The organism is Nocardiopsis flavescens, from assembly GCF_900141985.1.
GTDB classification, from domain to species: domain Bacteria; phylum Actinomycetota; class Actinomycetes; order Streptosporangiales; family Streptosporangiaceae; genus Nocardiopsis; species Nocardiopsis flavescens.
In genome coordinates this window covers 115,343-173,013 of the sequence record NZ_FQZK01000011.1, presented here as the reverse complement: position 1 = coordinate 173,013, position 57,671 = coordinate 115,343, and the positions used below count along the sequence as shown (strand labels likewise).

The following is a 57,671-nucleotide window of genomic DNA, read 5'->3' as shown; positions in this document are numbered from 1 at the left end:
GCACGGTGTCGAGGGTGAGCAGCTCGGGCAGCGGGGGCAGCCACACCGGGCGCACCGGTGCCGCCCCGGAGGCGACCAGCCGGTCCACGATGACCTGGAGGATGGTCCGCTTCTCCTCGCGGGGAGCCTCCTGGCGGCCCTTGAGCGAGCCGATCAGCGAGTCCACGAGGGACCCGGCGCCGGTGACCTTGTCCAGGCCGTTGTAGGACAGCAGCGGGAGCACCGGCTCGTGCTCCTGCTTCTCCTCCCGCGTCGGCGGCTCGTAGGGCCCCGACACCATGGCGGCCTTGAACCGCTCGAACACGGAGGTGTCCACCTTCAGGTACCCGGAGCCGGGCTCGGGCGGCAGGTGGTAGGCGTCGCCCACGCCGATCGCCTCGCGGCTCTCCGCCTCGGAGAAGGTCCGCAGGCCGATCCGGTAGGACAGGTGCGACTCCAGGCCCTTGATCTTGCCGGACTCCAGGCGCTGGGTGGCCAGCAGCAGGTGCACGCCGATGGACCGGCCGATGCGCCCGATCGCCACGAACAGCTCGGCGAAGTCGGGGTGGGCGGTGAGCAGCTCGGAGAACTCGTCGATGATGATGAGCAGGTGCGGCAGGGGCTCCAGGCCCGGGTCGTTCTCCCGCGCCGCCTCGTAGGCGTGCAGGTTGGGCAGGTTCCCCGCGTCCTTGAGGATCTGCTGGCGGCGCACCAGCTCGCCGAAGGTGGCCTCGCGGAACCGGGCCACCAGGGAGTCGTCGTCGGCGAGGTTGGTGATGAGCCCGGAGCTGTGCGGCAGCCGGTCGGTGTCGGCGAAGGTCGCGCCGCCCTTGAAGTCCACCAGGACGAAGTTCAGGGTCTCCGGGGAGTGGGTCAGGGCCAGGGAGAGGACCAGGGTGCGCAGCAGCTCGCTCTTGCCCGAGCCGGTCGCGCCGATCAGCATGCCGTGCGGGCCCATGCCGCCCAGCGCCGACTCCTTGAGGTCCAGCAGCACCGTGTTGCCGCCCGGGCCGATCCCGATGGGGACCCGCAGGTAGTCGCCGGTGCTGCGGCGCACCCAGGTGCGGCGGGTGTCGAGGTGGGCGACGTCGGGCACGCCGAGGATCTCGGGCAGGCCGACGGTGGAGTGCATGGCGTCGTCGCCGTCGGAGGCCGCGATGCCGTAGGGCGCCAGGATACGGGCCAGGGTGGTGAGCCGGGCGACGTCGGCCCGGTCCGCCCGGCCGTCCAGCGGCGGGTGGACGGGCTCCCCGTCCTCCCCGGCGCGCGGGTCGCCGTCCTGGGTCAGGACCCCGTCGGCGTCGACGCGCAGCCGCAGGTCGACGGCCTCGGGCTCCTCGCGCTTGTCGGAGACCAGGGCGATGACGTGGATGCCCAGGTCGGCGAGGGACGCCACGGGCGGCTCGGCGGCCAGTCCGGACAGGGTGGACTGGTGCTCGCCGTCGAGGACCACCACGAGCCGCTGCGTGCCCGGGCCCGGCGGACGGCCGCGCCGCCGCTGCAGGTCCACGGTGCGGCGCTCGATCTCGTCGGCGAGGAGCTCGGCGGCCTGCACGGTGTTCCCGGCCACCAGCCGGGCGGGCATCGGCCCGTCCAGGGCGTCGTCGAACGTGTTGTGCGGCAGCCACTTGAGCCACTCCCACCGGTCGCGCAGCCGCTGGTCGCGGACCACGCCCACCCGCAGGTCGTGCGGTGAGTGGAACACGGCCAGCTGGGCGACGAGCGACCGGACCAGGGAGCGTCCCGCGGCCCGGTCGCCGACCACCGAGACCACGCCGTACTCGCGCAGCGGAAGCACCAGCGGCATCTCGGGCACGTCCGCGTACAGCTCGATGAGCTGGTCGGCGGCGCCCTGGCAGACGGGGTCGTAGACGATGAGCGGGGAGGAGGTGTCGACCTTCAGCCGGAGCCGCCGGGCCAGCGGCCGGGTGCCCGAGCCCAGGCGCGCGTCGAGGAAGTCCGGGTCGGTGGCGCGCCGCTCCCAGCGCCGGGCGCGCGACCGCGCCGGCTCGGTGAGCAGGTCGGGCGGGGGATGGCGGAACGCGTTGTCGGCGCGCTGGGTCGAGGCGACCTCGCGGACGATCTCGCGCAGCTGGTCCAGGTAGTCGAGGTAGCGCTCGCGCTGTTCGCGGATGCGCTTGCGGGGGCCGTTGTGCTGGGCGACGAACATGATGATGCCCACGACCACGCTGGCGAGCATGATCATCACCCCGGCGACGGCCATCAGCGGCCGGTGTCCCATGGTGATGGACATGAGCAGCGACCCCGAGCCGGTGATGATCGGCATGATGATCATGGCGCCCGAGCTCGACGCGGGCGCGTTCTCGGGCATCTGCGGCGGGGCCGCGATGACCAGGGGCGATGTCCCGGGGGCGGTGGGAACGCTGCGAGCAGGGCGGGGTACGGTCCTCGTCGTCACGGGCACCTCTCTTCCGTCCGCCTACGGATGGCTGGCGTCTGGGTGACTACGCTGGAACGTGTTCCGCGGAACACGCCGCCTCGCGGCCGCCGGGCCGCCCGCGCCGTCGGCACGGGCGCCGAACCGCACGAGGGCGTCCGCGGGCACGTCCTAGGCATGATCTCGCGAACGCCGCGAATCGCCTAATTTCGCTTCAGTCCCACCCCCGACCGGCCACGACGCCGCGATGGCGGCAGGCCGAGACGACGAAGGAACGATAGGTGTGAGTGGATACTGCCGCGTGACCGTCACCGGCCCGGAGCGCTGGGCGGACCTCGCCCTGCCGGGGACGGTGCCCGTGGCCGCGCTGATGCCGCGCATCGTTGAGGTCTGCGCCCCCGACACCGAGGCGCTGGAGCCCGCGGCCTGGACGCTCACCACGGTCGACGGCTCGCCCGTCCACCCGGACGAGCCGCTGGAGGGCGCCGGGGTGCACGACGGCGACGTCCTGCTGCTGGAGCGGCGCACCGCCCCCGGGCGCCCGGCGCACGTGGACGACGTGCGCGGCGCGGTCGAGGATCGCGTCGACGGGACCGCGAGGATCTGGAACCCCACCACGACCTTCGCCTTCGGCCTGCTGGCCGCAGTGATCGGGCCGCTGGCGGTGCTGGGGGTCGCGCTGCGCCTGCACCCGTCGTCCTGGCACCTGGCGGTGGCGGTGCTGGGCACGCTGTTCGCGGTCGCCGCGATGCTGGCCGCCGCCCGGCGGCCGCTGCCCGCGGTCGCGAACGTGCTGTTCGCCGCCGCGTGCGTGTGGGGGGCGGTGGCCGCGGCGGTCGCCGCGGGGCTGGTCACCCGCTCCGAACCGCTGGTGACGCTGGCGTTCGCCCTGGTCGGAGCGCTACTGGTGGCGGCGGTGGGCTGGGCGCTGCACGAGACCGGCCTGCCCTACATCGCCGGGCTGGGCGTGGTGGCGCTGGCGGCCGCCGTGCTGGTCGTGGTGGGCATCTTCGTGTCCCCCGTGTACGGGGCGCGGTCGATGGGCATCGCCCTGGCGCTGTGCGTGGGCGTACTGCCGCGGGTGGCGATGGTGATGGGCGGTCTGTCGGGCCTGGACTACGAGGTGGGCCGCTCCGGGCAGGTGGCCACCGAGCGGTTCGAGGACACCTTCACCAACAGCGACCGGCTGCTGCTGGGCATCGTGTCGGGTGCGGCGGTGACCGGGGGCGCGGTCGTGGTCCTGCTGGGGGCGATGGCCGCAGGGCTGCCCGACCTGCTGCTGTGCGGGCTGCTGTCGGCGCTGCTGGTGATGCGCTCGCGCCTGTTCGACCGGATCAGGCACGTGCTCCCGCTGCGCCTGGCGGGGCTGGTGGGCTTCGGCGCGACCGGGTTCGCGGTGGTCGGCGAGTACGGGTTCCTCGCCGCCTGGCTGCCCGTGGCGGCACTGCTCGCGGGCATCGTGCTGGCCTCGCTGAGCTGGGTGCGCCTGACCGACGTGCCGCGCGCGTCGCTGCGCCGCCTGCTGAACTGGACGGAGGTCCTGGTCGTCATCGCGATGTGCGGGGTTTTCGCCTGGGGGATGGGGCTGTTCGCCCTCGTCGCCCGCATGACCGGCTGACGTCCGGGCCCTCCGCGCGGGGCCGCCGACGGGTCCGCGGAGTGCGGGGGCGCCCGCACGGCCCGGCGTCCGCGCGGTCGCCGCGGGTGCGCGCCGGGGGCCGGAGGGCGGCCGTGCCCGCCGGAGGACGGAAGATGCGGGTGCGGTCCTCATGGGTGTGCGCCGTGGGCGGGCGCCGGGTGGTGGCCGCGCCGGGTGGGGCGCGGCAGGCAAGTGTGGTCGCCGTTCTTGCTGCGGGTACGTGCCGGAGGCGGTGCAGACCGGAGCGCGGTGGGCGAGCGCCGGGTGGCAGCCGTGTCCGCCGGAGGGCGGGAGACCGGGTGCGGTCGCCGTGGGCGGGCGCCGGGTGGTGGCCGGGCGGGGCGCGGGAGGCAGGTGTGGTCAGCTTTGTCGCCGCGGTCACGTTCCGGGGGCACCTCCGCGCCGTCCCGGGGTGCTCCGGAGCCACCTCCGCGCCGCCCGCGCTCCCGGACGGCGGGTCACTCCCGCGGGCGGGGCTCCGCGCACGGCTCCTGCGCCGCGGTCCCCATCGCGCTCGCGGCGACGGCGGCCCGGGCCGCGATGCGGCGCCGCCGCCGCACCTCGCGCAGGGACACCCCCACGATCCGGGTGGCCACCACCGCGCCGATCACCGCCAGCGGCAGCACCAGCGCCGTGGCCGGCTGCCGGATCGACTCGAAGCGGGCGCCGGAGCCGTCCAGCACCAGGAACCCGGCCGGGCGCGCCCGCAGCGCGCCCACCCCGCCCGCGCCGTCGCCGTCCGTGGCCAGGAAACGGCCCGAACCGCCCCCCATCAGGGTCAGCGCGGCCACCCGGGCCACCGGTACGACCGTCGTCGCCCCGTCGGAGACCGGCGTGCCGAACACCGTCCCGGCCCGCGCCGACCCGCCGGTGCGCTCGACCAGCTCGGACAGTGCGGCCACGGCCGGGTGGCGTGCGGCGCGGCGCGCCGCGGCGGATTCCGACATGTTCGTCCCCCTGACAGGTGAAGCGGACTTTCACGCTATAACGCCCGCCAGCGTGCGCAGGGGCGGTCGCCGTCCGCGGCGCGTTCCGGCCGCGCCCGGCGGGGCCGGTTCAGAAGAGCGGCTCCCCGGGTTCGAGGGTCCTCGGGTCCACCGGGACCACCCGATCGCCGGGGGTGAGGACCATCAGCACCTCCCCGCCCGGGTGCTCGGCCACACCCCGGAACCTGAGGGGGTCCTCCGCGCCGGCCAGCAGGTCCTCCCCGCTCCCGACGTCCCACACGTACGAGGTGTGCCGGGCGACCGCCTCCCCGCCGCCCTCCGGTTCCTCGAACACGTACCAGTCCGCGTACAGCCGCTCCCCGTCGCGGGACGGCTCCAGTTCCGCCAGGTGGGCCATCGGGTCGCTCCCGAACCCCTCCATGGGGAACGCCCGCACCTCCCGGCGCCGGACGTAGTCCCACCACACCACCCGGTCCCCGGAGACGTGGAGCACCTCGTCCGTGCCGGGCACCACCGCGAACCTCGGCGAGCCCAGGTCCCGCACGGTGTGCAGCTCCCCGCCGCCGCGAGCGTCCCACACCCGCAGGGTCGAGCCGTCCGCCGTGACGGCCCGGTCCCGGTCGGGCATGAGCACCGCCCCGGCCGAGCGGTCGACCAGTTCGGACACCTGCTCACCGGTGGCGGTGTCCACCAGGCCCACGTGGGGCGTGTCGACGTGGGAGTCGATGGCGAGCACCAGCAGCGAACCGTCGGGGCTGAACCCCACGTGCCGGGCCTGGTCCGGGTCGTCCACCCACAGCCGGTCGGGCCCGACCGGCCCCCGCTGGGGGCCCAGGTGCTCCACCGTCGTCCCCGAGGGCAGGTCGAACGTGGTCGCCATGGTCACCGGCGCCTCCATGCCCTCGAACTCCCGCTCCACCCCGGCCGCCAGAAGGCAGCCCGTCGGCGAGAACGCGGGTTCCAGCAGCGCGCCCGCCTCCGGCAGCCGGGCCACCTCCTCCCGGGCCCGCCAGTCCCAGACGCTCAGCCCCGCGGTGGTGGCCACCGCCAGCAGCTCCCCGCTCGGGTCGAACGCCAGGTGCAGGGCCCGGTCCTCCTCCCCGTCCAGCGCGTCCTCCGGGGCCGGGTAGGCGACCCCCTCCGAGCAGGGGGCGCCCCCGGTCACCGCCGGGCCCCCGGCGGTCTCCTCCCCCCGGCCGCCGTCCCGCCAGGCCCACACGCCCGCGGACGCGAGGGCGGCCAGCGCCACGGCGCCCGCCGTGAGCGCCGCGGCCCGCCGACGGCGGCCCCGAGGTTCCGCGACCGCGGCCGGTGCGTCCCCGGCGCCCCCGACCAGCTCCCGCTGCTCCCCGGCCCGGGCCCGTACGGCGGCCAGCACCTCCGGCGGCCAGGGGTCGGCCGCGCGCGGGCCGCCGAGCATCCGCACCAGGTCGGCGGCGCTGGGCCGCAGCACCGGGCTGTTGCGCAGGCAGGCGTCCACCAGGCCGCGCAGTTGCAGCGGCACCCGGGGCAGCCCCGCGGGCCCCTCCCGGCCGCTCGCGGCGTACGACACCGTGGCCGCCCACGCGAACACGTCGGCACCCGGCCCGCTGCCCCCCTCCGGGGCGGCGAACGACGGGTGCGGGGCCCGCAGCTCCGCCTCGGCGACCGCCCACTCCAGGCCGGGGTCGCACAGCAGCGCCCGCTCCGTGGTGACCAGGACGCCGTCCGGCCACAGGGACCCGTGCGCCCGGCCCGCGGCGTGCACGTCGTCGAGCGCCAGCGCCAGGTGCAGCGCCAGCGCGTGCAGGGCGTCCGTGGACAGCGGCCCCGTCCCGGCGACCAGGTCGGTGAGCCCCATGCCGTAGGGGCGCTCCACCGCCACCCACGGCACCGCGCCGCGCAGGTCGGCGGCGAGCACCGCGCACACCCGGTCGCTCTCCAGCCGGTACCCGGCCTCCACCAGCTCCGCGAACACCGACCGGAACCGGGCGTCGGTGGCGTGCTCGGAGCGCACCACGCGCACGGCGGCGGGCGGACCGCCCGCCGCGGAGGCGAGGTAGACGCGGGCGTAGGCGTCCTCGCCCAGGCGGCCGTGGAGCCGGTAGGGGCCGACGGAGGGCGGGTCGTGCGGGTGCAGGGGCTGCATGGTCCCTCAGGGTGTTCCGGGGGCGGTACGGGTGCGGGTCAGCCGATGCGGTCGATCAGCCGCATGCGGACGGGGTCGATGACCCAGACGGGCGCGTTGTCGATCGGGACGGCGGCGAGCACCTCGCCCCCGGGGTGGACGGCGAACCACTGGACGAACCCCTCGTCCCCCTCCTCGGTGACCTCCCGCCCGGTGGACAGCTCCCACACCTTGGTCCCGTACAGCGGCAGGTCCTCCTCGGTGATGACGAAGCCCGACCCCTTGTAGTTGGCGTACACGCGGTCCGCCGCCGTGTTCACGGCGATCTCCGACAGGGTGCCGCCCTCGGGGACCTCGGCGGTGAACTCCCCGACCGGCTCCCCGCCGGGCAGCGAGGTGCGCACGATCCGGCCGTCCTCCGCGACGTGGAACATCTCCGGTCCGGTGAGCGCCACGTTGGCGCCCATCGTGGAGTGCACGCCGTCCAGGGTCAGGACCTCCTCGCGGGTCCCCGCGTCCCAGACGGTCAGCACCCCCTCGAAGTCCAGGCCGACCACGTGGGCGCCGTCGGGGGTGGTCCGGAGCTCGTGGGCGGTCCCGTCCGCCCTGTAGACGCCCAGGACCTCGTCGGTCCGGGCGTCCACCTCGATCACCGAGGAGTCCGACCGCGGGTCCGAGTACAGAAGCGTCCGCCCGTCGGCGCCGAAGGCCACCGCCTGGACCTCGTTGCCCTCCTGGAGCACGCGGTGCTCCCCGGTCTCGACCGTGATCAGGTGGACGCCGTCGTCGTCGGCGTAGGCGATCCGGCACCCGTCGGCCGCCACCACGGGGTCCACGCCGAACCCCTCCGTCCCGATCTCGATGAGCCCCAGCTCGGTGCCCTCGCGCCAGTCCCACAGCGCGATGCCGCCGTCTCCGCCCGCCACCAGGACGTCCCCTTCCGGGGAGAACACCGGGGTGAGCACCTGGGAGGTGGGGGCCAGGGGCCGCTCCCGGGCGGCGGCGGCGTACTCGGGGGCGATGTGCTCGGACAGGTCGCACCGCGTGCGGGAGCCGGGCGCCTCCTGAGACTCCCCGCCCCCGGCCGAGGACACCGCGGCCCAGGTCCCGATCCCGCCCGCCAGCGCCAGCGCGGTGGCGGCGGCACCCGCGGCCAGCAGCCGACCGCGCCGCCTCCCGGCCCGCTCCCGCGCCGCCCGGTCCAGGGGGTGGGCGTACGCCGACGCCTCCACGGCCTCCCGGTACTCCCGCTCCGTCGCCGCCAGCAGCGCGGCGGCGGCGGGCGGCGGCCAGGCCGGGTCGGCCGCCCCGGCCCCGGTCGGGCCGCCCAGCGCCTCCAGCACCTCGCCGGTGGCGGGCCGCCGTGCCGGGTCCTTCTCCAGGCAGGCCGTCACCAGCGGGCGCAGGGAGTCGGGCACCCCGGTCAGGACCGGGTCGTGGTGGGTGATGCGGTACAGGACCGCCGACGGGTGGCCCTCGCCGAAGGGGCCGCTGCCGGTGAGCGCGTAGACCAGCACCCCGCCCAGCGCGAACACGTCGGACACGGCCCCGCCCGGCTCGCTGCGCACGTTCTCGGGGGCCATGTAGCCGGGGGTGCCGATGACCCGGCCGTCCTCGCCGTGGGCGTCCCCCAGGGCGCCCGCGATGCCGAAGTCGATCACCTGCGGGCCGGAGGCGTCGACCATCACGTTGCCGGGCTTGAGGTCGCGGTGCACCCGCCCGCCCGCGTGCACCCGGCCCAGCGCCTCGGCGATGCCCCGGCCCAGGAACCGGACGGCCTCCTCGTCCAGCGGGCCGGCGACCTGCACCAGGTCGTGCAGGGAGGGCCCCACCACGTACTCGGTGGCCATCCACGGGGTCTGGCCGGAGGGGTCGGCGTCCAGGACCCTGGGGGTGTGCGGGCCGTGCACCCGGCGGGCCAGGTCGAGTTCGCGGGCGAACCGGCCGCGGAAGTCGGGATCGTAGGCGTACTCGGCGCGCACCACCTTGACGGCGGCCACGGCGCCGTCCGGGCCGGTGCCCAGGTACACCCGGCCCATGCCGCCCGCGCCGAGCAGCGCCCGGATCCGGTACGGGCCGACGGTGCGCGGATCGGCGGAGGTGAGCGGTCGCACGGCGGTCGCCTCCTAGACCAGCTCGCCGACGACGGCGTAGTCGCCGTCGAGGATGAGGATCCGGCCCCCGCCGTCGGCGACGACCGCCAGGTGCTCGCCGTCCGGGTGGGCCGCCAGCGGCCCGTACACGGGCACGTCGGCGTCGCGCACCAGGGCGCCGGTGGCCGGGTCCCAGACGCTGCCCCGGTCCTCGGACCACCCGTAGGCGGCGCCGTAGAGCAGGTCACCGCCGGGGGAGTAGCCGAGTCCGGTGATCCGCTCGTGCGCGGCGTCGGGGGCGTCCATGGTGCGCAGCACCTCGCCGGTGGCGACGTCGACGACCCGCACCAGCCGGTCCCGGTTGTGGACGGCCATGGTCCGGCCGTCGGGGGAGAGCGCGGTGTAGCCCATCACCCCGGCCTCGCCCTCCAGCGTGTACACGGTCGCGCCGGTCCGCGCGTCCCAGACGGTCACGTCGGCGGGGTCCTCGCCCCAGTCCGACACGACGCCGACCAGGTAGGCGTCGCCGACCGCGAACTCCAGGTCGGCCAGGCCGCCGTCCACCGGGATCTCCACGCCGGCCGGCTCACCCGTCCCCGTGTCCCAGATCTGGAGGAGCCGGTCGCCCTCCGGGGTGCCGCCCTCGGCGGCGAGCACGGCCAGCCGGGACCCGTCGGAGGTGAAGGCGGGCATGTCGTAGAAGCCGAGGTCCCCGTTGTCGTAGCCGAGCCGGGTGACCTCCTCGCCGGTCACGGCGTCCCACAGCGCGACGTACCCGCTCTCCAGCCCGTAGCCGACGGCGGTCAGCCCGTCGGGGCGCAGGTCCGCCGCCTGGGGGGCGGGGGAGGCCAGGGACCGCACCAGCTCCCCGCCGCGCCAGTCCCAGGCCGACACCCCCGACATCCCGAAGACGTAGAGGGTCTCGCCGTCCTCGGAGAACACCACGTCGTAGATCCAGCCGGACAGGGGCGACCCCCCGTCCGCGGGCGGCGCGCCGGACGGGTCCCCCGACGGGCCGGCGGAGGCGGACTCCGGCGGCCCCGCCCCCGGGCCCGTGGCCCCGCGGTCGGGCAGGGCGAGCGCCAGGGCCGTGCCGCCCAGCAGGACCGCGGCCGCCGCCGCGGACACCGCGGTGACGCGGCGCCTCCGGCGCCGGCCGCCGCCCGGTGCCGGTCCGCCGTCCCCGGGCGCGGGGGCGTCCCCGGGCCCGGGGAGGGGCGCCGGGGGGCGCTCCATCGCCTCGGTGGTGCGCTCGGCCTCCTCCACCGACCGGGTGCGGCCCCGGTGGAGGTCGATCTGCTCGGTCACCGGGGAGGGCAGCCAGCCGTGCTCGGCCGAGGGCAGCGGCAGCGCCGACAGGGCGGCGAGGATGTCGGCGGTCTCCGGGCGGGCGGAGGGGTCCTTGGCCATGCAGCGCGCGAGGATGTCGCGCAGCGGACCGTCGGGGGCCGCCGTCAGGTAGGGCGCCTCGGACATCACCCGCCGCAGCACGTCGAAGGCCGGGCCGGGGCCGAAGGGCGGTTCGCCGGACGCCGCGAACAGCACCGTCCCGCCCAGGGAGAACACGTCGCTGCGGGGGGACACCCCCTCGCCCACCACCTGCTCGGGCGAGGTGTAGGCGGGGGTGCCCAGGGTCTGCCCGGTGCGGGTCAGCACGGTGCCCTCCACCGCGCGGGCGATGCCGAAGTCGATCACCTGCGGGCCGCGCGGGGACAGCAGCACGTTGCTCGGCTTGAGGTCGCGGTGTATCAGCCCGGCCCCGTGGATGGTCTCCAGCGCCCGTGTCAGGCCCAGGGTGAGGACCAGCAGCGAGTCCGGGGGGAACGGCGAGCCGGCCAGCACCGCCTGCTTGAGGGTGGGCCCCGGCACGTACTCGGTGGCCATCCACGGGACGTCCGCCCCGGTGTCGGCGTCCACCACCGCCGGGGTGAAGGGACCGCGCACCCGGCCTGCCACGCGGACCTCGCGGTCGAACCGGGCCCGGAACAGCCGGTCGTGGGCCAGGTCCTCGCGCACCGCCTTGAGCGCCGCCAGGTGCCCGCCCGGCGTCCGGGCGAGGTAGACCCGGCCCATGCCGCCCTCGCCCAGGCGGGCGAGGAGCCGGTGCGGTCCGACGCGCTGGGGGTCGGCGGGGGACAGAGGTCGCACGGCGGACACGTTCCTCACGGGTGCGGGGTACGAGGACGGGGAGGGTCCACCGCCAATGTAGCGGCCCCGTGATGAACCGTGTGCTACGTGGCCGGACCCGGACCCGGGGTGATCACCCGGTCAGCAGGCCCATGAGGGTCAGTTCCATGTCGTACACGGCGATCTCGCCCGTCTCCTGGCGCACGCCCGCCAGCCTCGACCCGTCGGGGGAGATCGCGATGGGGTACAGCGCGGGAGGGGTCCACCGGGTCTCCTCGGGGGCGCCGCTGCCGAAGTCCCACACCGCCAGCCCGGCCTCGGTGGTGCCCGGAGCCAGCAGCGCGGCCAGGACCAGGTCGCCGGAGGCGCTGTACACCACGTCGACGGGGACGGCGTTGCCCTCGGGGGGCACGAACTCCCGCACCTCCCGGTCCGTGGACGGGTCCACCAGCAGCACCCGGTCGCCCCGGGGGATCAGCACGCCCCCGGCGCCGGGGACCACGTCGTAGGCGCCCGCGCCCGCGCCGCTGCGGTCCCGGACCACCCCGATCCGGTGCAGGCCGTCGGCGCGCCAGGTGACGACCCCGCCGCCGGTCTCCCCGGCCGCGACCGTCTCCCCGTCGCCGGTGTAGCGCACGTCGCCCAGGCCGCCCGACCCGGGCAGCGTGCCGGCCGGCTCCCAGGTGGAGGTGTCGTACAGGTGCAGGTACCTGCCCTCGGGATCGCTGTCCGTGGCCAGCGCCAGCTCCCCGCCGCCGGGATCGAACGCGGCGCCCTGCACCACGGCGTCCGCGGCCACCGTCCGGCTCCTCCCGGTGGCCAGGTCGGTGACCACGGCCCCCTGCCGGGAGGGCTGGGCGACCAGGCAGCCGTCGGGGCCGAACGCCGTCGGCGCGGGCGGCAGGAGCGGGTGCTCGTTGGGCAGGTGGGCCACGGCGAGCGAGGACCGCCAGTCCCACAGGGTGACCCCGTCGCCGGTCGCCACGGCCAGGGTCGCCCCGTCCGGCGAGAACGACAGCTCCACCAGGGTGTCCGAGAAGACCGTCTGCGGGTCGGCCGGCGGCGGCAGCGCCTCGACGACGCCGCCGCGCGGCGGACAGGACGGGGCGGCGGGGCCGGACGCCTCCCGCGGGCCGGACAGCGCGTACACGCCGACCGCCGCGATCAGCAGCAGGACCGACACCAGGGCGCACAGCCGCAGCAGGGTGCGCCCGCGCGGGCGCGGCCCGGCGGCGGGGTTCGCGGGGGAGGGGTCCGGGCCGTGCTGCGGCAGCGGGCCCAGGGCGGGGGCCGCCACGGAGCGGTAGGACTCCTCGTTGCGGGCCACGGACGCGCGCGCACGGGGCGGCAGCCACTCCGGCGCCGGGGGCACCTCGGGCAGCGGCCCGCCCAGCTCGTCCAGCAGCCGCGCCGCCGTGGGCCGGTTCTCCGGGAGCTTGTCCAGGCAGGCGCCGACCAGGCCCCGCAGGTCCTCGGGGAGGCCGGCCAGGTCCGCGGGGTCGCGCAGCACGCGGCGGACCACCGCCGCCGGGGTGTCCGCCGCGGAGGGCGCCGCCGCGCCGAAGGGGTCCCGCCCCGTGGCCGCGAACAGCAGCACCGCGCCGAGCGAGAACAGGTCCCCGGCGGGGAGGACGGTGCGCCCCGCCAGATACTCGGGTGCGGTGTAGGCCGGGGGCCGGGCCGCCCGCCGCGCCGCCGAGTCCGCCAGCGCGCGGCCGATGCCCAGGCCGATGAGCCGCGGTCCCGCGGCGTCCACGAGCACCGTGGCCGGGGACAGGTCGCGGTGGACGCAGCCCCGGTCGTGCAGTCGCTCCAGGGCCTCGGCCAGCCCGCGGGCCAGCAGGAGCAGGGAGGACCCGGGCAGCGGTCCGGCGCCGCGGACCAGGTCGCGCAGGCAGGGGCCGGCGACGAACCCGGTGGCCACCCAGGGGCGCTCGGCGGACAGGTCGTGGCCCAGCAGGGGAGGGGTGAAGCGGCCGCGCGCCCTGGAGGCCCGGGCGGCGTCGCGGGCGAACCCGGTGCGAAAGCCGGGATCGGCGGCGAACTCCCCGCGCACGGCGCGCACCGCGGCGGGGCGGCCGGCGGAGTCGACACCCAGGTACACGGCGCCCAGATCGCCGGAGCCGAGGTGGGCGATCAGGCGGAAACCACCGAGACTGTCGGGCTCATCGGGGGTGAGGGGGCGCATGGGTCCTCTGGGGGGTCCAGGGGCGGATGAGGACGCGGTCGGGACGAGAGGGGTAGGGGACACCTTAGTCCGTCGACGGCGTCGTTAGGGAACGATTCGGGACCAAGGTCTTTCTCGGACCCGTTTATCTCGCCTGGATCGGGTATGCCGGTGATCGCCGATGATCTTCTGGGTTGGATGTGACGTAAGAGAAGAAAGTCCCCTCTTGGGGGGACTGTCCCGGTCATGGCCCGGGGCGGGCCTCCGGGGGCGGCCGGGCGTGGCGGCGCGCGGCGGTGCGCGGGGGCGGTGGGCCGGGACGCCGAACGGCCGACCCACCTGTCGGTGGATCGGCCGTGGAGGTTCTGTGGGCCCCGGGGGGCCGTGTCACCGCGCCCGCGGGCGCCGGGGCGCGGTGCGGGTCAGGCGGCGACCGGCTGGGAGCGGTAGGACGGCTCCGGCGGGAGGGCGACGGGGTTGAGCTTCTCCGCCGCGCCGACCGGATCGCTGGCCGGGTGCGACATGGTGCCGCCCTGGAAGAGGTCGTTCCAGAAGAAGCGGCCGTCGCGGCACCACACGTTGACGTCGTGCTTCACCGACATGACGGCCATGTCCGAGGACCCCGACCAGTAGAACTGGCGGGAGGTGGAGGCGGTGAGCTCGCCCAGCAGGGCGGTGATCGCGCGCTGGGCGCAGAACGCGTGCCGGGGCTTGTGCTTGACCCGTCTGGCAAGTGCCGACTTCACCCGGGAGACCCGGGGGTTGTTCAGTCGCCAGTGACTCAAGGTCGTCTCCAGTGTGTCTCGGTTGCCGCGGTCATGGCCGGTGTGGCGGTTGCGGCCACATTGCCGCGGTTCGAGGGCTTCCGTCGTCTCCCGGGGGTGTTGACGGCTTCCCTCCCCAAAGTTGGTGAGGTCCGGAGGTTGTCGTTACCTCGTAGTTATTCTTCGCGCTCCGGATGCTAGCAGCACCTGACCCGGGGTAGTCGAGACTTCTGAGAGTGGCCAATGTCACATTTAACAAAAGGGTCTCGACCGCGTGTTGTACTATATGTCCAGTTCAGGGCATGTTTTTCGAATACGGTTCCGGTTTTCGAATCGACGCGTACCGGCGAGTAATCCCCCTCTCCCTGTCGGAAGGCTCACCCGGTTTCGCAACTCCCGGCTCACTAAGTGTCGCGCTGCGTGACTTTGCGCAGCTTGTGAGTCCTTGACCCCGCCACCGCCCTTCCTTGCCCCCCGCGCGGTTCGCGGCCGCGCGCCCGGCGGCGTGGTGCTTTGCGCCCGTCCGCACCCCCGGTGTAAGGGCCGTGCTCGGAGCTGGAGGAAACTGGAGAGGTCGGACCTCTACGAGAGAAGTGCCCGTGACCCAGACTCAGACATCCGGTGACAGGACAACAGGGGGCGCCGACCCCCTGGACCCCGTGGGCGGCGCCCGGGCCTGGGTGGTCTGGGGCGTCGCCGTCATCGGCTACTTCATGGCGATGGTCCAGCGCAACGGCATGGGCGTCGCCGCACTGGAGGCCCAGGCGCGCTTCGACGTCGGTCCGGCGCTGCTCTCGCTGCTGCCGATGCTCCAGCTGCTGATCTACGTGCTCCTCCAGGTCCCCGCGGGCCTGCTCGCCGACCGCCTCGGCCCCCGCTACACCCTCGTCATCGGCATGGTCGCCATGGCGGGCGGCTCCGCGCTGTTCGCGCTCGCCCCCGGCATCGGGGCCGCCGTCGCCGGGCGCTTCCTGATCGGCCTGGGCGACGCCCTCGTCTTCCTCAACGTCATCCGCCTGGCCGCGCTGTGGTTCCCGCGCTCCCGCTACGCCCTCATCAGCGGGCTGACGGGCGTGGTCGGCGGCGTCGGCCAGGTGGCCAGCGCCGCGCCGCTGGCCTGGGCGCTGGACGGGGTGGGCTGGGTCGCGGCGTTCCTCGCCACCACGGGCCTCTCCCTGCTGGTCTCCGTGCTCGTCCTGCTGGTCGTGCGCGACCGCCCGGCGGGGGCCGCCGGGCACTCCACGGCCGTCGACCCCCTCTCCCTCTGGGCGGCGCTCAAGGAGGCGCTGGCGTCCCGTGGGACGCGCATCGGCATGGCGCACCACTCGGCCGTCATGGCGCCCTTCACGATGATGATGGTGCTGTGGGGCTACCCCTTCCTCGTCACCGGCCTCGGGCTGGCCGGGGACACCGCCGCCCTCACCCTCACCGTGCTGGCCGCCGGCGCGCTGTGGGTCGCCCCCGTCGTGGGCGCGCTCATCGGCCGCAACCCGGGGCTGCGCGGGGTGTTCGCCCTCTCCCTGGCCACCGTCATCGGCCTGGGGCTGGTGCTCCTGGTCGCCTGGCCCGGCGGCGTGCCGACCGCGGTGGGGCTGGTCGTCCTCGGCGTGTGCGCGGCCGGCCAGACGATGGCCCCCACCCTCTCCTTCGACTACGCGCGCGACGACATCCCCGCGTCGCGCACCGGGGTCTCCTCCGGGCTCGTCAACATGAGCGGGTTCACGACGGCCGTGGTGTGCACGGTCGCGGCCGGGGCGATCCTCCAGGCCGTGCCGGAGGGGCCGGACGCCTTCCGGCTGGCCTTCCTGCCGATCTGCGCCATGACGCTGCTGTCGGGCGCGGTGCTCGCCCTCCTCGTCCTGCGCCGACGCTGACCGGGTGCCGCGCGGTGCCCGCGACCGGGGATGATGGGCGGATGCTCGCCTTCTACGACGCGCACGTGCGCGGCCTGCCCGACCCCCTGCCCGAGGGCGTCACCGCCGAGCGCGACGGGCCGCTGGTACGGCTGGTCGGCGGCCACCGGGGGTTCGTGGCCGCGCTCGCCGACACCGGGGCCCGCGGCGCCGTCCTGGACCGGCTCATCGCCCGCCAGCGGGACCGCTTCGCCGCGCTCGGGCAGGCGGTGGAGTGGAAGACCTGCGGCCACGACCTGCCCGCCGACCTGCCGGCGCGGCTGCGCGCCGCCGGGTTCGAGGCCGAGGACGAGGAGGCGGTCCTGCTCGCCCCGGCGGCGGAGGTCGCCGCCGTGCCCGCCCCTCCGGAGGGGGTGGTGCTGCGCCGGGTGTCCGGCCGCGCCGACCTGGCCCGTATCGCCGCCTTCCAGTCCGCGGTGTGGGGACAGGACTGGGGGTGGCTGGCGGACGACCTGGCCGCGCGTATCTCCGCCGACCCCGAGGGGACGGCCGTACTGGTCGCCGAGGCCGCGGGAGAGGTCGTGTCCGCCGCCTGGCTGGTCGCCCGCCGCTCCCAGGGCTACGCGGGCCTGTGGGGCGGCTCCACGCTCCCCGCGTGGCGCGGCCGGGGCGTGTACCGGGCGATGGTCGCCGAGCGCGCCCGCCTGGCGGTCGGCCTGGGCGTCCGCCACCTCCAGGTGGACGCCTCCCCCGACAGCGCCCCCCTCCTGCGCCGCCTGGGCTTCACCGCCGTCACCACCACGACCCCCTACGTCTGGAGCCCCTGACCACGGCCGGGGCCCCGGACCGTCACCCACGGATGGGACGCTCGCTCTCCCCGGGACCGGGGCGCGCCCGGTGTTCCGGGCCGACGGCGCGGCGGTCCGGCGCGGGGGATGCGAACGTCGGTCGTCGGACGCAGGATGGGGGGATGACGTCACCACGGCACAACCGCATCGACTACATCGAGATCTCCGCCCCCGACCTGGAGGCGTCCAAGCGCTTCTACGGCGACGTGTTCGGCTGGGAGTTCAACGACTACGGGCCCGGCTACGCGGGCATCCGGGGCACCGGCGACCACGAGGTCGGCGGGCTCAACCCGCAGGGGCCGGAGCACCGGGGCGGCGGCGCGCTGGTCCTGCTGTTCTCCGACGACCTCGACGCCGCGGCGGTGGCGGTCGAGAGCGCGGGCGGCCGTGTGACCCAGGGCCCCTACGCCTTCCCCGGCGGCCGCAGGTTCCACTTCACCGACCCGGCGGGCAACGAGCTGGGCGTCTGGTCCGAGTCCTAGGACGGTTCCGGGGCCGGGTCCGTGCCGCCGGCCGGCACCGCCCGGCCCCGGGCCGGACACGGCGGAGGGGGCGGGGCCGCACACGGCCCCGCCCCCTCGCGGTTCGCTCCCGGGCCTAGAAGGCGGACTCGGGGACCTCCATGAGGTCGTTGGTGACGTTCTCCGCGATGCGGCGCTCGGCGCCGACGCGCGGCAGGAACTGGTCGGCGAAGAAGCGCGCGGCGGCGATCTTGCCGGTGTAGAAGTCCTTGTCGTCGCCCTGGGCGCCGTCGATCCTGCGGAGCGCCACCTCGGCCTGGCGCAGCAGCAGCCACCCCAGGACCACGTCGCCGAAGGCCATGAGCAGGCGGACCGAGTTGAGGCCCACCTTGTACAGCTCGGCCTTGTCCTCGGCGGAGGCCATCGCGTGGCCGACCATGACCTCGACGATCTTCTCGACGTCCGCGGTCGCCTCCAGGAGCAGCCGGCGCTCCTCCTTGAGCTGCCCGTTGCCGGCCTCGCTGTCGGCGAAGGCCTTGATCTCGCCCACGAGGGTGCCCAGCGCCTGGCCGCCGTTCTTCAGGATCTTGCGGAAGAAGAAGTCCTGGGCCTGGATGGCGGTGGTGCCCTCGTAGAGGGTGTCGATCTTGGCGTCCCGGATGTACTGCTCGATCGGGTACTCCTGGAGGAAGCCGGAGCCGCCCAGGGTCTGGAGCGACTCGGCCAGCAGCGCGTAGGAGCGCTCGGAGCCGACGCCCTTGACGATCGGGAGCAGGAGGTCGTTCACGGCCTCCAGCGCGGAGTGGTCCTCGCCGGCGGCCTTGGCGATCTGGATCGCGTCCTGCTGCGTGGCGGTCAGGGTGACCAGGGCGCGCAGGGCCTCCGCGTAGGACTTCTGCGTCATGAGGCTGCGACGCACGTCCGGGTGGTGGGTGATGGTGACCTTCGGGGAGTCCTTGGCGCCGGCCAGGTCGTTGCCCTGCACGCGCTCCTTGGCGTACTCCAGGGCGTTGAGGTAGCCGGTGGACAGGGTGGCGATCGCCTTCGTGCCGACCATCATGCGGGCGTACTCGATGACGAGGAACATCTGGCGGATGCCGTCGTGCTTGTCGCCGACGAGGTAGCCGACGGCGGGGTGCTTGTCGCCGAAGGTCAGCTCGCAGGTGGTGGAGGCCTTGAGGCCCATCTTGTGCTCGACGTTGGTCACGTAGGCGCCGTTGCGCTCGCCGAGGGAGCCGTCCTCGTTCACCAGGAACTTGGGGACCAGGTAGAGCGAGAGGCCCTTGGTGCCCGGTCCGGCGCCCTCGGGGCGCGCCAGCACCAGGTGGAAGATGTTCTCGCTCATGTCGTGCTCGGCCGAGGTGATGAAGCGCTTCACGCCCTCGATGTGCCAGGTGCCGTCGCCCTGGTCGACGGCTTTGGTGCGCCCGGCGCCGACGTCGGAGCCCGCGTCGGGCTCGGTCAGCACCATGGTGGCGCCCCAGCCGCGCTCGATGGCGAGCCTGGCGAACTCCTTCTGCTTCTCGTTGCCCTCGGCGTGGAGGATGCTCGCGAAGCCCGGTCCGGCGGAGTACATGTGGACGGAGGGGTTGGCGCCCAGGACCAGCTCGGCCGCCGCCCATACGAGGGAGCGGGGGGCGCCGAGGCCGTCGAGCTCCTGCGGGAGGTCGAGGTTGTACCAGCCGGCGTCCATGTAGGCCTGGTAGGACTTCTTCAGGCTCTCGGGCATCCGGACGGTGTTGGTCTTGGGGTCGAAGACCGGGGGGTTGCGGTCCGCGTCCTCGAACGACTCGGCGATGACGCCGGTCGCGAGGCGGTCGACCTCCTCCAGGATCGTCCGCGCGGTCTCCTCGTCCAGCTCCTCGAACGGGCCCTTGCCGAGGATGTCCTGGCGGTCGAACAGCTCGAAGAGGTTGAACTGGATGTCGCGCAGGTTGCTCTTGTAATGCGTCATGGACAGCTCCGCTGTGTCCCTGGCCGCGGTGTCTGTACACGCGGATCTACCGACTAGTAATAAGTCAATGTTACTACCGAGTAGGACTCGGCGCCAGTAGGGGGCAGGAACCTGTGTCGCGCGAGACAGGGCGGCGTGGCGAAGCCCCTGGTGGGCGGGGCGGGCACCCCGCCCCGCCCGGCGCGCCGTCAGGCGGCGCCCCCGCCCCCCACCGGCACCAGCGTGAGCACGATCCGGTCGATCCCGTCCAGGTGCAGCAGCGCGTGCGCCGCGTCGTCCGCGAACCCCGAGACCACCAGGCTGCGCAGTCCCAGGGCGGTCGCGCACAGGGTCACGTTCTGCGCGATGTGCCCCGCCTCCTGGAGCAGCAGCCGCAGGGCCCGCTGCCCGTACCCGGCCCGCAGCCTGCCCGCGTTCCCCACGAGGAACACGATCACCCCCGCGCTCGCCGTCACCGCGCCGGGCATCCCGTCCGCCGACGGGCGCAGGAACGGTGACAGCGCCGTCAGCCGCTCCACCGGTACCGGCCCGTCCGCCCGCACCAGGGCGTGCCCCCGCGGCCGGTACCGGTAGGTGCCCGGCTCCAGGCCCGCCACGTCCCGCACCACCGCCCACACCTCGGTCGCGTACGCCCCTCCCGGGCTGGGGTGGTTGCGCGGCGGCCGGTGCCGGCCCTCTTCCCCGGCGCGCTCCGCGCTGATCCCCGCCGCGTGCCCCAGCAGCGACGACAGCTCCGCCAGCGAGGGACCCGGCCCGTAGGCCCCGTGCGCGCTGGACCGCCGGGCCAGCACCTCGCCCAGCGGCGCGGTGAGCGGCAGCGGCGGCGGCAGCTCCGCCACCGGCGCCCCGAGCGCCTCGGAGGGGTCGGCCTCCACCGGGACCGGGCGGGGGAGCTGGGCGGCGGCGATGCCCTCGGTCCGGTACTTGGAGGCCTCCGCGTACACGCGGTCCGGCACCGCCGCACCGTCCGCGAAGTAGTCCTCCGGTGCCTCCCGGCGGGGGTAGGCCAGGGACACCAGCCAGGCGATCCGCCGCTCGTCGTCGATGTCCAGCCCCAGCCGGTTGTGGTGCATGTGCAGCAGCGACCACACGATCCGGGTGAGGTCGTTGGCGAGAGGCCGCTCGCCGTGCAGCTCCCGCAGCCGGTCCACCGCCCCGCCGAGCGCCCGCGTCCACAGGTGGTGGGTGCTCTCCCCCTCCCGGGCCACCAGCCTCTCCAGCAGGGACCGCCGCTGGAGCCACCGCGCGGGCGACGCGTGGAAGAGCCGCTCGGCCTCCACCCGGGGGCCGTCGCCGCCCCGGGCCACCTCCGCCGAGAAGTCCCAGGAGGCGTGGTAGCCCCGGGCCTGGCGCACCGCCTCCACGTCGCCCAGCCCCAGGACCCCGAACGCCAGGGACACGAGGTCGGCGGCCACGGCCTGGCGCTGCCCGGGCCGGGGCGCGGACCGCAGCACCGCCAGGGCGATGGCGGTGCTCGCACAGAAGAAGTCCTCGCACACCTCCAGCGCGCCCGGCCCGCCGTACCGCTCGGTCTCCGGTTTGTACACCGCGTCGGCGACCTCGCCGTCGGCGTGCCAGTGCGCGGGGTCCGCCTGCGGCAGCCCCCGGTAGTAGGTGTCCGGGGCCAGGTCCAGGGCGGCGCCGGAGGTGTCCCGGGCCGCCGCGCGCATCCGGTCGGCGAACCCCCGCACCGCGTCGGCGTCGGCCTCCAGGAACCGCACCCGCAGGTGGGGGCCGCCCGCCCAGTACCGGAGGAAGAACCAGGCCCGGGCACCCCCCTGTGCGACCACGGCCTCGGCCGCCGGGGCCAGGCGGTCGAGCAGGAACGCGTCGATGTCCTCGCGGCTGCGGTGGAGGTGGACGTACACGGCGGACCAGGTGCGGCTCACGGGGGGATCCTTCGGGCTCGCTCGGGCGGGGAGGGGAGGACGGGGTCAGGGCTGGACGCCGTCCACGGGCAGGTCCAGGTAGGCGCCGCGCTCGGCGCGCACCCACAGCTGGTAGGCGGGGGTTTCGTCGGGTTCCAGGCCGAGCACCGCCGCCCACTCCGGCTCCGAGTAGTTGCGCATGGGCCGGGCGCACAGCCCGCCGCCCGCGGCGGCCAGGCAGCCCCACTGGGCGATCCAGCCGAGCAGCGGGTGCAGCGCGGTCTGGGCGCGCCCGCCGAAGGCGCGCGCCCACGGCCCGAAATCCGCGGACAGGGTGAAGCCCAGGGAGGAGGACGCGCCGGTGTCCCCGGTGCGCGGCACCGGCCGGCCGGGCCCGGCGGCACCGCCGGGGAGCAGCCGCGAGGCGACCCGGTCGTCCACCCTGTCCCCGGCGAGCACGATCCGGTCCAGCCGCAGGGTGTCGGCGGGCACGGCCGGGACCGCTGCCGCCAGTGCCTCGGCCAGGGCGGAGGTGACGGCGTCGCCGTCCTCGGGGGACACGTACGCGCTGGTCACCAGGTTGGCGGTGGACACGCCGCTGGTGCGCGCGTCCAGCCAGTCCCGCAGCGCGGTCCCGGCGGCGGGGCGGGACGCCGCCGCGGCCGTCCGCGCCAGGGCCCCGGGACCGATCTCCACCGCGCCCGCGGCACCCGGGACGGGGGCGGGCGCCGCCCCGTCGGCCCCGTCGGCCCCGTCGGCCGCGGGGGAGGCGGTGAGCACGGCGCAGGGCGCGAACCCCTCCGGCACCGGGACCCCCTCGGGTGCGAACGCGGTGCGCGGGGCCAGCCCGGCGCGGAGCAGCGCCAGCCCCAGCGCGGCGGCCAGGTGGCCGCCCTCCAGCAGGGCCAGCGACGGGCGCAGCCTCCCGTATCCGGGCGGGTAGCGCCGGTGGTCCACCGCCACCGCGATCCGGGCCCCGCCCAGCGCCGCGTCCAGGTCGCCGGGCACGGGCGAGCCGCCCCAGGGGTGCAGGGCGCAGGTGCGCGGGTCCATCCTCAGGCACCACCGCCCGCCCTCGGCGGGCAGCAGGAAGAGGTCGGCGCCGAACAGCCCGCGCGGCGACGGGTAGGAGCGGTGCACGGGGTAGCGGTCGGCCGGGGAGACGCGGCGCACCCGCACCGCCTCCGCGCAGGCCGCCGCCAGCCGCGCCCCCGCGGGCCAGGGGCCCGCGGCGGCGGGGCCCGCCGCGTCCGCGCGGCGCAGCGCGGCCAGCGCGTCCCGCGCGGCCGGGGTGAGCGGGGCCCCGGAGCCCCGGGCAGCCCGCAGCGCGGGGTCGCCCAGCCCCGGGGCGTGGAACAGGGTCTCGACCGGCGCGACGTCCTTGCCGTGCGACTGCGCGTGGAACGCCGCGAGCGCCCGCGCCGCCGCCTCGGACGTCACGGGAACGGGTGCGGCACCGGGCACACCTCGCCGGGTCGCTTCCACGGGACACCTCCCTCGAACAGGTCGGACGCGCGCTCCAGCCGTTCCAGGCCGCGCGTCCTGCGGTGGGTGTGGCCGAACGTCATCGGCAGCGCCCCGGGCACGATCACCTTCACCGACCGCACCCCGGCGGCCTGCGCGTACGGTGCGCTGCTCTGGTCGACGACCACCGCGTCCAGGCCCAGGGCGTGCAGCGCCGCCAGGCGCCCGCGCAGCACCGCGCCCAGGTCGGCCCCGGCGAACGACGACGGCCCCCGGGCCGCGAACTCCCGAGCCGACACCGTCCCGGAGGGGTGCTCCAGGAACTCCCAGTGCGGGCGGGACTCCCAGAGCCCGTGCATGCCGGTGTGGTCCTCCAGGTTCCTGACCAGGGTGAAGTCGTCGAGCATGGGACGGCAGCGCTCCACGCCCACCGACTCCCGCATGCGCACCCACTTGGGGTACATGAGCGCGTTGGTGGCGGTCTCCTCCACCGCGGCCATCAGCGCGCGGAGCGGGTCGGGGTGGGTCCCGGTGGCCAGGCTCATCGCGGGGGCCAGCCCGGCGCGCACGGCCTCCTCGGGCGCGGTCACCGTCGCCAGGGCGGTGGGCACCCCCAGGTCGGAGGTGGCGTCCAGCAGCCGCAGCCGCAGCCCGCGCTCGGTGAGCAGGTCCACCAGGTGCACCAGCTCGGGCAGGTCCGCGGCCCCGATCTCGCGCAGCCGCGTCCGCGAGTACCAGGCGAGCAGGAACGCGTCGCGCTCGATCACCTCGAACAGCCCGTACAGGACGGCCTCGGCGAGGTCGCCGCCGACCGCGCAGCCGTTGGAGGACTCGTACAGGAAGCGGGTGTCGCCGGTGCCCGCGTGCCAGAACGCCACGTGCTCGGGCACCAGCACGGGCCGGCGCTCCAGGGTGGACCAGCCCCACACCCAGTGGGTGGGGGTCTGCGGCGTGTAGGGGACCAGGTCGAACGCGGGATGGCCGTGCCATTCGGGTTCGTGCAGCCCCAGGCGCGCGGGGTCGACGGCGTCGTCGGCCAGCGCGGCGTAGGAGCCCCACACGCGGGGCGCGCCGCTGTGGCGGTGGCCGCCCGTCACGCGCTCCACGCCCTCCAGCAGCGCGGGGACCTCGCTGTCGGCGAACCGGGCGGACCGGCCGTAGCCGCCCTCGCGCCGGGTGTGGCCGGGGGCGACGGTCTCGCAGGTGACCAGGGACAGCGGGGACTCCTCGTCCCGGTACAGGTGGGCGGCGGGGCCGAACCGGAAGTCCAGCAGCCGGTCGCGCAGGGCGGCGCGGTCCATCCGTCGCACCCGCAGCGCGTCCCCGGCGACCGGGCGCGGCGCGTCCAGGTCCAGCTCCGCGAGGGACTCGGACACGCCCAGGCCCTCCCCGCCGGGGAAGCAGCGGGCGCACCGCGGGTGGGGGACGAAGGTGTGCCGGGTGACCTCGCCGGTACGGCAGTCCAGCGCCCACAGCGCCAGCCGCAGGGCGCCGGGGTCCGCCGCCGCGGCCCGGACCAGGGCGGTCCAGGCGTCCTCCCACAGGGGGAGGAGGCCGGGCTCCCCGGCGTCGGGGCAGGAGTCGCCCTCCAGGTCGCGGCGCCACAGCCCCGCGCAGCGGGAGCACCCGGCGCCGTCGCCGGTCCACGGGCCGACCACCGCCAGGGCGCCGCTCATGCCCAGGTGCAGCACCCCGTCGCCGACGGGGAGGGTCGCGGGCTCCGCGAGCGTCGCCGCCGCCGGTGAGGGGACCCGGGCCTTCTCATGCCGTGCCGTGTCCACGCCCGCCCCCTTCGTCGTGTGCCCGCCGCGGTGCCGCGGCGGGTGTCCGCTCCCGGCGCGGCGCACCGGCGCCGTCCGGGGCGGTGGCGGTGCGCCGGAGGGGCACGGTGCTCACGTCCACTCGGCCACCGCCGCGTGGACGCCGTGGGCGGCCCAGGCGGCGGCGCCCGCGGGCGCCGCCACGCGGACCCGGCCGGTGGCGGCGGCCCAGGCCGCCAGGGAGGCGGCCGCGTCCGGTGTGCGGGCGGCGTGCGCCGCCAGCCCCGGCAGGTCCTCGCCCTGGACGGCGGCGACCGCGCGGAGCAGTGCCTCGCGCAGCGCCGCGTCCGGGTCGGCCGCCGCGCCCGAGGCGAGGACGGCCCCGCCGGGGCGGGCCGCCTCCCGGCCCGCGGCGCCGACCGGAGCCGCCTCCCCGCCGGGCCCGGTCCCGCCCGCGCGGCCCGCCGGCTCCCGGTCCGCGGCGCCGGGCGCCGCGCCCTCCGGCCCCAGCACCTCGGCCCGCCACAGGCCCGCGCCCTCCAGTTCGTGGAAGCGGACCGACGCGGCCACCCCCGACCGCAGCGTCAGCGCCGCCCACAGGCGGCGGGCCGCCGCCGACATCGGCCCCGGCGGGTCCACCTCCTTCCACGGCACCCCGGCGCGCAGCACCAGGTCGCCGACCGCGTCGCCCACCGCCTCGGCGCGCGTCGACCCCAGCCCGCGCCCGCCGGGCCCCGCGCCGGGCCCCCAGGCCGCGGCGTGCAGCGAGCCGACCAGCGCGTCCAGCCTCGCCTCCGCCGTGGTGACTCCGCACCCGCTCCCGCCGCTGCGGCCGGTACGGGCCAGCCCCACGGGCAGCTGGGGCAGGTCGCCCGGCACCGGCTCGCCGACCGGGCCGAACACCCGGTCCCACAGGGGCGCCAGCGCGTCCAGCCGGTCGGTGACCAGCGGCGCGGGCTCGAGGGCCCCGGGAAACGCCCCGGTGCGCCCCGCGTCCAGCTCCGGCAGCAGCGGCAGCCGGTGCGGCTCGGAGACCAGCTCGTCGGTGGTCACCATGAACTCCGGGCCCGCCTCCGCGGCCCCCGGGGCCGCGCCCCCGGTCGTCCTGGCCACGTGCGCCACCACGGCCAGCGCCAGCTGCGCCGCCACCAGGGTGCGCGCCGCCTCCGACTCCGGAGCCCCCGGGTCGGCCCCGGCGGGCTCGTCGAGCCCCCGGCACCAGGCGCGCAGCGCGTCGAGCGCGGCGGGGGAGGCCGCCGTGTCGCGCGGCCCGGCCGTCCACACGCCGCGCTCGGCGGCGACCACGTGCAGCGCCTCCGGGGAGCCCGGCACCGCCGACCGCGCGGTCGCCAGCATCCCCGGCTCCGGCGGACCGGTGTCGGCGGACACGTCGCGAAAGCCCGCCCGGCCCAGCGCGCGGCGCACCGCGGCCTCCACCGGGACCGACTCCGCCCGCACCCGCACCGGTGTGGCCGCCAGCGCCCGCAGCGCCGCGAACGGCCGGGTGGTCAGCGCCTCCAGGTGCGGGTAGGCGGCCGTCTCGGCCGTGTCGAGGTCGTGCTCCTCCTCGGCCTCGCGCAGGAAGCCGTGCTCCTCCAGCCGGTCGAGGATGCCGGTGAGCACCGCCCGCCCCCGCTCGGGGAACCCCTCCACCAGCGCTGTCCGGGTGAACCCCGCGCGCAGCGCCGGCTCCAGCGCCCGCCAGACCGCCTCCGCCGGGGCCCCGCGCAGCACCACCGCGGCCGCGCCCATGCTCACGGCCACGCCCTCGGCGGCCAGCGACCGGGCCCGCACCCCGCGCTTCAGCCGCAGCGCCCGGCCCGCCTCCGCCTCACTCATCGCCCGCACCGCCCCGCCAGGGCAGCGTCGGCCGCAGCCCCGGGTCGCCCTGCTGGTGCTCCACCACCCGGCGCACCGTCTCCTCCCAGGTCTCGCCCACCACCTCCTGGGCGGCCCCGGTGAACAGGTACGCGATCGAGTACCGCTGGATCGGGGCCACCCCCATCAGCGGCAGCAGGTCGAAGAAGCAGTTGATGACGAACCGGAACGCCGCGAACCCGTACCCGTCGCCGAGCCGGGTGAAGTCGAGCTTGCGGAACTCCCGGTGGAAGTCGCTGTAGGACCGCTCGTCCGACCCGCTCCACCGCACCCGCACGTCGTCGCCGAACCGCGCCGCCGCCGTCAGCCGGTCCCGGTGCGGGTAGGGCAGGATGTGGTCCCGCCGCGCCAGCTCCACCGCCTCGGGCAGCCACCTGCGCGTCCACTCCAGCCAGCCCAGTGCCGAGGGGTCGGCGGTGGTGCCCGCGTGCACGGGCGCGAGCAGCGCGACCAGGTCGCCGCGCTGGGACCGGTAGGACTCGGCCAGCCGCGCCTGTGCCGCCCCGTCCGGGTCCGACCAGTGGAAGTACTCCTTCCAGTGCGACAGGAACGCCTGGTAGCCCGACCGCAGCCCCCACTCCGGGTACTGCGAGGCGATCGCCGCCATGCCCGCGAACACGTGGGCGGTCGCCCCCGCGCCGTCCACCCGGTCGGCCACCAGCTCCAGCCCGTCGGTGAGCACCCGCCCCTTGAGGGCGGTCGCCTCCGGTCCGCGCAGGAACGTGTCCACCGGGTCGCCGGCCAGGCGCAGCACCGAGTTGTCCGGCTCCAGCGGCGCGTACGGGGGCTCCACCAGCTCCAGGCGGCCCATCCGTTCGGAGAACGCCGCGTACCGTCCCGGCTCCAGGTCCGCGGCCGAGGGCCGCCGCTCCAGGAACGCCCGTGCGGCCGACTCGGTGCCGGCCGCCGCGGCGGCCACCGCCGCGTCCTCGCCGTCCAGGTACAGCACGCAGTGCGGGCCCAGCCGCCAGTGCAGGTGCAGCCACGCGGCGGTGACCCCCGGCAGGGCCGCCGCGCGGCGGGCGGCCGGGACCAGGCACTCGCCCAGCAGCGCCGCCTTGTCGCTTTCGTAGTAGGTCACTCGGAGTCCGACGGTCACGGAGCCTGCCTCACTTCGCCTGGGGGAACGGCCGCCCGGGAGGCGGCCGGGACGACGGCCAGTTCGAGGAACACCTCGGCGGCGTGCCTGCCGCGCGGACCGCTCAGGCCCGCCTCGGCCGGGTCCGGGGACATCTCCTCCACGAGCAGCAGCGGCCCCAGGTGCGCGAGCCGCTTGGCGGCCGTCGCCGTGTGCAGCCTGCTCAGGAAGTCCAGGTGCTGGGGCTTGGGCGCCATCGCCCGCTCCATCGGCCCCAGCCGGGCGCCCTGGAGCGGGCGCGCGAACACCTGGTCGGGCACGCCCCGGGCCAGCCGTACCGCGTTGACCCGCCGGTGCAGCTCCGCCGCGGACTCGCCCGGGCGGGCCGCCAGCTCCGCGGTCTCCAGCGCCCACCGGCGGCGGAACAGGGTGACGGACCCGGCGCGCACGCGCGGCACCGCGCCCGTGAAGCCCTCCGCCTCGTGGCGGGCGTGCAGGTCCATCACGGTGTCGCTGAAGGAGAAGAACGGGGAGTCCGCGACCATCGCCACGAGCATCTCGTCGTAGGGCAGCGCGTGCGGGACCAGGAACCCCGTGTACACCGGGTCGATCTCGCCGTCGGTCCCCCCGGCGCCGCGCCGCACCAGCCGCAGCCCGTCCGGGGTGTGCACCAGCGACAGATCGGAGGTGGCGGGACCGGGCAGCGCCACGGGCTCGTCGCGCAGCGCCAGCTCCTCCCCGGCCAGCGGCGGCGTCAGGTTGGCGTTGAACCCGAGCGCCGACCGCATGTGGACGGTGGGGGTGCCGGGCGGGCCCGATCGCCGCACGTGCTCGGCGACCCGGTCGCGGACCCGCTCCGGCAGAGCGGACAGGAACCGGCTGAAGTACCGGGCCCGTCCGCCGTACAGGTGGTTGAGGACGAGCCGGTCGCCGTCCGGCTGGCCGAACACGGCCAGGGAGCGGTACGCCGCGAACTCGCGCTCGGGGAGGAGGCCGGCGATCTCGGCGACCGCCGAGGGGTCGACCTCGGCCTCTTCGCCGGTCCCGCGCGCCAGCTCGGCCAGGTGGCCCACGGCCCTGCGCCGGGCGGCCACCAGGCGGCGCAGGTCCCCACCCGCGCCGGCGAGGGCCCCGGGGTCGCCGGCCATCAGCCGCTGGGTCAGCGGGAACGCCGCCCGGGCGTGCGCCGCGAACGCGTCCAGGTCGTCGCAGCGCCCGCCGGCGCCGTAGCGCGACACGAACACGGTCTCCAGCGCGCCCGACAGCATCCGCTGGTCGTCCAGGGCGAGCAGTAGCGGCATGATCCGCCGCAGGTCGGCCGTCCACCCGTGGGTCCGCTCCCGCGGCACCGGGGCGCCCCGGGAGACGTGGCAGTCCTCCACCAGGGGGGCCGAGGCGGCCTCGGGCGGGACGGGCTCCGCCCCCGGCGGGGTGACCGCCGCCGACCACAGCCGCGCCAGGTGCGTCACCGCGCGGGCGCGCTCGGCGCCGCCCGCCTCCGCGAACCCGCGCAGCACCTCACTGGACGCGTCGAACGCCTCCGCCATCCGGGCCGCCGCCGGGCCCGGCAGGCCGCGGACCAGCTCGTGCCAGCGGCGGTCGTACTCCGGGTCCTGCTCGGCGGCCGGCGCCCAGGGCACCAGCACCCCGGCCTCGATGAGCTTGGCGAGCACGTCGCGCAGCGCCGCCGGGGGCTGTCCGAGGTCCGCGGCCAGCTCCTCGCACAGCACGCGCAGGACCACCGGCCGGGCGGCCCGCCGCTCCAGCGCGCAGAGCAGGGCGCCCCAGGCCCCGGCCAGGGGCAGGCGGACCTCCTCCTCGCCGAACGCCTCCGCGCGCGAGCCCGCCGCGGGCGGCGCCCAGCGGCGCCGGCGCACCAGCAGCCGGTCGCCCTCGCGGCGCGCGCCGCCGGTGAGCACCCACTCCAGCTCCGGGCGCGCCGCCGGGTCGGCGGCCAGGGCCCGCGCGGCCTGGCGCACCAGCAGCCGGCGCAGCCCGGTGACCGTGGTGAACCGCAGCGGCTCCCCGTCGCGGGAGGGGGAGGACGGGTGCTCCAGGTCGTCGAAGAACACGCCGGTGTACAGCGAGTACGGGCTCACCTTGACCGTGGACCGGGAGTGGTACCGCACCAGGGCCGGCTCCGCCTTGCGCATGCGCTTGTCCGGCTCGCGGTCGCCGGGGGCCGCCGCCCGCGCGGCCACGGCCCGGTGCAGGTCCGGGCTGGACAGGGCCGTGGCGCGGTCGGTGTCCGGGTCGCGCGCCCACGCGGCGAGCTCGGCGCGCTCCCGGGCCAGGGCGCCGGCGTGCGCCCCGTCCAGGGCGTCGGTGGCCGCGCGCGTGCGCTCCCAGCTGTCGGCCCACTCGCCCAGCGCCCCGATCCGCCACGCCAGCGGGTTCCCCACCAGGGGCGTGCGGGGCGGGCGGCGGTTGAACACGTCGCGCTTGACGGCCAGCGCGGTCCGCCGGTCGTCCTCGCCGTCCAGGGTCGGGGCGAGCAGGTGCAGGGCCTCCAGCAGGTGGTCGCGGATGTGCTCGCGGTGCGCCTCCTCGTCGGCGAGGGTGCGCAGCAGGTCGCGCTCCAGGTCGGCGCGGTCCGACCGCAGCGGCCGGCACGGGTACAGGTTCACGCGGGAGACCAGGTAGGGGCCCTCCACGTGGTCGAAGCGGTCGGCGGGGCCGGGTGTGCTCACTCGCCCACCGCGTCCGCGTCGGCTTCCTTGCGCCGGCCCGACCCGAAGCCGCGCGGCTCGCGCTCGGACGCCCACCGGAACCAGCGCAGCGCCACCACGGTGCCCAGCAGCGACCAGCCCAGCAGCAGCCACACCGACGGCCAGTCCCAGACCTGTCCGGACTCCGACAGCGCGCCGTGCAGCAGGACCGTCAGCGGGCGCCCCGGCAGCACGTCGACGATCGCGCTCAGGGTGTCGCCCAGCGGCAGGATGATGAACCCGCCCGCCAGGAAGGCGGTGGGGAAGAAGACGCCGTTGACCATCGGCACCGCCGCGTCGGCGCTGGGCGGCACCAGCGACGCCGCCGCGCCCAGCGGGGCCATGCACACGAACCCGAGCGCGACCGCGGCGAGCACGAGCGGGATGCGCTCCGGCGCGATCTCCACCCCCATGAACATCCCGATCACCGTGACCACCCCGAGCACGATGACCGTGGTCAGCAGGGTGTTGGCGAGGTAGGCGCCCATCACCGTGACCGGCCGGACCGGGGTGGTCCGGAAGCGCTTGAACAGCCCCTGGTGGCGGCGGATCGCCAGGCCGATCGCGACGTTCGCGAACGCCACCGACATGAGGGCGAACCCCAGGACGCCGCCGAAGCTCAGGTTGGCCTGGGTGATGGAGTACTCGCCCAGGTCCAGGACCGTGTCGCCCTGGGAGCGGAACGCGAACCCGAAGCCGACGTAGAACATCACCGGCATGAGGACGATGAACGCCAGGGTGATCGGGGAGCGCCAGAACTCCTTGAGCTCCCCGTCGACGTGCAGCAGGAAGGTGCGCAGCCCGTTGGCGCGGGCGGTCCGGGCGGCGGGCGCGGTGTCGGTGGTGCTCATTCGGCCTTCCCCGAGGTGGTCTTCTGCGCGCCCGCGTCGAGCATCGCCAGGTAGGCGTCGTCGAGGGTCGGCGGCACGATGGTCAGCCCGCTGATGGTCGCCTTCTCGCGCTCGGCCCAGGCCTGGACGTCGCGGACCACGGTGTCCTGGTCGTCGGTGTGGATGCGCACCCGGCCGTTGACCAGGTTCGCCCCGTCGGGGAGGCGGTCGGCGGCCACGCCGGGGTCGGCGAACTCCACGACGGTGAACGCCGACGAGGAGCGGACCAGCTCGTCGGGGGTGCCCGTGGCCAGGAAGGCGCCGTCGCGGATGACGTCCACGCGGTCGGCCAGCTCCTGCACCTCGGCGAGGTCGTGCGAGGTGAGGACCACGGTGGTGCCGCTGTCGCGCAGACCCGAGACCAGGGCGCGGATGCGGCGGCGCGACACCGGGTCCAGGCCGGTGGTGGGCTCGTCGAGGAAGAGCAGCTCGGGGCGGCCGGTCAGGGCCAGCGCCAGGTCCAGGCGGCGCAGCTGGCCGCCGGAGAGGGACTTGACCAGGGCGGAGCGCTTGGCGGTGAGGTCGACCTGGTCGAGGATCTCGTCCAGGCCCACCGGGTCGGGGTGGTAGGAGGCGTGGCGGCGCAGGATGTCGCGGACCGACAGGCCGGGTTCGAGCACGGTCTGCTGGAGGACGACGCTCATCCGGGTGCGCAGGCGGGCGAAGTCGCGGCGGTCGCCCGGGTCCAGCCCCAGGACGGAGAGCCGGCCGGAGGTGCGGCCGCGGTGCCCCTCCAGGATCTCGATGAGGGTGGTCTTCCCGGCGCCGTTGGGGCCGAGCAGGGCGGAGACCGTACCGGTGGGCACCCGGTAGTCGATGCCGTGGAGGACGTCGCCCTTGCCGTAGTCCTTGGTGATGCCGGACGCGTCGATGGCGTGGTCGGTGGAGGTCGCGGCGGACGCCGTGCCGCCGGGGCCTGCGGTGTCGCTGGGGTGCACGTGCTGCCCTCGGTGTTCTCGTGGGGGTCGCGGGGGTGGGGGCGGTCCCCCGACCGGTGGGGAACCGCCCTGGGCGCGGGCCTCGGGCCGGGATCCGGTCGCGGATCCCGGTCAGGTCCGGGTCAGGACCGGATCAGCCGCACGAGCCCGAGGAGCAGCAGCTGCTGGAGCCGCAGCAGGAGGTGGAGGTGCAGCTGCTGGAGCCGCTGGTCGCGCCGGTCTCGGGGACGGCGACGGCCTCGCGGACGCTCATGACCTCCATGTCGGAGAAGTCGAGGTCGGGCAGTTCGATGGACGGGGAGTCCTGCATGGGGGAGACCTTTCGCGGAGTGAAGAATACGAGAACACCAGTCGTTCGTTCACGCTTTGGCCGGATGCGCGGGCAGGGCTTTCCCCGGGCGGGCAGCGGTGATTTCCGCGCCCCTGAGATGTTTCGGGGACCGGTGTCGGCGCCAACGATCAACGGCTTTATCGATGACGCAGCGTGAAAAAAGAACGGGGGGTTTGAAAGTCGGGGGACGGGGGATGGGCAAAGGCCGCGCCGCACGCGGGGCGAACTTTTGCGGGGCATCCGGGACCCGGTCCCGGTCTGCCGTCGGTGGGCGGCGTCAGCCGCAGGAGCCGCCGGAGCAGCAGCTGCTGGAGCCGCAGCAGGAGGTGGAGGTGCAGCTGCTGGAGCCGCTGGTCGCGCCGGTCTCGGGGACGGCGACGGCCTCGCGGACGCTCATGACCTCCATGTCGTCGAAGTTCAACTCGGGCAGGTCGATGTCCAGAGCCGTGGTTTCGGGCATGGATCAGCCTCTTCGTTCGTTTCGTACACGGTCCCCCGGGCGGCACGAAAATAACATGCAAAGGGGCGGGTCGATAGAGGTTGTATCGACCATTCTCCGGAGCGTGTCCTCAGGTTCTCGGACTCGTAACAATGGAAACGGTCTGGACGAGGCGGTCGGGATGGGGTACCCGCTGGTCCGCAATTCCGGCGGCCGTTTTCGGCCGGGGCCTTCGCGTTTCGGGGGAGGACCGCGGCGCCCGGGGGGAGGGGGAGCCCCTCCCCCCCCGGGCGCCGCGCCGACGGCCGCCCCGTCCGGTCAGGCCCCCTGCCACTCGGGCGCCAGCACGGACCACACCTCGGTGTCGCGGCGCACGCCGCGGTACAGGAAGTCGCCGCGCAGCACGCCCTCCCGGGTCATGCCCAGGCGGCGCGCCACCGCGATGCTCGCGGTGTTCTCCGGGTCCACCCGCCACTCGACGCGGTGGACGCCGCGCTCCCGGACCGCCCAGTCGATGAGCACCCGGCAGGCACGGGTCACCAGGCCGCGCCCGGAGGCGGCGGGCTCCAGCCAGCAGCCCGCCTCGGCGGTGCCCTGGGCGGTGTCCAGCCGCGGCAGGAGCACGCCGCCGACCAGCTCGCCGTCCAGGCGGATCCCGCAGATGCGCCCGGTGTCCGCCGCCGCCCTGTCCGCGTAGCGCTGGAGGTGGGCGCGGCTCGACTCCAGGTCGGTGACCAGGTCGGGCAGGCCCACGTAGCGGCCGATGAACTCGCGGCCCCGGTCCATGTGGTCCAGGAACTCCCGGGCCTGCCAGGGTTCGAGCGGGCACAGTTCGGCCCCGTCTCCCAGCGCTGTCGCGTACATCCGGCTCCTCAGGGGATCAGCAGTCGCCCCGGCCGGTGGTGGTGTCGCACAGCCCGTCGCCGTCGGACCAGGTCAGCGAGGTGCGGGCGTCGGCTCCGAAGGGTCGGGTGACGGACACGTGCACACCGTGGCCGGAGTCCTGGGCCAACCATACGCGGACCTCCTGCGAGGCCCCGCCGGCCTCCGTGCGCAGCACGTAGAACGGGTGCGGGACCGGAGAACGGCCGCCGCCGGGGGCGGCCCACCAGGTGGCGCCCTGGGCGTCGGCGACGTCCACGAACAGGCAGTCGTACGTGGCGCCGCCGTAGGAGCACGTCCGCGGCCGTGCCCCGCCGTGGCGGTCCACGGACGGGTCGGCGCCGATGCCGTTGTTCACCGCCCGCCAGAAGGCGGTGTCGCAGTCGCCGTCGGCGCAGGCGTTCCAGTCGCGCCAGGCGGCGGCGCGCGCCGCGGGCGCCGCGGAGCCGCCGTTCAGGGCGGTGCAGTACCGGCCGACGATGTAGGGGACGACGGTCGCGGAGACCCACCGGGAGTCGATGGCCTCGCCCGCGGTGTTCCGGGAGCCCAGCCCGGCGGAGTCCATCTGCCACAGGCCCACGCCGGGGTTGAAGAACAGGCCCTCGCGCCCGGCGGGGTCGTACAGGCCGGGCTGGGTGTCGTAGCGGGACAGGGTCATGGGGGAGGGGGTGGCCATGGTGCCCGCGACGACCTCGGCCCACACGGGGGCCAGGGCCAGGGCGGTCGCCGTGTCGGCGGTGATGGCGCAGGACGCCCCGGCGGCGGCGCCGGCGGCGGCCTCGCGGGCGGAGGCCAGGGCCTCGGCGCCGAAGGTCAGCGGGCCGGAGGGGATGGCGGCGAGGGCGGGGTCGACCGGGGCGGACGGGGCGGCGGGTGCGGCGTGGGCCGCCGACACCGTTCCGAGGGCGAACAGGGCAGCGGCCGCGGCGGCCATGACGACGGAGACGTGCTTTCGCACCGTGGGCACCTCACTTCGAGCGGGGGTTCGAGGCGGTTGTCTTCGCCCGGGAGGGCGATCACGAAGGAAAGTTACGTGTCCGGGTGCGCCCGGACAAGCCCCCCACGCCGGATCGGGCCACATGCGCGGTGTGCGGCGTACGGGGCCCGCGGGACTCCTGTCCGGTGGTGCGCCGTGTCTCCCGCGCAGGCCGCCTTCCGGGCGGCCGGGGGTCGTCCACAGCCTGTGGACGGACCGACGCACCGGGGCCCGCCCGGTCCGGGTACGCGTAGCCGTTGCCCCTCCGCGGTCACGACCGGAGCCGGAGCCGCCGCAGGCCCCCTGGCCGGGTACGCCTCTCCCCGTGGTCGGGACCGGCTCCGGTCCAGGGCGGGGACACGCCGCCGGGCCGCCTCACCGGTCCGAGTGCCTGCCCCGCGTTCCGGGATCGCGCCGGACCTCCCACGGCACTCCGTTCGTCCGGTGGGAGTTGCTGACCACGGGGTGGTGGATCCTCAGCTTCCTCGTGACCCGTTTGAGCTTGTCCTGGAGACCGGCGAGCGGAGTCGCCACACCGATCAGCCTGCGTCCTCCGTCGGGCAGCTCCACCGCCAAGCAGACACGGGCTCGCCGGCAGGCCAGGGCTTTCAGGCTGTACTCCCGGTGACTGCCCTCACCCCAGCGGGCGACCACGTGCAGCAGGGCCAGAGAGTGGAAGAACTTGAGGCCGACCTTGTCCGTGAGGTCGTCGGGGACCCTGGCCCCCGGATAGGTGTAGTCCTTGGCCTCGATCAGCCACAGCTCCCCGTCCTTCAGGGCCACGAGGTCGCAGCCCTTGGAGTGGAACGGGGCCTGTGTGGCCAGTTTCTGCGCGGGCCACTCGTCCAGCTTCTCCAGCTCCCAGCCGTCGGAGAAGGTGAAGAACGACCCGTCCACCTGGACCTCCACCGGCATGCGGTCAGACCCCCAGGTACCGCAGACTCTGGGCCGACTCGGCCTCCAGGGCGGTGATCGCGGTCAGGTCGGCGGGATCCGCCGCCGTCTCGGCCCGGACCGCCCCGGCAAGGGAGCCCTCTTCGGCCTGGGCCTCCCGGTAGAGGCCGATGTATCGCGGCTCGTCCGGGCCCACCAGTGGATGCGTGTCGAGGAGCAGCGCGAGTTCCCGAAGGAGGAACACGCTGTGCGTCGCGACGAAGACCTGGGTCCCGCTCCGGGCGAGGGCGAGGATGGCCCGGGCCACCGCCCGTTGCGTCTTGGGGTTGAGGTTGGCCTCCGGTTCGTCCCAGAAGAGGTAGCCGCCCTCCAGCAGCACCCCGTTGGAGACGAGCCGGATGATCATCGCCAGCTTGCGGAAACCTTCGGACACCAGGTGGGCTTCGATCTTGCCCGCCCTGGCCGACCCGACGGGGAGGCGTACGTAGAAGCGCCCGTTCTCTTCCAGGACGGTGCCCTCGATCTCCTCCAGCAGGGGGGCCAGGAGGTCGTTGGCGGCGCGCACCCGGGGACCGCGCAGCGCGGCGCGTCCCAGGAGCAGCGCGGTGTCGCGCCAGGTCTCGTCGAACTCGACCTCCCGCGTCTCGAACAACGAGACCAGGCCGGGATAGAGGGAGAGCAGCTCGCGCGACGGCAGGAAGACCGGGGTGTCCACGATCGGGGCGCGCGGCACCGACCGGATCTGCACGTCCCTGCGGGCGTTGGAGGCGAAGTCGAAGGACAGCGGCTCGCGGATCCCCCCGTACTTCAGGCTCACCGAGGCGCGGCTCCGCCCCCGGACCCGGCGCACGAGGCGCCCCAGTTGTTCCGGGCGGAAGATGCCGGTGAGGGCGTCGGCGACACCGGAGGAGAGCGCGGTCTTGGTGAGCGCGGACTCGTCGGACAGGGTCCGGGTGCCCGCGTACATCAGCTTGAGCAACTGGGACTTCCCGGTGGCGTTGTCCCCGGTGACGATGTTCAGCGTCGGACTGAGCCGGATATCGACCCGGTCGAGCGGGCCGAAGCCGTCGGCCTCCAGCCGGGTGATCGGGTGCCTTGCCATGCAGGACACCCTAGGGCACACACCGTTGGAGACGCGGGATCCGGGGCGTTCCGCCGCTGCGGGAACGGCCGCGGGGCCGGGCGTGGGCCCGGCCGCAGGTATGCACCGGGGCGTTATCCGGGAGAGGACCGCCCGCCCTGTCCACGGGGGCGTCGCTGCTCTGGCGCGTCCGGTCGGCGTTCCTCTCGTCGCCGCAGGCGGGACGGGTGATTCCGCACAGGGTCGGACTGCTCATGGTCGCTCCAGGGGCCGGCGGTCCGCCTCGTCACTTCATCGCCGCGTACAGCCAGTCCAGCGACCCCTGTTCCAACACGGCATCTGCCAATGCCTTCCCCGACTCGGTCCTGATCCGCCCCAGGCTCCCGTCGATCCACCGCTGAGCCGCCGCGTGTCCCTGCGCCCGGTACTCGACTCCTTGCAGAAGGCACTCCAGTTTGTCGGCGTCCTTGGCACATCGGGCCTCCGGCGAGTCCTGATCCTCGTATGCGGCGACGGCGGAGCGCACCATCTCCCCCACCCGCATGGATAGCCCCTCCGTCTGGTCCGCGACGATGTCCCGGGGGTCCGGCTTGGACACCAGGTACTTCTGCCCCAGATGATGGACGTCCCCCGAACGGGTCTCCCCGGTGTCGTGCCACACCGCGATCAGCGCGGCCTTCGCCGGATCGGCACCCTCCATCGCGGCGATCACCGAAGCGATCAGTGCGGTTCGCCAGGAGTGTTCGGCCACGGACTCGGGGTCGCGCACTCCCGCCATCCACCAGCCGGTCCGGCGCTGATTCTTCAGGGTGCCCACCTCACGGAGAAGGTGCGCGGCCCGGGTGGTCTCGTCGCTCATGATCCTGTCCTTCTACGCCCTCGCGAGGCGAATCGCGTACCGGATGCCGTCCAACTCCCGGCGCGCCCGCGCCGAGGTACCGGAGTCATCCAACAACACCCCGACGGCGGTGGCCAGGTGTTCCGACGCACCGGGCTCGGATGTCAGCAGGCGAGGGCGTGCGGCCAGCAGAGACCACAGAGTATGCACGTACAAGTCCAGGTACCCGTGACCCGGAACGAGCCGGACCATCAGATGGCGCAGCAGGCGGCGGCCCGTCCAAGCGCCGGTCCGGCCTGACGCCATGAATCCATCAGAGAGTTCCAGATCCGTTTCGCCCACCCAGTACGCCCAGTAATCGAGGTTCGCGATCTCCCCCCGGTCGTCGCCGACCAGGGTGGAGCCGATGAAGTGGGCGAGCCGGTCCGTATCCCCGTAGCGGGTGGCGACGGACGCCACGGACCGAGAGGCGAGCCAGCGGGACAACCAATCGTCCGGAGCAGGGCGACGCTGCTGTTCTGCAAGCCAGGCAGTGGCATCGGGGCTGTGGTCGTACCCGACCAGGTAAAGGGCTTGTCGACGCAACAGAAAATCGTGATCGGTGGCGTTCTCGGCGGCACGACGCAGATTGGCGAACAGCCGTTCTCTGTCGGTTCGGGTCATCTCAGGCCCGGTTGGAACAGGCCCCCGGCGCGGTCGTCGTGGCGGGGGAATTCCACGCAGTGGTTCCGGCAGGGCCCCTGTGAGCGGCCAGGCGAGCACCTCTACAAGGTCGCGCCGCATCACCCATGCACCCAGAGGGGAACCGTCCGTGTTCCCATCGATGGCGCTGGTGAGGAGCACATCCGCTTCCATTGCTTTGTCCAGTGTGTCGACGAGGTCCGGCCGCGCACCCATGCGGCGTAGCCGGTGGCGTTGGACAAGCACCTGTCCTACGGGGACTGCGGTCAGCGCACGCCGACCGGTTTCCCACCCCGAGATGGTGTCGGCCGAAACAAGCAGATGCTCGGCCATCTCGTCCTGGGACAGGTTGAGTTGTTCACGAATGATCCGGAGGACGTACCCGGAGATGATGCCGCCTCTCGGCTTTCCCTGACCGGTGGTCGGGGTCCGAGCGGAGGATGTCGGCATCGGAGCCTCCTAGCGGGCGGAATACCCGTACTGGGGGTCACTACTGGCGCGCGATTGTGGTGCGTAGCGTCGTATCCACAGTACAGAAGGGGTTTCGTGGTGACGGGTGCAATTGACGGAATCGCAGGGGTCCGGCCCACCGCATGCCGCGTTGAAGACCGACTATCCCTTCAACCGGGTGTCCTCGATCAGCGGCACCACCGATCCCGCCGTCGACTCGGTCGCACTGCTCCACAAGGCCGACCGGGCCCTTGAACTCCTCCCCGCCCGCCTGCGTTGTGGCGACATGTTGCCGCAGCTCAGGCTCAACACACGTGCACCGACCGGTGCGCGGCAGCACCCCGCCGTTTCCCGAGCGGGGAGAAATCGAAGGAGGGCATCGCCCATGAATACCCAGACGAACGCTCCGAACACCACCGACCTCACCGAACTGGCGGTCGTGATGGCACGCACGCTGCCCCAGATCGGCATGGACCGCATGACCGTTCCGCAGGTCGAGGAGACCCTGTCCTGCTCCGCGCTCACCGCGCACTACTGAGCCGACGCACTGGACACGAACAGGAGCCACTGGAAATGAAGACGTGGGAACGGGTCACCGTGCTTTTCGCGAATGGCGCCCATCAGCTCTCGCCAGCGGACGAACTGTCCTTCGCCGACCTACTCCGGGCCAACCGCATGCCTCCCTCGATGTTTCAGGCGTACGAGGTCCCCGGAGACGGAAGCCTGCGGCCCGTTCCCATCACCCACACCCTCGCGCAGATCCCTGAGCAGAACACGGTGATCCTGCAATGCATGCGCAACACCGACGCTGAACTGCTGCCGCGCACCCTGAACGTCCAGGCGCACAGCCTCGATCCGGTCGCCGCCATGTACGATCTGCGGTACTCCGAGAAGAACCCGGAACACCGCGTTCATCTCCTGGACGACGAACAGCTCCGCGAGATCGTCTTCGCCAAGATCGCCGCCTTCCTGCGGGAGTACGGGGTGACACTCCCACTCGTCGCGGGAATCTCCGGAGGCGGTGACTCCAGCAGCATCGTGCGCGGCCTGGACAGGTTCGTTCGCACCAATGCGCTTCGACCGGATCAGGTCCTGTGCTTCACGGTGGTCCTGGACCCGCTGTGGCGAGGCAGCGCAGCCCACCGCGCCCGTGATCTCTGCGAGGGGTACGGGTTCGTTCACCGGGTGCTTTTCCCGGAGGACATCGCCTCCCTATTGGGCATGTCCGCCACCCCCGAGGCACTGTGGCGGCAGGTCCGCGACACTTACGGGGCCGATGCCAGTCACTTCTTTGGGACTTGGCTGCTCAATATGGTGGGGCGCGCACTCAATCGCGAAATCGGCGGCACCTCCCTACTCATGGGCTACAACCGCGAAGACGTGATGGCGGAGCTCCTGTTCTGCCTGATGAACGGACGACGCCCGCTGCCCTACCCCAAGCGCCGAACCGGTGACGTGGACTGCCTCATGCCCGTGTGGGACGTCCCCAAGGTGCTACTCGACTCCTGTTATCCCCGATTGAGCGAGGTCAACTACACCGAGCGAATCGACACCACCGCTCCGCGGCGGTCGTCGATCTACTACCAGGCGCACGCTCTGGACGCGATCGTCCCGCAGATGTCGGTGTCGCTGCTGACCGGAGTCCGCGACCTCATGGAATCTCTGAAGGGGTGGGAGGTACTGGAGGCGATCGACGGTACCCCGTTGCTGACGACCGGCCGGGGCGACCCGAAGGCTCTGAAAGCGCTGGTGAATCTGCTTGCCCGGTACTTCCCCGACTGGACGGCCGAGGAAGACCACCAGCAGTAGTCTGGCGCTGTCCACAAGCACGGCGGTACAGGAAGCGGCATCACCATGGGCAAGGTGCAGGCGCCTTCAGGAACGCGGGACTTCCTCGCGGACGACCTGAGGCGCAGGAGGACGGCCATCGCCAACGTCTCCGAGGTCTTCGAGCGCTATGGGTTCGATCCGTTGGAGACCCCGGCGTTCGAGCGGATCGAGGTGATCGCCGGCAAGTACGGCGAGGAGGCGTCCAAACTCCTGTTCAAGATCCTGCGCCGGGGAGCCCACGAATCCAGCGGACAGCCCGATCTCGCTCTGCGATACGACCACACGGTGCCGCTGGCCCGCGTTATCGGCACCCACGGCTCCAAACTCCCCTCACCCTTTAAGCGCTACGCCATCGGCCCGGTCTGGCGGGCCGACCGGCCTCAGGAGGGCCGCTTCCGCGAGTTCACCCAGTGCGACGTCGACACTGTCGGCTCCACGTCCCCGCTGGCCGACGCCGAGATCGTGCGTGCCATCGCCGACGGTCTCGGTGCCCTGGGTGTCGCGCGGTTCCGCTTTCTGGTGAACTCTCGTCAAGCCTTGCGGGGCCTGCTGGAGGTCTACCAAGTGGCTGAAGGACGCGGAGACGGTGTTCTCGCCACCCTGGACAAGCTCGACAAGATCGGTGTTCAGGCCGTTGCCAAGGAACTCGTGGACGAACGCGGCCTGGACGTGTCCACCGCAGAGCACCTGACCGAGGATGTGGCCGCCGACGACCCCGACCTCCTCCGAGTCAAACTTTCCGCCACCGAACGCGGGCAGCAGGGACTGGCAGAGATCGACAGCCTGTTGGAGTTGGCCGCCGATCTGGGGGGCCGTGTCGTCTTCGCCCCCCGTATGGTGCGCGGCCTGGACTACTACACAGGAGCGATCTGGGAGGTCGAGGCCGAGGGCTACCCCGGTGCGATCGCGGCAGGAGGTCGCTACGACGGACTCGTCGCCTCACTGGGCGGTCCCGACGCCCCGGCCTGCGGCGGCTCCATCGGGATTGAGAGAATCCTGGCGATGCAGGACGCCTGGGAATCCGAACCGCACGGCCTTGACGTCGCCCTGACCGTGCTCGGAGGCGAGGCTGACCTGATGCGTCTGGCGGGAGTCCTGCGCTCGAACGGCGCACGGGTCGGCATGTTCCTGGGGGCATCGCGCAAGCTCGGCAAGCAGCTCCAGTGGGCCAACGCCCAGCACGCGAGGTTCACCGTCCTCTATGGCCCGGAAGAACAAGACGCCGGTGAAGTGACCGTCCGCGACATGGAGTCGGGTGAGCAGACCCGCACCCCCCTTGGGAACGCCGCTTCCCACCTCCGGGAGCTGATCGACAGGTAGGTCCTATCAACCATGTCCCCTTTCTCCCGGCACGAGGGCGCGACCGGTGGTTGTTTCCTCAACGGGGCAGGTCTGCGGCACCCCGCCCTGGATATCGGCTCCAAGGCCGGCCGCCAGGCGCCGGGCCGTGATCTGCGCTTGATGCTGGAACCGCTCGGGGCCGAAGGGGGCGACGACGGGTGCGGAAGGCGCCGGCCTCGGACACGGAACGCAACGACTCCGGTCATGGTCGCGAACGCGGTGGCACCGGGCTCGGAGGGGGCGCCCCGGTTACGGGTTCGGGGGGGGAACGGCAGCGGGGCCGGGCGTGGGCCCGGCCCCGCTGCCGTCGGTGGAGTGTGCGCCGGTCAGTCCCGGCCCAGGGCGGTGCCGATCTCGCCCACGCGGTCGGCGAGCAGCCCGATCGCGCCGACGGCGCGGGTCACCGGATCGTCCTCGGCGCCGCCCAGGGCGCGGCTGCGGCGGAACGCCGCCTTGACCTGCTCCCACCGGGCCTCCTGCTCCGGGGTCAGGGTCCCGCGCAGCTCGGCCAGCTTGAGCAGGTTGGCCTCCGCGCCCGAGGTCAGCGTCTGCGCCTCGCCCAGGTAGTGGTCGTCGATGACGGCCTCCACCTCGGAGTCGTTCATGACCGGCACGATCTTCTCGGCCAGCCGGTTCATGTTCCGGTAGGAGCCCTGGAGGCGGAACGGCGGCTCGGTGCGCGCGTCCTCCGACTGCGCCGCCGAGGCGATGTAGGCCTGGTTGTTGGCCAGCACCACCTCCTGCACGCGCAGCATTTTGCGCAGCACCGACACGATCCGCTCGACCTCGACCGCCGAGTACGGGTGGCCCATCTGGTCGAGGGTCACCGAGTCGTCCCCCCGCGCCATCCGCACGAACCGGTAGACGTCGTCCCGCTCCCGGGTGGACAGCGGGGCCAGCGTCGGGTTGGAGGTGAGCGCGTTCTCGATGTAGCTCAGCGAGAACAGCTCCTCCTTCCCCGACAGCACGTCGCCCAGGTTGTACACGTCGGCGCGGTTGGCCAGCATGTCCGGGATGCGGAACCGCTTGCCCTGCTCGGTGTACGGGTTGCCCGCCATGCACACCGCGAACCGCTTGCCGCGCAGGTCGTAGGTGCGGGTGCGCCCGTTCCAGACGCCCTCCATCCTGCGCTGACCGTCGCACAGGGAGATGAACTTCTGGAGCAGCTCCGGGTCCGTGTGCTGGATGTCGTCCAGGTACAGCATCGTGTTGGTGCCCATCTCCAGGGCGAAGGAGATCTTCTCGACCTCCTGCCGGGAGGTGGCGTCGGGCGCCTCCGCCGGGTCCAGCGAGGTGACCCCGTGCCCCAGCGCGGGTCCGTTGACCTTGACGAACACCAGTCCCAGGCGGCTGGCCACGTACTCCATGAGCGTGGTCTTGCCGTAGCCCGGAGGGGAGATGAGCAGCAGCAGCCCGCTCTGGTCGGTGCGCTTGTCGTCGCCCGCGGCGCCGAGCTGCTTGGCGAGGTTGTCGCCGATGAGCGGCAGGTAGGACTCGTCCAGCAGCCGGTTGCGGACGAACCCGCTCATCACCTTGGGCCGGTACTCGTCCAGCCGCAGCCGCTCGCGCTCGGCGGCCACCAGGGCGTTGCGCCGCTTCTGGAAGTCCCGGTAGGCGGGCACCTCCTCCAGGCGGAACGCGCGGGTGCGCGGCAGGATCTCGTCGAGCCGCACCTCCAGGGACCGGTCCCGGATCCGGGGGTGCGAGCCGAGCAGGCCGGAGACGGTCTCCTGCACCGCCGCGGAGGACTCGTACCGGTCCACCTCGGCGAGCGCGATCGCCGCGGCCTCGGGCAGGTCGCCCGGGTCGACGTCGTCGCGGGTGGCCGCGAACGCTTCCAGCCAGGCGGTGGTGAGCTGGTGCCGGGCGGCCAGGTCGTCGCCGAGCCTGCGCAGGTCGTCCTCGAAGGACTTGCGCGTGGTCTCGCGGGTGCTGCCCAGAGCCCGCGAGAACCGGTCCAGCAGCGTCCGCGCGCCCGACCCGGACACGAACCCGCGCTCGGCGGGCCCGTCGCAGGCCAGCTCCTCGAACAGGTAGTCGGCGACCAGGCCCAGGTCGGCGTCCTGGTGGAGCCCCGTGTCGGTGAGGAACGCGTCCACGGCGCCGGCGACCTCGCCGCGCAGCGCGTCGATGGCGGGCGAGCGCCGCGCCCCGAACACCGCGCGGGCGCGGGCCAGCGACGCCGCCCGGGTGGACCAGGCGGTCCGCCGGCGCTCGTCGGCGCCGAAGGCCCAGAACAGCTGGGCGACCGCGCGCGTGCGCCCGGGGTAGCGCAGCAGCCCCGCCCCGGTGTGCAGGCGCAGCAGCGCCGACAGCAGCTTCGCGGCGTCGTGGTCGTGCACGCCCCGCTCGTAGCCCTCGTCGTAGCGGGACTCGGCGGCCTCGCGCACCAGCGCCTGGAGCGAGCCCCCGTTCTCGGAATGCAGCTCGGCCTCGTGCAGCCGCGCCAGGCCGTCCGGGCCCTCCTCGGCCTCGGCCAGCATCGACGTGGCCAGGTACTCGGACCGGTACACCTCGGGGCTCTCCGACACCAGCAGGCGGTCCCACAGGCGCCGGGTCCGCGCGAACTCCGCGTCGGCCACCGGCTCCCGGAAGTCGGTGCCGGTGATCGCCACCGCCATCTCCCCCTGGTAGGGGGTGAGGGTCAGGTCGACGGGCTGGGAGTTGATCGCGAACCGGTGCCTGCCCAGGCGGATGGTCTCGCCGTCGTACAGGTCGGTGCGGTCCTGGAGGGACCGCCCCGCCTCCTGGCGGGCGGCCAGGACGCGGCCCTGGAGCTCCTCGGCGCGCACGGTGTCGCCGAGTTCGCGCATCTCCTCGGCGGTGCGGCGCAGCCGCGCCACCATCGCGTCGGACGCGAAGTAGGTGTTGACGTCCTCCAGCGTGGCCAGCGACGCCACCCGCCGGTGCACGCCCTCCAGGACGCGCTCGGCGGACGCCGCCAGCCGGTCGGCGCGCCGGGCCCGCTCGTCCACCAGCGCCTGTTTGCGGGTGGAGAACGCCTCGTACACGTCCTCACGCTTGTCCGACAGCTCCCCCAGGAAGTCGTCGAACTCGGCGAACCGCGACTCCAGGTTCTCCAGCTGGAGCATGATCCGCCCCAGCTGCTCGTCGCAGCGCTCGGGGCTGTCGGCCGCCGCCAGCGCCCCGGTGACGGCCTGGCCGAGCAGCGCGAACTCGGCGGCGAACTCGGCCCGGCCCTCCAGGGCCAGCAGCTCCTTGCGCCGGGCCTGGAGGGTGGCGCGGGCCCGGTTGATCCCGCCCAGCACCTCGCTGATCCGCTCCAGGATGCGGGTGCGCACCTGGGCGTCGCCGATCTCCAGCGACCCGATGACCTCGGTGACCGTCTGGAGCCCCTCGGTCTGCGCGGCGATGCGCTCGCCGACGGCGGTGGCGGCGCTGACCGCCTCGATGGTCTCGGCCTCGTCGACCAGCCGCCGCACCTCGGAGTGGTAGCCGTCGAAGGCGTCCTCCTGCTCCAGGAACGCCACGGTGCGGCGGCCCACGGAGCCCGTCTCCTCCTCCAGGGACCGGTCCAGCTCCGCCAGCCGGTCGGTGTCCGCGTACCGCATCTCGGCCAGCGTGGCGGCCTGCCCCTGGGCGCGGCGCAGCTCGGTGAGCCGGGTGATCCAGCCCTCCGCGGACCGGGGGGTCTCCCCGCGGGAGGTGCGGATCAGCGCCGCGGCCCTCTCCTGCGCCGCGGCCAGCGCCTCGGCGGCCTGGGCGGTGAGGGCCTGGACGGTCTCGAACTCCTCCAGCACCCGCTCGGCGGTCGCGCGCACCTGGGAGAGGGGGTCGGCCAGGTCGCCCAGCTCCTCCTCGCCCAGCCAGTGGAACCGGTCCGACACCCGGCGGCAGGCGGCGATGAGCGCCTCGAACACCTCGGTGGAGGGCCGCATGTCCTGCGCCATCCGCGCCACCGACAGCGCGTCCGACACGCCCCGGACCAGCTCGGCGTTGCCGATCCGCTCCAGCGGGCCGCTGCCCACCGGCTGGGCCGCCGCGTACTCGTCGGACACGTACGGCGTCTGCCACACCTGCATGGGGTGGACCCGGGTGGGCTCGCCCGCCGTCTCCCGGAACACCGTCATGGTGCCGTCGTCGAACAGCGAGTACCCGTGGCAGACGATCGGGTTGGCGACCTCCTTGCGGATGGTGTTGTACGACAGCAGCAGGCTGCGCCCGTCGGCCCGCGAGTGGAAGACGTACAGGACGTCCTCGCCGTTGGGCGAGCGCACCACCCGCTCGAACTCCAGGTCGGTGACGTCGGTGTCGAACGTCCGGGCGACCCCGGTGGCCAGGTAGTAGCCGCCGGGGAAGATCAGGCCCTGGTCGTCGGGCAGCCGCTGGCAGGACTGCCCGATCCCGTCCAGCCTCAGGACGTCCTTGGTGTGCCGGTTGAAGACCAGGTGCCGCCACTCGGACTCGTTGTAGGGCAGCACCCGCAGTAGGACCAGCGGGCCGACCCCGGCGTAGGACACCGAGGCGTCGGCCAGGCTCTGCAGCGGCTCGTCGACGGGCTCGCTGTAGATGCCCTCGCCGACCTCGGTGTTGTTCTCGACCTTGATGGTGAGGTCGCCGCCGACCGTCTCCACGAACAGCTCGTCGAGGACGGAGATGTGCGGGTGGCGGCCCTGCACGTGGTCCTCGCGGGTGGTCTCCACCCACGAGAAGTCGTGCGAGGGCGGGTACACGTGGTCGCGCTCGCCGCGCTCGTCGAGGTAGGCGGTCTCGCCGGTGGGCGACACCGACCACCGCAACACCCGCACGTCCTCGGTCGTGGGCCCGATCTGGAAGACGGCCAGCAGCCGCTCCTCGACCTTGCGCAGCTGGAGGAGGCGGGCGTCGCGGTAGTAGCGGTAGAGCTGGCCGAAGTCCTGCCGGAACCGGGCGTCCTCCAGCAGGCCCGGGAGGTCTTCCCCGGGCACGGCGGTGAAGGAGAACCCGTCGCCGTCGTGCTCGTAGCGGTGCAGCGAGAACACGTCGGAGACGTGCGTCTCCCGCTGCATGCCGATGAACACGTTGTACCCGAACAGGATGGTGTCGCCACCGCCGCCGCCCCCGGGGGAGCCGCCCACGCTGACGATGTCCCGCGGGGTGCAGTTGTGCTCGGTGCGTATCCGCTCGGTGCCGAGCAGGGTCAGCTCGGTCCCGCCGAACACCTCCAGCCTGCGGGAGTTCAGTTCCTCGGTACGGCGGGCCAGCTCACCGGTCTGCTCGCGGAGCCGGGCGCGGAGCACCTCGTAGGTGCCCGCGTCCAGCGTCCGCTCGTCGACGGCGTCCGGCCCGGAGCCTGCGGTCTCCTGGGCCTCGGTCACGGAGGACTACCTCACTGCTTCACGGCGTGGGCGGGGGCGAGCGCGGTCACCGGCAGCTGGTCCAGGCCCATGGAGCGGGCCGTGGTCAGCAGGCCGTTGAGCCTGCCGCCGTCCGCCGGGTCGGCGCTGATGAGCTGGAGCAGCAGCGCGGACACGGTGAGGTTCTTGACGTCCTCGGTGTCCAGCGACGCCACGACCCCCTTGAGGTCGCGGACGAAGTCGCCCTCGCCGTTGAGCCAGCCGGCGCCCAGCGCCTGCACCGTCTCGGAGTTGCCGACGAAGCCGTCCACGGCCTTGCCCAGGCCGATGGAGTTGACCATGCGGTCGAAGAACATCCCGTCGCCGCCGACGATGTTGATGTCGGCGCTCTCCAGGCCGGTGGCCAGGACGGTCGCCTGGGCCTCGGCGACCTGGCGCTGGACGTCGATGCCGGCCAGCCGGACCTCCTTCTCGGCCTCCAGGCGCAGGCGGTACTCCTCGTGCTCGCGGCTGACCTGGTCCAGGGCGGCCATGGCCCCGGCCTTGTCGGTGAGGCCCGCGGCCTCGGCGCGCAGCTTGGCCTCGATGCCCTCGGCCTCGGCGAGCATCTTCGCCTGGACGGCCCTGGCGTCGGCCTCGGCCTTGAGGCGGGAGACCTCGGCCTCGGCGGTGCCGACCTTCTCGATGGCCGCGGCGTCCTGCTCGCGGACCTGGACGTCGGCCAGGCCCTGGGCGGCGGCCTCGGCCTGGACGCCCTCGGCCAGGCGGATCTTGGCCCGGGTGTCGAGCTCGGCGGCCTGCTGGCGCGCCTCGGCCAGGGTCAGCTCCTCGGCTGCCTTGTGCTTGGCCGCGGCCTCGGCGGCCTCGGCGGCCTTGATGTCCTTGACCAGGCGCTCCTGGGCCTCGGCCTCCGCGTGGATGATGATGGACTGGCGCTGGCGCTCGGCCTCCTCGACGGCGCGCAGGCGCTTGATGGCCTCCTCCTGCTCGGCCACGGTCCGGTCCACGGCGACCCGCTCGCGGACGACGTCGGCGACCTCGCGCTTCTCGGCCTCGACCTCCTTGTCCTTGGAGATCCGGCTCAGCTCGGTCTCGCGCTCGCGGCCGATGACCTCCAGCAGGCGGTCCTTCTCGATGCGCTCGGTCTCGATGGCGATGACGCGCTCGCGGTTCTTCTCCGCCACGGCGATCTCGCGCTGCTGGTTCTGGTGCTGGACGCCCAGCGCCTCGGAGGTGCGGATGTTGGCGGTCTCGGACTTGAGCCGCTCCTCGGCCTGCACGCGGGCCGTCTCGGCCTCCTCGCGGGCCCGGATGATCTCGATCTCGCGCTTGGCCTTGGCCGTCGCCTCCTCGCGCCGCTTCTCCAACTCGGCGAGGGTCTCGGCGGTCTCGGTGTCCTGGCGGTCGATCTCCTTCTTGCGGTCGTTCTCGAAGGCGTTGGTGCGCTTGTGCTCGGTGGCGGTGCGCTCGGTGATCTTCGAGATGCCCTGCGCGTCGAGGATGTTGTCGGAGTCGTGCTGGTGGAGCGGGGTCTGCTCCAGGTAGTCGATGGCGACGTCCTCCAGGACGTAGCCGTTCAGGTCCGAGCCGATGACCTCGACGATCTGCTGGCGGAACTCCTCGCGGTGGGTGAACAGCTCCTCGAAGTCGAAGCGCTTGCCGACCGTCTTGAGGGCCTCTGCGAACTTGGCGTTGAACAGCTCCTGGAGCGTGTCGGGGTTGCTGGCGCGCTCGGTGCCGATGGCCTTGGCGACCCGCTTGACGTCCTCCTCCGTCTCGTTGACCCGGATGAAGAACTTCACGCTGATGTCCGCGCGGATGTTGTCCTTGCAGGTCAGGCCGTCGCGACCGCGGCGGTCCAGGTCCAGCGTCTTGACCGAGATGTCCATGTACTCGGCTTTGTGGAGGATCGGCAGGATCACGGCACCCGTGAAGGTGACGTGCACGTCGCGCGTCTTGGAGATGATCAGCGCCTCGCCCTGCTTGACCTTCTTGAACATCTTCAGGATGGAGACGATCAGCAGGAGCAGGACGAGGAGGGCGACGGCCAGGGAGATGCCGATGGTCAGAAACGCCGCGTCGGCGGCCTCTCCGGTGGATGGGGCGCTCAGCAACACGTGTGGGGGCCTTTCTGCGAGTGACCGTGCGGGTCGAGTGGCCGCGCGGGGGAGGGTGCGGGGCCCGCGGTCGCTCCCGGAGGGGGAGTGGCTCGTGAAATGGGACGCGGAGGTCGGAGGATCGGTTCCACCTCCGACGGGATGACTTGTGCCCCAGGTGCTCGTGTGCGAGTCGGGGCGCGCGGGAGCCGGCCGGCACGGCGCCGGGGCGGGCCGCGCGGGGTCAGCCCTGGCCGGGGTCCAGGGCGGGGTCGAACCGGGTGACCAGGAACGCGTCCAGCTCGCCGCTGTGGTCGAAGATCAGGGCGGTGCTCCCCGGCGGCAGGACCTCCCCGCCGATGGTGCGCACCGGGATGGTGATGGAGGCGCCGCCCGCGGTGGTGATCTCCGCGTGGCCGAAGCCCTCGTGGGCTGCGCCGATCCGGATCACGCAGGTGCGGCCGACCAGCTCGTGCTTGGAGGACCCCTTGCGCCGGGGCAGGAACCGCTGCACGGCCAGGACCGCGCCACTGGTGAACGCCCACGCCGCGATCACCGCGATGACCAGGACGACGGCGCCCAGCGCCCAGGCCAGGGGGCTGCCGGGGGTGGTGAGAAGACTGGTCACGATCCCGCCCATCATGCTCACGAACCATGCGGAGAGCACCAGCGCGGTGATCTCCACGGTCACCGGGGCCCGGCCCAGCCCCACCCGCTCCAGGACGGCGCTCGCGCCGACCGGGTCGCCGTCGGCGTCGGTGGAGTCGAGCATCCCGGCGTCGGCCAGGCCGACCGCGACGACGATCCAGTAGACGACCGCCACGAGGAGCGCGGGTGTGAGCAGGACGGCCGGGAAGCCGAAGGCCGTGCTGAGGAACAGCTGCACTCGGGTCACGCTCCTTCGCGTCCGTCCCGGACCCCGGCGGCGCTCGGGGGAGGAGCGCCGTCACATCGGGAACCGTGCCCGGAACTCTACCGAACGTCCCACTTCGGCGCCGTCCAGGGGGTCCGCGGCAGTGGCCGGAACCGGCCACCGGGGGAGTGCGTTCCCTTCCGCCGCACCTATCCCCCGGGTTTACCGTGAAAATTGCCGCCCGATGAACATTGAGGTGGACAGGGCGGTTCGGCGGGGCCGGAGGCGCGGATCCGCAATTCGCCGGACCGCCTTTCGCCACACGTTCCTCACCGTCCGTGTCCGCGTGATTTTTCTTTGTGTTCGCGCTTTTCAGAAGGGGCGCAGGGGGTGTGGCACGTCGGAGGACCGCCCCTTAGGATCACAAGGATTGCAGAAGCCGACGACGGAGGTCTCGGATCAATCTCGTGAACGACGGAGGCGACTTCCCCCGCGTCTTCTTCCGCCTTCTGGGGCCTCCCCAGATCGAGGTGGATTCCGGGCAGGTCCGTATTCCTCCGGGCAGACAACAGGTCATTCTCGCCGCACTCCTCCTCGAAGCCGGCCGGATCGTCTCCACCGACCACCTCGTGGACGCGATCTGGGACGAGGACCCCCCCGAGACCGCCCGCACCCAGGTCCAGATCTGCGTGTCCCGGCTGCGCAAGAGCCTGGCCGCCACCGACGTCGCCCTCGTCACCTCGCCCCCGGGCTACCTCCTTCGGGCCGACCGGGAGAGCGTCGACGTCCACCTGTGCGACCTCCTCGTGAGCCGCGCCGACGAGGAGGCCCGGCAGGGCCGCGGCGCCGAGGCGGCGGCCCTGCTGCGCCAGGCCGCGGGGCTGTGGCGCGGCCCCGCCCTGAGCGGCGTCAACAGCCCGCTGCTCAGCCCCAAGGCCGCCCGCCTGGAGGAGAACCGGACCTCCCTCATCGAGTCGTACCTGGACCTGGAGCTGGGCCTGGGCCGCCACGACCGGCTCATCGGCGAGATCGACGACCTCGTGCGGCGCCACCCCCTCCGGGAGCGGCTGCGCGGGCAGCTCATGCTCGCCCTCTACCGCTCCGGCCGCCAGGCCGAGGCGCTGGACGCCTACCGGCGCGGCCGGGAGCTGCTCATCGAGGAACTCGGCCTGGAGCCCGGCAAGGAGCTGCGCGCGCTGGAGTCCGCGATCCTGGCCGGCGATCCGCTCTCCCCGCCCGAGAGCCGCGTGGAGGCCCGCTCCCCGGTCCGGCCCGCCGAGCCGCCCGCCCCCGAGCCCCCGGCGGCGGAGCCCGCCCGGCCCGCCGCGGCCGACCCCGAGCCCCGGGAGGCCCGGCCCCGGCAGCTGCCCGCCGACACCGCGGACTTCGTGGGCCGCGAGGAGTGGATCTCCTCCGTGGAGACCACCCTCACCCGGCCGGGCAACCAGGGGCGCGCCGTCGGCGTCGCCGTCATCGTCGGCCGCCCCGGGGTCGGCAAGAGCTCCCTGGCCACCCACATCGCCCACCGCCTGGCGGACGCGCACTTCCCCGACGGGCAGCTCTACTGCGACATGCGCGGCAGCCGCGACGACCCGCTGGAGAGCTCCGAGGTCCTCGCCCGCTTCCTGCGCGCCCTGGGCATCCCCGGCCAGACGATCCCCGAGCACCGCGACGAGCGCGCCGAGATGTACCGCAGCCTGCTCTCCGACCGGCGCGTCCTGGTCGTCCTCGACGACGCCGCCGGGGAGCGCCAGGTCACCGACCTCCTGCCCGGCGGGTCCGGCTGCGCGCTGGTCGTCACCAGCCGCTCGCGGCTGACCGGGGTGCCCGGCGCCAACCTCGTCGAGCTGGACGTGCTCCCCGAGGACGAGGCCCTGGACCTGCTGCACCGGGTGGTGGGCCCCGAGCGGATGGCCGCCGAGCCCGCGGCCGCCGCCGCGCTGCTGCGCACCGTGGGGCGGCTGCCCCTGGCCCTGCGGATCGTCGCCGCCCGCCTGGCGGCGCGCCGCCACTGGTCGCTGGCCTCCATGGTCAACCGGCTCGCCGACGAGCGCCACCGCCTCGACGAGCTGTCCCACGGCGACCTCACCATGCGCGCCAGCCTGTCGCTGAGCTACGACGGCATGGACGCCGACACCCGCCGGGCACTGCGGCTGTTCGCCCTGGCCGACGGCCCCAGCCAGCCGGGGTGGATCGCCGGGGCCCTGCTGGACGACCACCGGCGCTACCCCTCGGACCTGCTGGAGCCCCTGGTCGACGTGCAGATGCTCGACGTCACCGGGTTCGACGCCGGCGGCGAGCCGCGGTACCGCTTCCACGACGTCATCCGCCTGTTCGCCCGGGAGCGCCTCGCCGAGGAGGTGCCCCAGGCCGACCGGACGGCGGCGGCCGCCCGCCTGGTCGGCGGCTGGCTCGCCCTGGCGGACGACGCCAACCTGCGCATCCGGGGCGGGGACCACCTCTTCCACCACGGCACCGGCCCGCGCTGGCAGCCTCCCCGGGCGCTGGCCGAGGCGGCCCTGCGCGACCCCATGGGGTGGCTGGAGTCGGAGCAGGGCAACCTGTTCTCCGCCGTCTGCCTGGCCGCCGACCACGGCCTGGACGAGCTGTGCTGGAACCTGGCCCTGGCCCTGGTCCTGATGTACAACCGGCGCGGCTACTCCGAGGCCTGGGAGCGGACCAACGAGCGCGCCATGGCCGCGGTCCGCGCCGCGGACAACCGGCTGGGCATCGCCGCGATGACCTCCTCCTACGGCTTCCTCTACCTGGACCAGCGCCGGTTCGACGACGCCCGCCGCGCCATGCTGGACGGGCTGGCCGCGTTCGAGGAGCTGGACGACGTGCAGGGCCGCGCCCAGTGCACCCGGGAACTGGCCTACCTGGACCAGGCCGAGGGGGACTACGAGAGCGCGCTCACCCGGTGCGCACGCGCCTACCGCGACTTCGAGTCCATCGACGACCCGGTCGGGATGGGGCGCGCCCTCACCCTGAGCGGGCACATCCACACGGTCACCGGCTCCGTCGACGCCGGGGAGGCCGACCTGGCCCGCGCGCTGGTGCTCTACGAGCGCACCGGCGACCCCCGCAGCCGGGCGCAGGTGCTGCGCCGGATGGGCCAGGTGGCGCAGGTGCGCGGCGACGACCGCGGCGCGCTGCGCATCCTGACGGAGGCGTTCGAGCTGCTGCGGGACCTGGGAGACCCGATCGGCGAGGGCTACCTCCTGCACGACCTCGGCCGGGCGAACGTCCGGCTCGGCCGCCCCGAGGAGGCCCGCGGCCTGCTGGGCCGGGCGCTGGCCGTGCGCGAGCAGATCATGGACCGGCAGGGCGGCGCCCAGGTGAGCCTGGACCTGGCCCGCCTGCTGGCGGACCTGGGGGAGACCGAGCAGGCGGCCGAGCTGGAGGCGCGCGCGGCCCGCTTCACCCCCGGGCGCGGGGACGGCGGCACGGTGGCGGCCACGCGCTGAGCCGGCCCGCCGCACTCCCCGGACAAGCGGAACGGGGCCGCCTGCGGGCGGCCCCGTTGTTCCGTCCGGGCGGTCAGGCGTCCCAGGGGTCGCTGTTCGGGCAGCTCGCCTTCGGGTCCTGGCAGGTGGTGTCGGCGGCGGTGGCGCCGGCCTCGGCGGGGGAGCCGGTGAGGGCGATCGGGGCGAACACGGCGGTGGCGGCGAAGGCGATGGCGACCAGGTGCTTCAGGATGCTGTTCATCGGGGGGAGGCCTTTCCGGAGTTCCGTTGTTCCGATGAACCTCAAGTTAGAAACGCGCGGCATCCCCGCGGGACCGCTCCCGCTATCACGCCGCTATCGCCGCTCCCCGGGGCGGTTAGCCGCGAGGTGCGGCCGCGATAACGCCCGTCCCCACCATGGTGTTCACCGACAGCGGAGCACCACGGAGCGGAAGGGCAGCGCTGAACATGGAAGTCACGGAAGAGACCCGCGGTTTCGACCACCTGGTCCTGAGATACCGGACCAGGGCAGGACTGACACAGCAGGAACTGGCGGATTTCTCCACCATCAGCGTCCGCGCCATCCGCGACCTGGAGCACGGCCGCGCGCAGCGGCCCCGGCGGGACACGGTGCGCCTGCTCGCCGACGCCCTGCGGCTCAACGAGAGGGACCGCGCCCGCCTGGAGGCCGCCGCCGGCCGGACCGCCCGCACCGACCTGCGCGTGGGACCCTCCGGCGCCGCCGTCCCGCCCCCGACCGGGACCGTGCCGATCGGCCGGAGGGACGAGGCGGACGCCCTGACCACCGACCTGGGCGCCGCGGGCCGCCGGATCGTCACCCTGACCGGCGCCCCCGGCGCCGGCAAGACCACCCTGGCCATGGAGGTCGCCGGCCGCCTGCACCGGCGCTCGGACCTGCCCGTCCTGTGGGTCGACGCCTCCGGCGCCGAGGCGCACCCCGCGATCCTGGAGGCCCTGTACGGCTCCTGGGGAAGGGAGTCCCGGGAGCACCTGGGGGCCGTGACCGGCTCCATCGGCGAGGAGGAGGCGCTCCTGGTCCTGGACGCGCCCCGGTTCTCCGCGCCCGACGCCCGGGCCCTGGCCGAACTGCTCTCCGACTGCCCCGGCCTGCGCGTGCTGTCCACGGCGCACCGCCCGCACCGCGTCCCCGGGGAGCAGGTGTTCCTCCTCGACCCGCTCCGGCCGCAGGACGCCGTGGAACTGCTGCGCGCGCTCCTGGCCGCGGCGGGGGCCGACGTCCCCGACGGCGACCCCGCGGCGGCCGAGATCTGCGCCCTGCTCGACCACCTGCCCGGAGCCCTGCACGCGGTGTCGTCGTGGGCCGCCGTCTACGGGACCGCCACGCTGCTGGGGAGCCTGCGCGAGAACCCGGTGCCCCTGCTGGCCCCGCTGGACCTCGGCCGCGGCGGGGACCTCGCCGCCGCCGTCCGCTTCTCCCTCGCGGACCGCGACCCCCACGAGGAGGCGGTGCTGGAGGTCCTGTGCGCGGCCCCGGGAGGGGAACAGGCGGACGCGCTCGCGCGGCGCGCCGGACTCGGCCTCACCGACTGCGGGCGGGCCCTGATGTCCCTGGTGTCCGCGGGCCTGGTCCGCCGCCTGCCGCACGGGCCGTCGTCACGCTTCCACACCCTGCACCTGGTCCGCGCGGTGCGCGGTTCCCAGGGGCGTGCGGACGACCGACGGGAGATGGCCCTGTGAGCGGCACCGGACGCCTCACCCGGGGACTGCGCGCGGGCACCCGGAAGATGCTCTTCGAGAACGGCGCCGACGTGCGCGGCGACCTCCTCCTCATCAGCGAGGTCGACCTCGCGCACCTGGTGATGCTGGAGCGCACCGGCCTGGTCGGCCGCGCCCCCGCGGCGGCCCTGGCCGACCGGATCGGCGCGATGCGCGCGGACGGGTTCGCCGACCTCCTCGACGCACCCCGGCCGCGCGGCCTCTACCTGGCCTACGAGGAGCACCTCATCCGGGTGCTGGGGCCCGAGGTGGGCGGCGCCCTGCACACGGGCCGCTCCCGCAACGACCTCAACGCCACCACCACCGCCATGCGACTGCGCTCCCGCTGCGCCGCGCTGCTCTCCCAGGCCCTGCGGCTGAACGCCGTGCTCCTGGGCCGGGCCCGCGCCCACGCGGACGTCGTGATGCCCGTCCATACCCACTTCCAGCCGGCGGTGCCGATCACCTACGGCCACTACCTGCTCGGCATCGCGGAGGCGCTGGGGCGCGACATCGACGCCCTGGCGGAGGCGGCCCGCGGGCTGGACCGCTGCCCCCTGGGCGCGGGGGCCGTCGGCGGCACCGACCTGCCCATCGACCCGGCCCTCACCGCCGGCCTGCTGGGCTTCGACCGCCCGGTCCGGCACTCCATCGACGCGGTGGCCTCGCGCGACACCGTGCTGCGCGTCCTGGGGGCGGCGGCCTCCCTGGCCATCACCCTCAGCCGCCTGGGCACCGACCTCCAGGTGTGGAGCAGCGGCGAGTTCGGCTTCGTCCACATGCCCGACCACCTGGTCGGCGGCAGTTCGGCGATGCCCCAGAAGCGCAACGCCTTCCTCCTGGAGCACCTCAAGGCCAAGGCGGGCGCGGTCATCGGGGCGTGGACCGCCACCGCCTCCACGCTCTCCTCCACCCCGTTCACCAATTCCATCGAGGTGGGCACCGAGGCCGTCGCCGTCTCCCGGCCCGGCCTGGAGGCGACGGCCGACGCGATCCGCCTCGCCCAGGTGCTGGTGCTGGGCGCGGCCCCCGTGCCCGGTCGCATGGCGCGCGTCGCGGACGAGGGGTTCACCACCGCCACCGCGGTCGCCAACCACCTGGTCCGGGAGGGCACCGCCTTCCGCGCCGCCCACCACGCCGTCGGGTCGGCGGTCCGCGAGACCCTGGACCGCGGCGGCCTGCTGCTGGAACGGGTCACCGTCGACGGCGTCGAGCACCCCGTTCCGGCCCACCTGTCCGCACCGGCCGCGGCCGTGGCCGCCACCTCCTACGGCGGGGGGCCGGGCGCGCTCTCCCGCGTCCTGGACGCGGCGCGCGCCGAACTGCGCGACCGCGCCCGGGAGCACACCCGGGCGGCCGACCGCCTGGCCGCCGCCCGCACCCGACTCGACGGGGCGCTGCGCGCCCTGGGCGCCCCCGCACCCCCGGTCCCGGCCTGACCCGCACCCCTCCAGGAAGGCAGCACCACCATGCGCGGCATCCCTCACTCCGACCCCACCCGCCCCGGCACCCCCCACCTCGTCCTGGTCGAGAGCAACACCACCGGCTCCGGGCGCGCGTTCTGCGCCGCAGCCCGGGACCGCGGCGTCGACCCCGTCCTGCTCTCCCGCGACCCGGACCGCTACCCCTACGTCGCCCGCGACGGCATCGCGGCGGTCACCGTCGACACCGCCGACCGCGCGGAGGTCCTGCGCGCCTGCCGCGCCCTGCCCGGCCCCGTGGCCGGGGTGACCTCAAGTTCGGAGTACTTCGTCGCCTCGGCCGCCGCCGCGGCGCGCTCCCTCGGCCTGCCCGCCCCCGACCCCGGCGCCGTCGACCGCACCCGGGACAAGGCCCGCCAGCGCGCGGTGCTCGCCGCCGCCGGGGTCCCGGTCCCCGCCTTCCACGAGGTGGACTCGGTGCCCGCGGGCGTCGCGGCGGCCCGCGCCGTCATCGCCGCGGCCGGCCGCGCGGTGGTCAAGCCCGTGCTGGGCTCCGGCTCCGACGGCGTGCGCCTGTGCGCCTCCCCGGGCGAGGCCGAGACCGCGCTCCTGCCCCTGCTGGGCGGCCGGCCCGGCGCCCGCGCCCTGGTGGAGTCGTACCTGGAGGGGCCGGAGTACTCGGTGGAGACCTTCGACGACCGGGTCGTCGGCGTCACCGCCAAACACCTGGGCCCGCACCCCCTCTTCCTGGAGACCGGCCACGAGCACCCGGCACCGCTGCCCGCGGACCGCGAGCGGGCCCTGGCGGAGACCGCCCTGGCCGCACTGGCGGCGCTGGGGCTGGGCTGGGGCCCGGCCCACGTCGAGGTCCGCCTGACCGCGGCGGGCCCGGCGGTCGTGGAGGTCAACCCGCGGCTGGCCGGCGGCATGATCCCCGCCCTGGTCGCCGCCGCCACCGGGGTGGACCTGGTGGGCGCCACCGTCGACCGCGTGCTGGGCCGCGGCCCCGACCTCGCGCCGCACCGGGCGCGGGCGGCGGCCATCCGCTTCCTGTTCGCCACCGAACCCGGGACCGTGCTGGCCGCCTTCACCGGGGCCGCCGCCGACCTGCCCGGGGTCGTGTCCGCCGTGGTCACCGCCCGGGAGGGCGACCGGAT

General features: G+C 74.4%; 39 protein-coding genes (2 of these 39 running past the window's edge). 11 read left to right on the top strand and 28 right to left on the bottom strand.

Annotated features, from left to right (window positions below; all coding sequences use genetic code 11):
- Positions 1-2,329: the 5' portion of a type VII secretion protein EccCa gene (eccCa, locus tag BUE45_RS18605; protein ID WP_281256358.1), read on the bottom strand. Its footprint begins 1,649 nt before the window's first position; the window shows 2,329 of its 3,978 coding nt (coding positions 1-2,329); its start codon is at positions 2,327-2,329; its stop codon lies off the left edge, out of view.
- Positions 2,330-2,660: 331 nt separating this feature from the next.
- Between eccCa and eccD the strand changes: the two genes are divergently transcribed.
- Positions 2,661-3,995, top strand: coding sequence for a type VII secretion integral membrane protein EccD (eccD, locus tag BUE45_RS18600; RefSeq protein ID WP_073380624.1), 1,335 nt, complete (start codon positions 2,661-2,663; stop codon positions 3,993-3,995).
- 479 nt (positions 3,996-4,474) lie between these two features.
- On the opposite strand, the gene BUE45_RS18595 is transcribed toward eccD, so the two are convergent.
- The 6 genes from BUE45_RS18595 to BUE45_RS18565 form a co-directional block, all read right to left on the bottom strand.
- Entirely contained in the window at positions 4,475-4,963 is a 489-nt protein-coding gene (locus BUE45_RS18595; protein WP_073380623.1) for a GerW family sporulation protein, read from the bottom strand.
- 109 nt (positions 4,964-5,072) lie between these two features.
- Complete coding sequence (locus BUE45_RS32585) at positions 5,073-7,091, bottom strand: WD40 repeat domain-containing protein kinase family protein (protein ID WP_073380622.1); 2,019 nt, start codon at positions 7,089-7,091, stop codon at positions 5,073-5,075.
- Between the two features lie 38 nt (positions 7,092-7,129).
- A complete protein-coding gene (locus BUE45_RS18585; RefSeq protein WP_073380621.1) occupies positions 7,130-9,184 on the bottom strand; it encodes a serine/threonine-protein kinase in 2,055 nt (684 codons plus the stop codon).
- A 12-nt stretch (positions 9,185-9,196) separates the two neighbouring features.
- The gene (locus BUE45_RS18580) at positions 9,197-11,311 is read right to left on the bottom strand and encodes a WD40 repeat domain-containing serine/threonine protein kinase (protein WP_073380620.1); all 2,115 of its coding nucleotides are present in this window, start codon (positions 11,309-11,311) and stop codon (positions 9,197-9,199) included.
- Between the two features lie 112 nt (positions 11,312-11,423).
- On the bottom strand, positions 11,424-13,478 hold the full coding sequence (locus BUE45_RS31355; protein ID WP_084737477.1) for a protein kinase family protein: 2,055 nt from the start codon (positions 13,476-13,478) through the stop codon (positions 11,424-11,426).
- Positions 13,479-13,879: 401 nt separating this feature from the next.
- Positions 13,880-14,242, bottom strand: coding sequence for a hypothetical protein (locus BUE45_RS18565; RefSeq protein ID WP_073380619.1), 363 nt, complete (start codon positions 14,240-14,242; stop codon positions 13,880-13,882).
- A 578-nt stretch (positions 14,243-14,820) separates the two neighbouring features.
- Here BUE45_RS18565 and BUE45_RS18560 point away from each other — a divergent pair.
- The 3 genes from BUE45_RS18560 to BUE45_RS18550 all read left to right on the top strand — a co-directional run bounded on the left by BUE45_RS18560 (position 14,821) and on the right by BUE45_RS18550 (position 17,404).
- Positions 14,821-16,095 carry an MFS transporter gene (locus BUE45_RS18560; protein WP_073380693.1) on the top strand — a complete coding sequence of 425 codons (1,275 nt, stop codon included), beginning with the start codon at positions 14,821-14,823 and terminating at the stop codon, positions 16,093-16,095.
- A gap of 41 nt (positions 16,096-16,136) precedes the next feature.
- On the top strand, positions 16,137-16,901 hold the full coding sequence (locus tag BUE45_RS18555; RefSeq protein WP_073380618.1) for a GNAT family N-acetyltransferase: 765 nt from the start codon (positions 16,137-16,139) through the stop codon (positions 16,899-16,901).
- 143 nt (positions 16,902-17,044) lie between these two features.
- Positions 17,045-17,404 carry a VOC family protein gene (locus BUE45_RS18550; protein WP_073380617.1) on the top strand — a complete coding sequence of 120 codons (360 nt, stop codon included), beginning with the start codon at positions 17,045-17,047 and terminating at the stop codon, positions 17,402-17,404.
- Between the two features lie 115 nt (positions 17,405-17,519).
- On the opposite strand, the gene BUE45_RS18545 is transcribed toward BUE45_RS18550, so the two are convergent.
- The 17 genes from BUE45_RS18545 to BUE45_RS18465 all read right to left on the bottom strand — a co-directional run bounded on the left by BUE45_RS18545 (position 17,520) and on the right by BUE45_RS18465 (position 38,493).
- Complete coding sequence (locus BUE45_RS18545) at positions 17,520-19,337, bottom strand: acyl-CoA dehydrogenase (protein WP_073380616.1); 1,818 nt, start codon at positions 19,335-19,337, stop codon at positions 17,520-17,522.
- A gap of 188 nt (positions 19,338-19,525) precedes the next feature.
- The gene (locus BUE45_RS18540) at positions 19,526-21,226 is read right to left on the bottom strand and encodes a thiopeptide-type bacteriocin biosynthesis protein (RefSeq protein WP_073380615.1); all 1,701 of its coding nucleotides are present in this window, start codon (positions 21,224-21,226) and stop codon (positions 19,526-19,528) included.
- A 45-nt stretch (positions 21,227-21,271) separates the two neighbouring features.
- Entirely contained in the window at positions 21,272-22,645 is a 1,374-nt protein-coding gene (locus BUE45_RS18535) for a hypothetical protein (protein ID WP_245833343.1), read from the bottom strand.
- Complete coding sequence (locus tag BUE45_RS18530) at positions 22,642-24,450, bottom strand: TOMM precursor leader peptide-binding protein (protein ID WP_073380613.1); 1,809 nt, start codon at positions 24,448-24,450, stop codon at positions 22,642-22,644. Before BUE45_RS18530 ends, BUE45_RS18535 begins: the two co-directional genes overlap by 4 nt.
- 111 nt (positions 24,451-24,561) lie before the next feature.
- On the bottom strand, positions 24,562-26,268 hold the full coding sequence (locus BUE45_RS18525; protein WP_073380612.1) for a hypothetical protein: 1,707 nt from the start codon (positions 26,266-26,268) through the stop codon (positions 24,562-24,564).
- Positions 26,261-27,388 carry a lantibiotic dehydratase C-terminal domain-containing protein gene (locus tag BUE45_RS18520; protein ID WP_245833341.1) on the bottom strand — a complete coding sequence of 376 codons (1,128 nt, stop codon included), beginning with the start codon at positions 27,386-27,388 and terminating at the stop codon, positions 26,261-26,263. Before BUE45_RS18520 ends, BUE45_RS18525 begins: the two co-directional genes overlap by 8 nt.
- A gap of 14 nt (positions 27,389-27,402) precedes the next feature.
- Complete coding sequence (locus tag BUE45_RS18515; protein ID WP_073380610.1) at positions 27,403-30,075, bottom strand: lantibiotic dehydratase; 2,673 nt, start codon at positions 30,073-30,075, stop codon at positions 27,403-27,405.
- Positions 30,072-30,944 carry an ABC transporter permease gene (locus tag BUE45_RS18510; protein ID WP_073380609.1) on the bottom strand — a complete coding sequence of 291 codons (873 nt, stop codon included), beginning with the start codon at positions 30,942-30,944 and terminating at the stop codon, positions 30,072-30,074. Before BUE45_RS18510 ends, BUE45_RS18515 begins: the two co-directional genes overlap by 4 nt.
- Entirely contained in the window at positions 30,941-31,921 is a 981-nt protein-coding gene (locus BUE45_RS18505; RefSeq protein ID WP_073380608.1) for an ABC transporter ATP-binding protein, read from the bottom strand. Before BUE45_RS18505 ends, BUE45_RS18510 begins: the two co-directional genes overlap by 4 nt.
- Positions 31,922-32,054: 133 nt before the next feature.
- Positions 32,055-32,231, bottom strand: coding sequence for a thiazolylpeptide-type bacteriocin (locus tag BUE45_RS18500; protein WP_073380607.1), 177 nt, complete (start codon positions 32,229-32,231; stop codon positions 32,055-32,057).
- A gap of 298 nt (positions 32,232-32,529) precedes the next feature.
- The gene (locus BUE45_RS18495) at positions 32,530-32,712 is read right to left on the bottom strand and encodes a thiazolylpeptide-type bacteriocin (RefSeq protein WP_073380606.1); all 183 of its coding nucleotides are present in this window, start codon (positions 32,710-32,712) and stop codon (positions 32,530-32,532) included.
- A gap of 297 nt (positions 32,713-33,009) precedes the next feature.
- Positions 33,010-33,555 carry a GNAT family N-acetyltransferase gene (locus BUE45_RS18490; RefSeq protein ID WP_073380605.1) on the bottom strand — a complete coding sequence of 182 codons (546 nt, stop codon included), beginning with the start codon at positions 33,553-33,555 and terminating at the stop codon, positions 33,010-33,012.
- A gap of 16 nt (positions 33,556-33,571) precedes the next feature.
- The gene (locus BUE45_RS18485; RefSeq protein WP_084737494.1) at positions 33,572-34,507 is read right to left on the bottom strand and encodes a hypothetical protein; all 936 of its coding nucleotides are present in this window, start codon (positions 34,505-34,507) and stop codon (positions 33,572-33,574) included.
- 417 nt (positions 34,508-34,924) lie between these two features.
- The gene (locus tag BUE45_RS18480; protein WP_073380603.1) at positions 34,925-35,464 is read right to left on the bottom strand and encodes a hypothetical protein; all 540 of its coding nucleotides are present in this window, start codon (positions 35,462-35,464) and stop codon (positions 34,925-34,927) included.
- Positions 35,465-35,468: 4 nt separating this feature from the next.
- Positions 35,469-36,545, bottom strand: coding sequence for an AAA family ATPase (locus BUE45_RS18475; protein WP_073380602.1), 1,077 nt, complete (start codon positions 36,543-36,545; stop codon positions 35,469-35,471).
- Between the two features lie 265 nt (positions 36,546-36,810).
- A complete protein-coding gene (locus tag BUE45_RS18470; protein ID WP_143173404.1) occupies positions 36,811-37,383 on the bottom strand; it encodes an HD domain-containing protein in 573 nt (190 codons plus the stop codon).
- Positions 37,384-37,395: 12 nt separating this feature from the next.
- Positions 37,396-38,493 (bottom strand): helix-turn-helix domain-containing protein, encoded by a 1,098-nt coding sequence (locus BUE45_RS18465; RefSeq protein ID WP_073380600.1) that lies wholly within the window; start codon positions 38,491-38,493, stop codon positions 37,396-37,398.
- A gap of 385 nt (positions 38,494-38,878) precedes the next feature.
- On the opposite strand from BUE45_RS18465, the gene BUE45_RS32580 reads away from it, so the two are divergent.
- The 3 genes from BUE45_RS32580 to hisS are packed head-to-tail and all read left to right on the top strand — an operon-like array spanning position 38,879 to position 41,643.
- On the top strand, positions 38,879-39,031 hold the full coding sequence (locus tag BUE45_RS32580) for a hypothetical protein (protein WP_178378572.1): 153 nt from the start codon (positions 38,879-38,881) through the stop codon (positions 39,029-39,031).
- A 35-nt stretch (positions 39,032-39,066) separates the two neighbouring features.
- Positions 39,067-40,302, top strand: a complete 1,236-nt coding sequence (locus BUE45_RS18460) for a hypothetical protein (protein WP_073380599.1) — start codon at positions 39,067-39,069, stop codon at positions 40,300-40,302.
- A gap of 45 nt (positions 40,303-40,347) precedes the next feature.
- Positions 40,348-41,643: a histidine--tRNA ligase gene (hisS, locus tag BUE45_RS18455; RefSeq protein ID WP_073380598.1), complete on the top strand. Its 1,296-nt coding sequence runs from the start codon at positions 40,348-40,350 to the stop codon at positions 41,641-41,643.
- Between the two features lie 347 nt (positions 41,644-41,990).
- Here the strand turns inward: hisS and BUE45_RS18450 are convergent, their stop codons facing one another.
- The 3 genes from BUE45_RS18450 to BUE45_RS18440 all read right to left on the bottom strand — a co-directional run bounded on the left by BUE45_RS18450 (position 41,991) and on the right by BUE45_RS18440 (position 49,943).
- Entirely contained in the window at positions 41,991-46,982 is a 4,992-nt protein-coding gene (locus tag BUE45_RS18450) for a DNA repair ATPase (protein ID WP_073380597.1), read from the bottom strand.
- Positions 46,983-46,993: 11 nt separating this feature from the next.
- The gene (locus tag BUE45_RS18445) at positions 46,994-49,078 is read right to left on the bottom strand and encodes an SPFH domain-containing protein (RefSeq protein WP_073380596.1); all 2,085 of its coding nucleotides are present in this window, start codon (positions 49,076-49,078) and stop codon (positions 46,994-46,996) included.
- 223 nt (positions 49,079-49,301) lie between these two features.
- The gene (locus BUE45_RS18440; protein ID WP_073380595.1) at positions 49,302-49,943 is read right to left on the bottom strand and encodes an OB-fold-containig protein; all 642 of its coding nucleotides are present in this window, start codon (positions 49,941-49,943) and stop codon (positions 49,302-49,304) included.
- A 434-nt stretch (positions 49,944-50,377) separates the two neighbouring features.
- Here BUE45_RS18440 and BUE45_RS18435 point away from each other — a divergent pair, with 434 nt between their 5' ends.
- Entirely contained in the window at positions 50,378-53,377 is a 3,000-nt protein-coding gene (locus BUE45_RS18435; protein WP_073380594.1) for an AfsR/SARP family transcriptional regulator, read from the top strand.
- 73 nt (positions 53,378-53,450) lie between these two features.
- Here the strand turns inward: BUE45_RS18435 and BUE45_RS32575 are convergent, their stop codons facing one another.
- Positions 53,451-53,618, bottom strand: a complete 168-nt coding sequence (locus BUE45_RS32575) for a hypothetical protein (RefSeq protein ID WP_178378571.1) — start codon at positions 53,616-53,618, stop codon at positions 53,451-53,453.
- A gap of 206 nt (positions 53,619-53,824) precedes the next feature.
- On the opposite strand from BUE45_RS32575, the gene BUE45_RS18430 reads away from it, so the two are divergent.
- The 3 genes in view from BUE45_RS18430 to BUE45_RS18420 are tightly spaced (at most 30 nt apart) and all read left to right on the top strand, a layout consistent with a single transcriptional unit that may run on beyond the window.
- Complete coding sequence (locus BUE45_RS18430) at positions 53,825-55,075, top strand: helix-turn-helix domain-containing protein (protein ID WP_073380593.1); 1,251 nt, start codon at positions 53,825-53,827, stop codon at positions 55,073-55,075.
- The gene (gene argH, locus BUE45_RS18425) at positions 55,072-56,532 is read left to right on the top strand and encodes an argininosuccinate lyase (RefSeq protein ID WP_084737473.1); all 1,461 of its coding nucleotides are present in this window, start codon (positions 55,072-55,074) and stop codon (positions 56,530-56,532) included. The genes BUE45_RS18430 and argH overlap by 4 nt, the downstream gene beginning before the upstream one ends.
- A 30-nt stretch (positions 56,533-56,562) precedes the next feature.
- Positions 56,563-57,671, top strand: partial view of an ATP-grasp domain-containing protein gene (locus BUE45_RS18420; protein ID WP_073380592.1) — the 5' portion only. Its footprint extends 151 nt past the window's final position; 1,109 of the gene's 1,260 nt are visible here — the first part of the coding sequence; the start codon lies at positions 56,563-56,565; the stop codon falls past the right edge of the window.

What these genes read in the sequence shown, in the direction of transcription:
- BUE45_RS18465 (WP_073380600.1), bottom strand. Translation starts at nt 38,493, where the DNA reads ATGCCGACATCCTCCGCTCGGACCCCGACCACCGGTCAGGGAAAGCCG.
- BUE45_RS18460 (WP_073380599.1), top strand. Translation starts at nt 39,067, where the DNA reads ATGAAGACGTGGGAACGGGTCACCGTGCTTTTCGCGAATGGCGCCCAT.
- BUE45_RS18485 (WP_084737494.1), bottom strand. Translation starts at nt 34,507, where the DNA reads ATGGCCGCCGCGGCCGCTGCCCTGTTCGCCCTCGGAACGGTGTCGGCG.
- BUE45_RS18470 (WP_143173404.1), bottom strand. Translation starts at nt 37,383, where the DNA reads ATGAGCGACGAGACCACCCGGGCCGCGCACCTTCTCCGTGAGGTGGGC.
- BUE45_RS32580 (WP_178378572.1), top strand. Translation starts at nt 38,879, where the DNA reads ATGAATACCCAGACGAACGCTCCGAACACCACCGACCTCACCGAACTG.
- BUE45_RS18550 (WP_073380617.1), top strand. Translation starts at nt 17,045, where the DNA reads ATGACGTCACCACGGCACAACCGCATCGACTACATCGAGATCTCCGCC.
- BUE45_RS18480 (WP_073380603.1), bottom strand. Translation starts at nt 35,464, where the DNA reads ATGCCGGTGGAGGTCCAGGTGGACGGGTCGTTCTTCACCTTCTCCGAC.
- BUE45_RS18430 (WP_073380593.1), top strand. Translation starts at nt 53,825, where the DNA reads ATGGAAGTCACGGAAGAGACCCGCGGTTTCGACCACCTGGTCCTGAGA.
- BUE45_RS18510 (WP_073380609.1), bottom strand. Translation starts at nt 30,944, where the DNA reads ATGAGCACCACCGACACCGCGCCCGCCGCCCGGACCGCCCGCGCCAAC.
- BUE45_RS18475 (WP_073380602.1), bottom strand. Translation starts at nt 36,545, where the DNA reads ATGGCAAGGCACCCGATCACCCGGCTGGAGGCCGACGGCTTCGGCCCG.
- BUE45_RS32575 (WP_178378571.1), bottom strand. Translation starts at nt 53,618, where the DNA reads ATGAACAGCATCCTGAAGCACCTGGTCGCCATCGCCTTCGCCGCCACC.
- BUE45_RS18490 (WP_073380605.1), bottom strand. Translation starts at nt 33,555, where the DNA reads ATGTACGCGACAGCGCTGGGAGACGGGGCCGAACTGTGCCCGCTCGAA.
- BUE45_RS32585 (WP_073380622.1), bottom strand. Translation starts at nt 7,091, where the DNA reads ATGCAGCCCCTGCACCCGCACGACCCGCCCTCCGTCGGCCCCTACCGG.
- hisS (WP_073380598.1), top strand. Translation starts at nt 40,348, where the DNA reads ATGGGCAAGGTGCAGGCGCCTTCAGGAACGCGGGACTTCCTCGCGGAC.
- BUE45_RS18545 (WP_073380616.1), bottom strand. Translation starts at nt 19,337, where the DNA reads ATGACGCATTACAAGAGCAACCTGCGCGACATCCAGTTCAACCTCTTC.
- BUE45_RS18555 (WP_073380618.1), top strand. Translation starts at nt 16,137, where the DNA reads ATGCTCGCCTTCTACGACGCGCACGTGCGCGGCCTGCCCGACCCCCTG.
- BUE45_RS18500 (WP_073380607.1), bottom strand. Translation starts at nt 32,231, where the DNA reads ATGCAGGACTCCCCGTCCATCGAACTGCCCGACCTCGACTTCTCCGAC.
- BUE45_RS18525 (WP_073380612.1), bottom strand. Translation starts at nt 26,268, where the DNA reads ATGAGTGAGGCGGAGGCGGGCCGGGCGCTGCGGCTGAAGCGCGGGGTG.
- BUE45_RS18595 (WP_073380623.1), bottom strand. Translation starts at nt 4,963, where the DNA reads ATGTCGGAATCCGCCGCGGCGCGCCGCGCCGCACGCCACCCGGCCGTG.
- BUE45_RS31355 (WP_084737477.1), bottom strand. Translation starts at nt 13,478, where the DNA reads ATGCGCCCCCTCACCCCCGATGAGCCCGACAGTCTCGGTGGTTTCCGC.
- BUE45_RS18495 (WP_073380606.1), bottom strand. Translation starts at nt 32,712, where the DNA reads ATGCCCGAAACCACGGCTCTGGACATCGACCTGCCCGAGTTGAACTTC.